Genomic DNA, 57671 nt, shown 5'->3' on the forward strand with positions numbered 1-57671 from the left:
GGGTCGGAGGCCCAGCTCACGGTCAGCCACAGGCTGAGGGAGATCAGCGCGCCGCCGAGTGCGGCGATGCGGGTGAGAAGGCCGAGCAGGGCGCCGATGCCGACGGCGAGTTCACCGAAGGCCATGGCGTAGCCGAAGCCGACGGGGTTCTTCAAAGCCATGTCGACGAGGGCCGGGATGGCCGAGGAGTCCCGGACGGCGCGCATCGTGTCGCCGATGGAGCCGGCGCCGGAGTCCTTGAGGAAGGCGGCGTCGGTGAGCTTGTCGAGGCCGGCGTAGATGAAGGTGACACCGAGGAAGACGCGGAGCGGGAGCAGGGCGTAGCGGGTGGCGCTGTCCCGCCAGCTGTGCCCGCCGTCGAGATGGGGGATGTGGGTGTCCGAACGCATGCCGTGAGTCATGGCTCCTAGCCGCCTCTCGCCGCCGTGACATGGCCCCTCAACAGACCATACGTACGAAACGGAGGCTCCGCTCACCCTTCGTCCGGACACGCAAGGATTTCCCGGCTCCGGCGTCTTCCGGAGCCCGGCCTACCGCCACGTAGCCCCTCGACCGGCAATCACTCCGTCACATCGATCGCATACCGGTTCGTCTCCACCCCCGCCGCGGTCACCACCTGGACCTCCACCTGCCCGGGTTCCACATCCGCGGGGACGGGCACCGTCAGGACGGCGTCGGTGGGGTTGCTGAAGCCGCCGGCGACCGGGACGAGGGGGACGTGGACGTTGACGGGGCCGATGCGGACCACCATCCGTGACAGCCGGTCGGCGGCGTGCGCACCCGACGGTACAAAACCGGCGCCCCGGATCTCGATGTCGTCGCCGGTGCGGATCGGGGCGTCGAGGTCACCGGCCTCCCGGGCCCGGACCACGGAGAGGATCACGGGCCGGCCGCCCTCGGCGTACTTGCCCGCCAGATACGTGGCCGCCGACACCAGCACGACGACAGCGAGCCCCCACGGCAGGTCGGGCAGCTGGTCGGGGCGGCGGGCGAGGCGTACCGCCGCGAACGCCAGGGCGACGGCGCTGATCACGACGTACTGAATGTCGGCGAAGGTGCCCCGGCCCGAGTCGTCGGTGAGCAGGTCGGCGGCGCGCGGCCGGTCCGCCCGGACCTTCTGCAGCCGCTGCCCGAGCACCCGCAGCCCGACCACCCGCCGCACCAGGACCGCGATCCCGCAGACCACCGCGAGGACGGTCACGACACCGGCGCCGCGGGCGAGTTCGAGCCCGGCGATCAGCGCGTCCCGCTGGGCGTTGCCGGAGGCGGCGGCCAGCTCTCCGACGAGCACGAGCACCGCGTAGGCCACGAACAGCACCCATGCCGTGGCCACCGCGCGCGAGGTGGACAGGCGGTTGTCCTCGCCGATGACGGGGGCCAGCACCCCGCCCCGGGCACGGTGGAACCAGGACGCGGCCGTCAGCGCGCCACCCACGAGCACCGCGGCGAGCAGTCCCGCCGTGCGCGCCGCGGTCCAGCCCGCGCCGATCGCCGTGAGCGCCTGGACCAGGAGCAGCACGACGACCGACGCCCACACCGTGACCGCGGTACGGCCCCACAGGCGGGCCAGCCATGCGGCGCCCTCGGCCCGGCCGCGCTCGGCGACGAGTTCCGCGGACTGCGCCAGTTCCTCCGAGACCCACTGGCGGGAGGCCGAGGCCGAGTGGGCCACGGCGGCGGGCAGTCCCTGCCCGGCTGCGAACTCGTCCCGTCTCAGCAGGAATTCGGCCACCGCCCGCCGGTGTCCCGCGCGTGCCCCGTGCGGGCAGTCCCCGCAGGTGCAGCCGCCTCCGTGCGCGCCCATGTCCGCGCCCTGTCTCGCCTCTTGGACCGCCACGTCCGCCGCCCGCCTTCCCCACGAACCAAGACGGCCGGTGGCCCTGCGCAGCCTCCGACCACCGCCTACTTCTCCCGTGCCACACCCCGCGATGAAGCGAATTGTGCCCTACGTTCCCCGGGTCGCGTCCGGCAGGTGTGGTCAGTGCGGGTGAGGGTTGGGCCTCTGTATTGACCGGGCTGCGAGATTTTCGATATGGCCGATCATCCAGCGTGACGGGATCTGGGACTTCGACGGCACGACGATCAGGATCTCGCCGGGCCTGCACCGCTCCGTGCCGCTGTTCCGGCAGACGCACGGGGAGGTCGCCGTGCCCCTGGAGGCCGTCGCCGGCGTCGTCCGACCACCACGACGTACTGCTGCGCCGGCTGCGGGGGTTGGGCGAGCTGTACCGGGACGGGGTGCTCACGGACGAGGGGTTCACGATGACGTAGGCGGCGGTACTCAGAGGCTTCTGAGACACCTGGAGCGAGGTCGTCAGCTGAGCAGGTCGGGCTCGCTGCGGCTGATGTCCTGCCACAGCGGCTGGTAGTTGATCCAGGCCACCAGGTCGCCGCCGAGCTGCTCGCGGGTCGCCACCGCCAGTTTGTGGTCGATGAGGAGGGGCCGCCCGGCCGCCCGCGCCGTCAGCTGCACCTGACTGGACCGCTCCATCGACAGGAACCACCAGGCCGCCGCGTCCACCGAGTCCCCCACGGTCAGCAGCCCGTGGTTGCGCAGCACGAGCGCCTTGCGGGAGCCGAGCGCGCCCGCGACGCGCCGGCCCTCCTCGGCGTCGACGGCGACGCCGGTGTAGGAGTTGTAGAGGGCGTGATCCTCGTAAAACGCGCAGCTCTCCTGGGTGATCGGGTCCAGCAGGTCGCCGAGGGCGGCGAGGGCGCGGCCGTGCACGGAGTGGCAGTGGGCGACCGCGACGACATCGGGGCGGGCGGCGTGCACCCGGCTGTGCACGGTGAACGCCGCCTGGTTGACGTGGTAGCGGCCGTCGATCACCTGCCCGTCGGAGTTGGCCAGCACCAGATCACTCACGGTGACGTGCTTGAAGGGCATCCCGAAGGGATTCACCCAGAAGCAGTCGCTGAACTCCGGGTCGCGTGCGGTGATGTGCCCCGAGACTCCGTCCTCGAAGCCGAGCCGCCCGAAGATCCGCAGCGCACCCGCAAGCCGCTCCTTGCGGTGCCGGCGTTCGTCGTCCACCGAGTCGTGCATCGGCGGCATCGCGAACTGCAGCTGGTCGGTGGGCAGTGGCAGGGGCGGTGTGGGCCCGTGCACAGGTCCTCCTTCACTGGGTTGCTTCACGGGGCGGAAGTTACCGTCGGTCAGCCCAAAAGGGCAGGGGTGTTTTGTAAAGATGACGCACGCAAGGGGCATGCAACCCTTGCCGAGGCTCACTGGTCTGGTGTGCGGAATCAGAAATTCAGCATCACCTTTCAGCCATCGGAGGCTTCCGTGAGCATGGCCGACCGGCACATCACCGCGCTCATGCGGCAGGTCGCGACCCAGGACACCGTCGAGCTCGTCCACCCCTTCGCCGAGTGGCCGACCTTCGGCGCGCTCGCGTACATCGCCGAGTGCTACGGCTACCGGTACGCGGACGTCCGCCTCGTCGGCAAACACAAGATCGCCCACGTGTACCTCGTCCGCGACACGAACCCGTGGGCGCAGCAGCGCGCGGCGGCCAACTGGGCGGCCTTCCCCGACCCGGGCCCCGGCCGCCCGGTCCCCGGCATGTACCTGGGTTCGCTCACCCCGATCCCGGAGACGCAGGGAGACGTCGACGTGATCACCACGCTCATCCGGTACGACGGTCTCGGCGCCGCCGCCAACCGCAAGCAGCTGCTGACCATGGCCTGGGCGTTCCCGCTGCTCTTCCTGTTCCTGGCGGTGCTGACCGGCGTGTACGCCGTGCTGCTCCCGCTCGCCGTGCTGATGCCGGCGTTCCTGCTGGGCGCCCTGCGTGTCAACGCGGCCCGGCGCGCCAAGCTGGCCGAGCGGCTCACGGCGGCGGGCTGCACGCAGGTACGGGACGAGTCGGGGCGCGAGCGGTTCGTGCGACCGGTTCCTCACGGGGTGTAAGCCTGCGCATACCGGACAGCACCTGTCGGGTATCAGCGCGAGACTCACCGTATGACAGAGAACTGGGCGGCCTTCACCACCGCCGAACCCGACCTCGCCGCGCTCGTCGAGGAGCGTTTCGGCGCCTTCACCCACCACGTCCTGGCGACCCTGCGCAGGGACGGCTCACCACGCACCACCGGCTTGGAGGTGCGGTTCCTGCACGGTGAGCTGTGGCTCGGCATGATGCCGGACTCGCTCAAGGCACTCGACCTGCGCCGCGACCCGCGCTTCGCCCTCCAGGCCAACCCGGGCGAGGGAACCGGGATGGGCGGTGGGGACGTGCGGATCAGCGGGCGGGCGATCGAGGTGGAGGACCCGGCGGTGAAGGCCGGATACGTGAAAGAGGTGGAACCGCCGCAGCCCTTCCACCTCTTCCGCACCGAGCTGACGGAGGTCGTACGGACCTACGTCGAGGACGACACGTATCTGGTCGCCCAGGTCTGGAAGCCCGGAGAGCCGGTGCGGACTCTCAAGCGGGCCTGACCCTCACCAAGCCTGTGGGACTACTCCCACTCGATGGTGCCCGGCGGCTTCGACGTCACGTCGAGGACGACGCGGTTGACGTCCCGCACCTCGTTCGTGATCCGCGTGGAGATCTTCGCGAGCACGTCGTACGGCAGCCGCGACCAGTCGGCGGTCATGGCGTCCTCGGAGGAGACCGGGCGCAGGACGATCGGGTGGCCGTAGGTCCGGCCGTCGCCCTGGACGCCGACGGAGCGGACGTCCGCGAGCAGGACCACCGGGCACTGCCAGATGTCGCGGTCGAGGCCGGCCGCCGTCAGCTCCTCGCGGGCGATGGCGTCGGCCTCGCGGAGCAGGTCGAGCCGCTCCTTGGTGACCTCGCCGACGATCCGGATGCCGAGGCCCGGGCCGGGGAACGGCTGGCGCTGGACGATCTCCTCGGGCAGGCCCAGCTCCTGGCCGACCATCCGGACCTCGTCCTTGAACAGCTTGCGCAGCGGCTCGATCAGCTGGAACTCGAGGTCCTCGGGGAGGCCGCCGACGTTGTGGTGGGACTTGATGTTGGCGGTGCCGGTACCGCCACCGGACTCGACCACGTCGGGGTACAGGGTCCCCTGGACGAGGAACTCCACCGCCGGACCCTCGTCCGCGATGATCTCCGCCTGGGCCTGCTCGAAGACGCGGATGAACTCGCGCCCGATGATCTTCCGCTTCTCCTCGGGGTCGCTGACCCCCTTGAGCGCGGTGAGGAAGCGCTCCTCGGCGTCGACGACCTTCAGCTGGACGCCGGTCGCGGCCACGAAGTCCTTCTCGACCTGCTCGGTCTCGCCCTTGCGCATCAGACCGTGGTCGACGTACACACAGGTCAGCTGGGAGCCGATGGCCTTCTGGACGAGGGCGGCGGCGACCGCGGAGTCCACGCCACCGGACAGCCCGCAGATGGCGCGCCTGTCGCCGACCTGCTCACGGATGGCGGCGGCCTGCTCCTCGATGACGTTCCCGGTGGTCCAGTTCGGCTGCAGACCCGCGCCCCGGTACAGGAAGTGCTCCAGCACCTGCTGTCCGTGCGTGGAGTGCATCACCTCGGGGTGGTACTGGACGCCGTAGAGCTTCTTCTCGTCGTTCTCGAAGGCGGCGACCGGGACGACGTCCGTGGACGCCGTCACGCTGAAGCCCTCGGGGGCGGCGGAGCAGGCGTCGCCGTGCGACATCCACACGGCCTGCTCGGCCGGGGTGCCCTCGAAGAGGGTGGAGCCGGTCTTGCTGACGTGCAGGTCCGTACGGCCGTACTCACGTGCGCCGGTGTTGTCGACGGTGCCGCCGAGGGTGGTGGCCATCAGCTGGAAGCCGTAGCACATGCCGAAGACGGGGACGCCGGCCTCGAAGAGCGCGCGGTCCAGACGGGGGGCGCCCTCCTCGTACACGGACGAGGGGCCGCCGGAGAGGATGATCGCCGCCGGGTTCTTGGCGAGCATCTCCGCGACCGGCATGGTGCTCGGCACGATCTCGCTGTAGACCCGGGCCTCGCGGACTCGACGGGCGATGAGCTGGGCGTACTGCGCACCGAAGTCGACGACCAGGACGGTGTCGGGGGCGGCGGCAGCGGGAGTCGCTGATGACACGGGGGCCTTCCGGCGGTGGGGCGGGGTCTCTGTGCTGGCCAATTCTACCGAGGTGGGCGTGGGGCGGGTCCCGAGCCGGCAACCCACGATCGTGTCTCACCATGCGAGCCGGGTTGGACACCGCCCGTCACCCCGGCATACTGGCCCCATGCTCACGCACACGACCTTCCTCTTTACCTATGGCACCGGGCCCACCGGCTGCCATGGTCGTGCTGCTTGAGCAACTGACAAGCGACTTCCCAGGCGCCCCGGGCCGACAAGGTCCGGGGCGCCTGGTGTTTTCCGGATCCTGCCGCTCCGGGGCACCCCGTACCGAACCGACGAGGAGCCCCCATGACCGCCATCGACCTGACCGGCGCCCGTACCCCCGAGGCCGCCGACGTGATCACCGGCGCACGTGATCGCATCGACGCCCTGGACGACCGCATCATCGGGCTGATCCAGGAACGGATGGCCGTGTCCGCGGTCGTCCAGGAAGCGCGGATCACCTCCGGCGGGCGGCGCGTGAACCTCTCCCGCGAGATGGAGATCCTCAACCACTACAGCGAGGCGCTGGGCAAGCCGGGTACGTCCCTCGCCATGACGCTCCTCGAGCTGTGCCGGGGTCGTATCTGAGTTCGGGCCCCCTCTCACCCGTACGGAGCGTGACCGCATCGCAGGTCGGTTCGTTGATGCGGGTGTCCGTGCCAGCCAGGGGCGGGCGCGAAAGAACCACGCGTGGCTCGCTGGAGCGATGAGGCGTACGGGACGTGCCGTGCGCCGTGGGACCTCGCTCCGGAAAAGTGACCGGACGGCAGGGGACAGCAGCCCGGTCACCCAAGAGAACGGCCGGCTCCGGGGACGCCCGGGGCCGACCGGCGGAAAAATGCAAAAATGCATCAAGGCCGGGTCAAACGGTTGCGGAGGCCGCGTCCATCCAGCACGATGCGTAGAAAGCTCCCAAGTCCCGTCGCAGACAACCGCATTGCGATGCCGACCGGTGTGGCGATGCACGGCCCGACCGCCAGAGGTCGAGACCGCCCATGCGCCCCGACCGCGCCGGGGCGCCGACCAAGGCATTCGAGGCACGCGGCGCAATCCCCCGGCGCCGCTCCCAAGGCACCGGCGCTGCCCTGACGCTGGTGCTGACGAAAGAAGGGCCCCGCGGCTCCGTCCCGCGGGGCCCTTCGCTCTGCCTGTACGCAGGGCGGGCTCAGACGCGGGACACCGTGCCACACGCGTCGGAACCGTCCGCGCCGAGTTCCTTGCTGCGGTCGTACGGGTCGGTCGTCGGCCCGGACGGCGAGGGGCCCGTGGGCTGCTTGCTGGGAAACTCCGGATGCAGGTAGCCGTCGTGGACGCCGCAGGAGGAGTTGCCGGCCTCCTCGTCGTGCTTCAGGACGACCAGTCGGCCGGGCGTGACGTTGTAGTGGGCGGGGTCGGAGAGTTCGACGTCGAGGACGCGGCGCACGATGGTGCGGGTCACCTCGGTCGAGCCGTCGGTGCGGACGACGGGGTAGACGAAGGTGTAGTCGGCGTGCACGGCGACGCCGGTGTACTCGCCCTTCTTGAAGGTGACGCGCCCGCGCGTCTTGACCACGTCACCCACGAGGCGAACCTCGTCGGGATCGAACCGACTGAACATCCGCAGCGGATCATGCTTCTCGCTGGGGGAGCGCAGGGCCGTGTTCAGACCGTCGACCAACTCGGGCTGCTTGGGGTCAAGGACGCCGAGTGCGGCTTCGGGGCGTTCGCCGCGCAGCACCTTGGGGTCGAGGTTGGCACCGACGAGCAGCTTCCGGGTGAGCTTCAGCGCCTCCTCCACCCGCCCCTTCGAAGCCCCTCCGACGGCCGTCGCCTTGGGCAGCACGATCCCGGCCTCGCCGTCGGCCCAGCGCAAGGCGGGGGAACCGGCGAACGGCTCGTCGAGGGTGGGGGTCTGAGGCCGCGCCTCGCCGGGCGCGGCGGTCGGGGCGGCGGTCTCGGCGGGCAGCGGAGACACGGCGACATCCGGCTCCCCGCTGCCGAACGGGTCGCCGGGCAACAGCGACGGCTTGAGCGCCACGACACCGACGGCGATCGCGGCGACCACCCCGACCACCCCCCACGCCTTCTTGCGCCGAGCCTTCCGCCCGTTCATCTCCTGCGACGCCGGCCCGGTCCGCCACCCCGCGGGACTCTCACCCCGCGCGTCCTGCTCCCGCAACCGCTGAGCAACGAGCCGCGCCCGCGCGGAGGGCTCCTTGGGAGCATCACCCCCCGCCCCGCTCTCGCTGTCTCGGAGGAACTTCTCCCACGCCTCGTCGGGTATGGAGTTCTCGTCAGGCGATCTGTCGGCCACAGCGCCCTGTGCCCTTCTGCGAGTTGGGTGTTGGGGAGCTGAGCGTACGTCACACGTGTGAAACACCAAAGGCGACTGCCGGGCCCGATTCCCGCAACCTCGGAACGGTAGCCATCAAAGGCGTCACAACTCCACGAATCCGACCGGATCAAACATCGGCTCGCCCTCGATCACCGGCACGTCGAGCTCCTCATGGAGCGCCGCCCAGAGGAATTCCGTGAACGACATTTGCAAGGGAATCCACTGCCCCATGTCAAGGACCACAAACCAATCAGCTCCACCTGTTCTCCCGGGACTCAGGAATACATGATTCCCGGATGTGGAACGAGCGATCGGAACACATCCGTTGGGCTCCGGATGTATTGGATAGGGATACATTTCCTCAGCCTCGCGTGAAAGCTCTGAGTAAGCGGATGAAGCCTGCTCCCACAAAATTTCGAGACGCAGTCCCTCACTTCCACCCGCGGCCCTTGGATGGAACACGTAAAGCTGATCATTCACACATCCGGGGCCATAAGCCGAAACGAACTCCTTGTAGTCGTCAGGGAGGATCAGCCCGGACTGCGCCTCTAGTGCCTGCCAGTCACGCACGATGCCACCATTGACGGGAGGGCGCCCAAGAACTTCACGGAACCGAGAGACTTCCACCAGATGACCTTTCAGTACATGAGTAACCGCCGGACGTCCGATTGTAGACGGTACAGTTCAGACGGTAACCGCTGTCCCCTACCGCGTGCATTCGTATCTCGGTCGGTATTGCCGGATCGGTTCCGTTGTATACCGGAAGAACTCCGAGCGCTATGCGCTGCCCAGATTTAACAGCCCGCGTGATGTCGTCTTCCAGTGACCGCATGTGCGGCGAGTTGGCGGGATTTTGATATCCGGCCACGAAGTTGCGCAATGTGCTGTTGGAGCCACCCATTTGATTACCGACCAGATGGAGGGCCGCACGGTTACTAACAGGCAGCTTGTCGTACCCGGCCGGCTTCCACTTAGGGTCCAGACGCCAGGGGCGCAGGTCATACGAATCGATGTAAGCGACTGCTCCAGTAGCCCGACAGTCGTCGGGACTTGGGCCGAATCGGGTCATCGGTGCGTAGTAGAACGAGGGATCAGTGGAAGGAAAATCTCGCGAGCAAGCGTCGCGCGTACGCCGGGCGCTGGGGTTCGCTCCCGAGCGGCCGTAGCCGAGGTCCGGGTCGATGTCCTCATCCGGGAACATGTCTTGGAGCGCGCCGAGGCTTGTGCTGTCTTCCGGCGTGTACCCGCCGGTGTCGACCAGCCCAAGCATGTCAGCCGTGTCAACGAGGGCGTGGCCAGCGACTTCGACCATGACCGCCTGGTCCACCGCCTGCCGCTGAATACGAACCGTGTCCACCTTCGGCTTGGGGACCGGTCTCGCGGGTGCAGGAGTGGGGCGAGGGCCCTTGTTGGGGTTTTGGGGGATGGGACGCTGGTTCGGAGGTCTCGTGTTGCCCGTGGTGCGAGGCGTGCTGTTCGAGCGGTACGTACCCCTGCCGCTATTGGTCCAGTTACTCGGACGACCGCTGGAACGGCCGTAGGTCGGGCGGTTGTAGGTCGGGCGGCCTGGGGGGCTGGTCCTGCGTGCGGTCCTGGTCCCGAGTTCGAGTTCGCGTTGGAACCTCCTGGCTTGCGCCCGGGCAGCGTTTCCGTTGCCCCGACCGCTTGCGGCACGAGCGCGTGTGGACCGGGTTCTAGTCCGGAAGCGGGGCATTTTGGCAGAACCCATGCGGCCCACCGACACAGCTCCGCCACCGCTGTCACGCTGGTTGTAGTGGCCCGTAGGGTCGATGCCGTTCAGCGACCCCCCGTAGCCATAGCTGTACCGGTTGGCCTCCCCGGACGGCACCGGATCCAGCAGCCAGGTATCCCGTGAGGCGAAGGAGCCCGTGCCCGGCTGGTACCAGCGGGCGGCCATGTTGACGTCGCCGGTGGTGGGGTCGGTCCAGCCGGACTGGTAGCCCACGGCCGGGGTGGTGCCGTTGGATGCCGTCTCCTCGCCGAAGGGGTCGTACGACGTCGAGCCCGTCACCTGGGTGGCGTCGGCGTTGAGGGCTGCGACCAAGTCTGTGTGCTGGTCGGTGACGGCCAGTTGCTTGGTGGTGCCGGTGGAGAGGGAGAGGAGGGCACCTTCGGGCGTGCGGTTGTAGGTCGTGGTGCCGTCGCCTGCGAGGTTGTTCGAGCCTCCGTCGTAAGTGAAGGTCGTCGTACCGCTGGTCTGGACGCGGTCGAGGGAGTCGTAGGTGTACGTCGCGGCGCCGTCGGTGAGCTTGCGTTCGAAGGCGTCGAAGGTCAGCGTGCGCGGACTCCCGCTGCCAGAGGTGACCGACGCCAGGGTGCCACGGGGGGTGTACGTGAACGTCTCCGCACCATCGCTGAGTTGGCGGTTGCGGGCGTCGAACGTCGCCGTCGTCGAACCCGCCTTGGTGCGGTTGCCCGACGCGTCCCACTCGTACGACGTCGTCGAGCCGTCCTTCGTCCAGGACTTCAGGCGGCTTGCGTTGTCGTAGGCGTACGTGTTGGTACCGGCGCCCGCCGTACCCGTCGTCTTCTTCGATGTCAGGTTGTCGTCGAGGTCGTGGCCGTACGTCGTCGAGGCGATCGTCGTCGTGCCGTCGGGGTTGGTGATCGTGTCACCGTTCAGGCGGCCGAGGTCGTCGTAGCCGTACGTGCGCTTGGCCGTGACCGTGGTCGCCCCACTGCTGGCTCTGGTGACGTACTGCTCCAGGCTCGGCCGGCCCGCCGCGTCGAAGTCGTACCAGATGTACTTGCCTGTGGCGGAATCCCGGGCCCAGTAGATGCGTCCGGTGTTGTCGTAGCCGTAGGTCGTGGATCCGGAGTCGGCCTTGCGTTCCGTCATGTCGCCGTCGGCGTTGTACGTGTAGCTCGACTTGCCGCCCGGACCGGCCGCGGTCAGGAGTTGGCCGCGGTCGTTGTAGGTGTAGGTGTTGTTGGTGACGGCGTCGGCCGTGGCGACGGCAATGAGGCGGCCCGCCAGGTCGTACTTCAGGGCTCGGTCGGCGGTGGTCGCCTCCGCGCCGGAGCCGGTCTCGTGCGTGAGGCGGCCCAGTCCGTCGTAAGTGCGTTGACGACTCACCCCGCCCGGGAGCAGTTCCGTCACGGGCTGTCCGGCCTTGTCGTAGACGGTCGTCCAGGTGCGGTCAGCGGCGTTCGGGTGTGCGCTCGTGGTGGGTTCGACGGTGGACTCGGGCAGGCCCCAGCTGGTGAAGGTGTAGACGGCCTTGTTGCTGCGGCCGTCGGTCAGACGCGTGCGGTTTCCGGCCGCGTCGTAGCCGATGGTCGTGGTGATCGACTCGGTACCCGACACCGGCTGAACCTGGCGGGTCATCCGACCCAGTGCGTCGTACACGTACGTCGTGCGGGCCTTCGCCTGGGCCGAGATCACCGCTGTGCGGTTGCCATCGGCGTCGAACTCGGCGGACGCCGTCCGCAGGGCGGTCGTGCCCGTGCCGTAGTCGGTGGTCGCGGTGGCGTTGCCCAGTGCGTCGTACGTGGTCGTCGTACGGCGGTTCGTGGCGTCGACCGTTTCCGTGCGGCGGCCCAGGCCGTCGTAGTCGAACTTCGTCGTCCCGGCCGGGTCGGTCAGGGACTTGACCTCGCCCGCGGGGTTGTACGTGCCCGTCGAGGTGACGCCGGCCGGAGTGGTCGACGAGGTCTGGTTGTTCGCGTCGTCCCAGGCGTAGCGGCTGATCAGATTCGCAGCGGCCGGGTAGCGCTCGACCGTGGTCGCCGTCAGTTGGCGCCCCAGCTCGTCGTACGTCGCCTCGGTGCGGGCACCTGTGGGGCCAGTGGCCGAGAGCTGGAGACCGGTGGGGGTCCAGGTGTGGCGGGTGACACCGCCGCCGTCCGTGCCCGCGGTGACGACCAGGTTCGGGCCGCTCTCCGTCGCCTCGAGGGCAGCAGCCGCGTCGGCGACCGGGTCCGTCATGGTCGTCAACTGGCCCAGCTGGTCGTAGGTGTAGCGGGTGACGCGGCCGAGCGGGTCGGTCACGGTCTGCGGCAGGCCGAGCGTGTTGTAGGTGGTGCGGGTTGTCGCCGTGAGCGTGGTCGTGGCGCCCGGCGGGGTGTAGTCGGGAAGGGTGAGCGCGGTCGTACGGCCCAGGCGGTCGACCTCGGTGCGGGTGACCTTGCCGAGGGCGTCCTTGGTCTCGGTGGTTTCGCCGAAGGTGTTGTAGCCGGTCAGCATGGTCGGCTTGACCGTTGCGGCCGCAGCGCCGTTCTCCTCCGCCTGCACCGCCGGGGCTGTCTCCTGCACCAAGCGGCCGAGGGCGTCATACCGGTAGGTGGTGGTGTACGCGGCAGGGTCGGTGCCCGTGACGTTGCCACGCGGGCTGACGGCGGTCAGCGGCAGGCCGCGGTCGTCGTAGGTGCCGGTGGAGATGTGGGTACTGGCGCCGTCGGTGACGGTCTGTTTGGTGAGGTTCCCCGAGGTGTCGTACTCCGCGGCTGTGGTGAGCTTCTTGCTCCCGGAGATGGTCTGCGTCTGCTCCTTGACTCGGTCGTCGCCGTCGTAGGCGTAGGTGGTGGCACGGTTAAGGCCGGTGGGGTCGAAGACGCTGGTGGTGGTGCGGCCCAGGGCGTCCACGGTGAACGTCTCGGTGCTCGTGCCCCCGCTGGTCACCTGCTTGGTGAGGTGGCCGGCCGGGTCGTAGGTGTTCGTCTCAAGGACGATGTCGTGCCGGGTGCCGTCGGCCTGGGTGACCTGCTTGGCCGTAGTAGTGACGGCGAGGCCGTCGTCGTAATAGGTGTACGCGGTCGTCGCGCCCATGGCATCGGTTGTGGACGCCAGGCGGCCGGCCGGGTCGTAGGCGTTGGACACGACCGTCAAGTCCCGTGTGTTGCTGGACGGGTTGCCCGTCCAGTCGTCGAGGACGGTCGCGGCGTGCTGGCCCCGGGCTGTGTAGATGTACGTGAAGTGCGTGCCCGCCTCGTCGGTCATGCCGCTTGCGCGGCCCAGCTCGTCGTGGTCGAGCAGGGTGGTGCGCTGCTCGGCATCGGTGACGGTGTCGTTCAGCCCGTGCTCGTCGTAGTGGTATGTCGTGTCGCGCTGCGTATCGCCGCCGCTGGTGTCCTTTGTCGACTCCGACAGCAGGTTGCCGTCCTCGTCATAGGCCCGAGTGATCACGGCGCTGTGCGTGGATCCCGTGACCTCGTTCTTCACCGCTGCACCGATCTCAGTGACGACGTGGGAAGCCTTGTCGTAGGAGTACGTGGTGGGGACGCCGGTGGGGAAAGTGTCGGAGACCTGTTTCTCGGAAGTCTTCCGGCCAAGGCCGTCGTACGTGTACGAGGTGACGAGGCCGGACGGCGCCGTGGCCTCTGAGAGGTCGCCGGTGGTGTAGTAGCGGTACGACGTCTTCGCGCCGCCCGGGGTCGTCTCGGTCAGCACCAGGCCTGCCGGGGTGGTGCCGCCACCGACCGCGGCTTCGGTGCCGGCGGTGTAGGTGGTGGAGGCGGTGCTGTTGTCCGGGCGGGTGATGGTCAGGGGCAGGCCCTGGGCGTTGTAGGTGTACGCGGTGCGGTAGCGGTCGTCCTTGTAGTCGGTCGAGCGCTGGTCACGGTACGTGAGGGGTTGGTCGTTGCGCGGGTCGAGGGGGTCGCTCGCGTTCAGGTAGTAGGAGCCGAAGCTCGTCCAGCAGGAGTCGGCGTCCCGGCAGGTGGTGGTCGACACGGTGTTGCCGCGGGCGTCGTGGCCGGTGACGGTGGCGTGGCCGTTGGGGTCGGTGACGGTGTGGAGGTTGCCGGCCGTGTCGTAGGCGTAGGACGTCACAGCGCCCGTCTCGTCCGTGTGCGAGACGATGCGCTGGCCGTGGAGAGCGTCGTAACTGCTGGTGCTGGTCTTCTGCTTGGGGTCGGTCACCGTGACCATGGCGGTCAGGCCCGAGCCGGCGGGCTCGACCTGTGCGCGGTAGTGGGCCGCGACCTGGTCGGAGGTGAGCGCCTTGCGGTACAGGGCCACCTCGTCCAGTCGGCCCTGGAAGTGGTAGTCGCCACTGGCCTCGCCCATCCAGCCGGGGCTGCTGTAGCCGGCGCCCAGGTAGGCGTACGGGCGCGACTGGTCGACGAGGGTGCCGCTGAGCGAGCCGAGCTTGACGCCGTCCAGGTACAGGGACTGCGTCGCACCGCCGCCGGAGAGCACGACGTGGTGCCACTCGCTGTCCGTCACTGCCTGTGGCGAGATGATGGGCGTGGCCGTGGTGCCGGCCCTGGGGAACTCGCCGCGCAGCTTGCCGTCGCCGTCGATGTTCAGTACGGGTCGCCAGGAGGTGGGGGTTTGGCCGAGGGGGGTGTTCTGGAACGCCAGGAGGACTGACGACGTCGCGGAAGTGCGAAACCACATTTCGGCCGACAGCTCCGTGCTGCCTGCGGGAATGGAGCCGGGCAACGAGATGTGGCCGCCAAGGCCCAGTCGGACGGCTTGGTTGTCACCGGTTCCGAATACACCGGCCTCGCCCAGCTTGGACTGGCGCACGGTGCCGTCGTCCGGCTGGAAAACCGCATCCATGCCCGAACCGCCCACCTCGCTGGCAAGGGCGGTGCCTTCCGTCTCGCCAAGGCGCCAGTACGCCGCAGGCGCATCCGCAGCGGCGACGCCCTGATATTGGTCGCCCGTGCCCTTGACCAAGGCGGTGCGAGCCTGGATATGGCGGTTGGGGGTGTCCGTCGTGTAGCCCGCCATGCTGACCCACGGTACGTAGATCCAGATGGGGTCGCCCTGGGAGTCAACAACCTTCCTGAAGGTCACCAACGCCTTGTCGTAGAAGGCGACTTCATCTATCTGCCCGGCGAAGTTGCGATAGCCGGCTGCCTGGCCGTCCCAGCCCGACGAGGAGTAGCCACCGCCGACAACCACATGGGGATAGCGCACTGCATCTACTCCAGTGCGTGAGCTGCCCTGGTAATCGCCGTCCACGAACAGCGCCTGGATGCCCTCGTTGCCCGTCAGAAGCACGTGATGCCACTCGTTATCGGTGACTGCTTCGTCGGTCGTCAGGGTGGCCGCGTCGAAGGTGAACTTTCCGCGCAGTTTCCCATCCTCGTCAATCAGAAGAATGGGGCGCCAGCCGGTGGGGGTGGCACCGAACTCCGCGTTCTGGTGAGTTACCAGGACTCCCGGCTCCGTCGTCTTGAACCACAGTTCCACGGACATCGCGGCAGACGTCCCCAGGGATTCAGCGGGTACTTCCACCGCGCCATCTCCGTGGAAACTGGCAGCAGTGTCGTCACCGTCTGCGAAGATGCCCGCGCTGCCAGCTTGGGCATCGCCCACGTAGCTCCCCGCCAGTCCGTCGCCCAACGGGCTTGCTGCCTGGCTGCCGCTCCCCTCACCCAGACGCCAGTACCCCGTGGGGCTGCTGCGCTGAATCGCGTTGGCGTACGAGAAGGATGCGTTCGAGTAAGAAGGATCCGAGACCTTCCAAGTCCCCCCGTTGTCATCGGTGTGCTCAGTCAGGCGGCCGTCCACCGGGTCGTACGACGCCGCGGCGTGGACCCGGCCCGAGGGAAGCGTGACCTTCTTGATCTGGCCGATCGCGGCGCGGGCGGCGTAGTGTTCGGCGACCGTCGCGGGGTCGAGCGGGTGGTCGTAGACGGCCACCTCGTCCAGTTGGCCCTTGAAGTGGTAGTCCCCAGCGGTCAGGCCCATCCAGCCGGGGCTCCCGTAGCCGCCACCGAGGTAGGCATACGTGTCGGTCTGTTCGATGAGCGTGCCGTTCAGCGAGCCGACCTTGGCGCCGTCCAGGTAGAGGGTCTGCTCGGTCGCACCACCGGAGAGCACGGCGTGGTGCCACTTGCCGTCGGTCACCGCCTGCGCCGAGACCATGGGGGTGGCGGTGGTGCCGGTCCGGAAGAACTCCCCGCGGAGCTTGCCCGAGCCGTCGATGTTGAGTGCCGGTCGATAGGAGGTCGGCTTCTCGCCCAGCTCGGCGTCCTGGAATGCCAGGAGGACGGCGGACGGTGTGGTGGTCTTGAACCACAGCTCGACGGACGGGAAGGCCGTGGCCTTCAGCGTGCCGCCGGGCAGCTCGATCACCGAGTCCGTGCCGTCGAAGCTCACGGAAGTGTCCGTCGTCCCGGCGACAGCGGAGTCGGTGCCGAACTGGACGTCCCGGTATTCGGCCTCGTTCAGGCCGGTGCGCGAAGCCGCCTCGCTCGTGGCAGTTGCTCCCTCGCGCTCGCCCAGGCGCCAGTAGGAGGTGGGGGAAGCGTTGAGAACGCCGCTGCGGTAGACCGAGCCGTCGCCATATTCGTAAACGGTGCACTTCGTGGTCGACGACGGCGGGCACACCTTCGTCAGCCGGTCGCCGAGGTAGGAGTAGGACCAGGTGAGTCCGGGGGTACTCGCGTCGATGGCGCTCGTGGTGACCGAGGAGACGCGGCTGCCGGTCCAGGTGAAGTCGAGGGAACGTCCCGAAAGGACGTCGGTCACCTTCTTGACCGGGCCGCTGTCCGCTGGCTCATGGGTGATGGTCTGTTTGCGGCCGGCCACGTCCGCGATCTGGACGAGGGACCCACTGCTCAGGAAGCGGTAGGTGTCGCCTGAACGCTCACGCAGGACCCAGCCGTCGGTCTGGCGGGTGAGGGTGAGCGAGCCGCCCGCCGGACCGGCGTAGCTGCCGTCCGCGTTCTTGCCGAACCGAGCCTGCGAGCCGTCCGCGAGCGTCACGAGCACGGTGGAAGTAGCAGTCTCCTCCTTCAGCCGCATGTCCCAAGGGGTGGACCAGCCGCTACCGAAGGCGCCGTCGCGGCGCGGATCCAGGGAGTTGTAGGTGCGCGTGACCGCCAGTTCGGGGCCTACGGTGGCGATTGCCGCGTCCGTGGCAGCGGTGACGTAGTTTCCGGCCTGGGTGCCGATCTCCTTGCCTTCGTCGGCACCACCGAGGTGGCTCGTCACGGTCGGCTGCGGAACCTGCGTGGTGAGCAGTGCGGCGCCGGGTTGGGTGGAGGTTGCGGCACCGTCGTAGGCATAGGCGTACCAGGCGTACGGCTTACCCCAGGACAGCCAGCCGGACGGCACGGCCCACTGCTGCTCGCTGCTGCGGGTGCCCTTCTTGCAGTTCTTGCGCAGATTGCTGCCCTCGACCTCGCACACCTCGAACGTGTACTGAAGCGTCGACTTGGGGTAGCCGTCGGCGTCCGTTCCCTTCGCCCACAGGGTCGGCGTCAGCGAGTCGACGACGACGCCGCTGCCCGGCCACTCGGCGGTCAGCTGGGGCGGGATGTTCACCGAGGCGATCTTGACGGCGGGTCCGGGCACGCCGGCGGTGGTGAAGCGGCTGACGCCGACATCGTCCATCGTCCACTGGAGGGTGTACGTGGCGGGTGTCAGCGCCGCGACCTTCGCGTCCAGTGTCACGCTCTCACCGGGCGAGATGTCCTGCGGCATCTCCGTCCAGGCGATCTTCGAGCTGTCGGTGATCTCCTTGCCGGAGGCGTCGAAAAGGTTGTAGCGCAGCCTGTAGTTGCCGCCCTTGGGCCAGGTCGCCTGCCCCCGGTTGGTGACGGTGACCTTCTCTACGCCCTGCGAGGTGGCGGTGACGGGGGCAGTGAAGTCGCCGAGCTTTGTACGTGGCACCGTACTTGGTCCAGGTGACGTCGAGGCTGGGCTTGCCGTTCGGGTAGTCGTCGGAGCCGAACTGCTTCCAGCCCTTGGAATCGCTGGTGGACGCCTTCACCGCGAGGCCGTAGTTCTTCTTGCGCCCGTGCGTCCAGTCGTCGACCAGCGTGCGGCCGGCCAAGCCGAGGTTGATGCTCTCCCATGCCGTGCCGCACGCCCAGGTCTCCGTGCCCTCGGGACGCCAACCGTGCGCGAAGCTCTTGGAGGCCAGGGACGCGCCGGTCGCGGGGCCCGGGTACTTGGTGGTCGTGGACTCCGCCCAGGTCGACGTGATCGGGTGCACGGTGACGGGGCGCGCAGTGCAGGACTGCGACCAGGTGTTGTAGAGGGCGAGATGGGCGCCGAGCACCCAGGCGTTCTTCAGGGAGGTCTCGACGCCGTTGAAGCGCAGGAAGGCGGCGGCCTTGTGGCTGCCCCCGTCGTACGTCCCGACCTTCAGCGCGGTGTCCGAGGCGAAGTTCTGGTCGTACGGGGACTCGACGTACGTACCGGAGGTGGAGTTGAACGACTGGACCGACGGGTCGACACGGACCGGGAAGACCCGCTCGGGAGCGGTGAGCCACTCCTTGTCGAGCTTGACCACCAGGATCTGGCGACCGCTGTCCTCATCCAGCTCGTAGGTGACACCGGACGAGATGATGCCCTCGTTGGAGTCGGGGGCGTGGTTCCCGTCCTCCATCCATCCGGCGGGTGTCCACGCGCGCTGCGTGCCGTCCGCGTCGGTGAAGACCACGTTGCCGTGCTCGTCGAGGGCGGCGGTCAGACCCTGCAACTCAAGGGGGAAACGCCATTCCGTGGGCGCGTTGGCGCCCTTGAGAACCAGGGTCTCCTTGACCGACTCGTTGCCGGCGAGAAGTTCCAGGTCGGAAGCGGTGCGCACATCGGAGTAGGTGAGGGTGCTGCCGTGGGCTTGACCGGCGGACGGGCGGGCTCCCTCGACGGCGTAGCCGAGCGAGAGGCCGTTGCCAAGCCGCATGCGGACCACCGGGTCGGCGTCGGCATCGGCCGCGAGTTCGAGGGGTGACTCGGTGGCGCGGGTCTCCCAGCCCTCCTCCTCGCCCGCGCCCATCGTGCTCGGACCGGAAGAATCCTGGCGCACGAGCGAGGCATCGACGGGCTTCCAGTTTCCGTCTGCGGCCGGGAAGTTCACCGGCTCGTTGTAGAAGCGGGTGGTGTAGGTGCCGTCAGGGTTGAGGTAGGTGCGCTGGCGTTCGCCGCGCTTGCTCCCGATCTCCTTGCTGCGCTTGGCGTCGAAGCCCTGCGGTGGGACGACGTCAGGCGTGTCTGTCTTCCGGACGGGACCGGGCTTGGGGGGCTTCGCAGTACTGGGCAGCCTGGTGATGCCGTCCGTCTGCTCGGCCGGAAGTTCACCGCGACCGGTGAGCGGTTCGCTGTGACCGCCCTTGGCGGAGGCGTCCGTGGCATCCGCGGACGCGCGGTGGCTGCGTCCCGCGGCAGAGCCCCACAGCTGGTCGGGGGCCTCCTCCGAACTGCCGCCTGTCGACTGGCTCAAGGCCAGGGCAGCCTGCTCGGTTCCAGCCAGTACGGCCAGCACGAACGCAACAGCAACAACAAGTGGACGCGCCGGGCGCACAGTTTTCCCCACTGTGGTGATTCAAGAGGGGGAAAGTCTTAAGACGTCGTCTCATTTGGCGAGTCGGCGGTAGCAGATGAGGCTGCAGGCGATGGCTGTGAAGGCCAGGAAGTGCTCGGCCTTGCGTTCGTAGCGGCGGTGCAAACGGCGGCAGCCACCCAGCCAGGACATCGTGCGCTCGATCGTCCAGCGATGCCGGCCCAGCCGGGTGGAGGACTCGATGCCCTTGCGGGCGATGCGGTGCCGGATGCCTCGCTTGCGGAGCCAGCGGCGCAGGTGGTCGTAGTCGTAGCCCTTGTCCGCGTGCAGCTTCGCGGGCCGTCGTCTGCGCGGGCCGCGGCGGGAGCGGATCGGCGGGATCCCGCGCACGAGCGGCTCGAGTGCCTGGCTGTCGTGCAGGTTCGCGCCGGAGATGCCGATCGAGAGGGGTAAACCGGTCCGCTCGGTGATCAAGTGGACCTTCGAGCCCTTCTTGCCCCGGTCTACAGGATTCGGACCTGTCAGGTCCCCCCTTTCAGGGCCCGCATGTTCACCGAGTCGATCGCGCAGCGCGACCAGTCCAGGTCTCCGCGCGAACCCAGTTCGTCGAGGATGACGCGGTGGAGCTTCGCCCAGACCCGAGCGGCGGTCCACTCGGTGAAGCGCCGGTGCGCGGTCGGCCCCGAGGGGCCGAAGACCGGCGGCAGCTGCCGCCAGGTGCAGCCCGTCGTGGCCACGAAGATGATCGCGGCCAGAACCTCGCGATCCCCGTACCGGCGCCGGCCGCCGCCCTGCGGCCGCGATGGAGCGGGTGGGACCACCCGCTGGAACAGCTCCCACAACTCGTCCGGCACCATGCGCTCGACCATCACCACACGGTGCAGATTACCCAGCATTCCAAATGAGACGACCTCTAAGTCAAGAAGGTAAAGACGCACAAGATGTTCACAGAGTTACAGATTTGAAAGTGATGACAGCCACATGACAATCCGGGCGATCACCTATGTAACGGCAGCCAGTCATGTGTGACCCAGAGCACATAAAAATTGTGTGAGTGGGAGGACAACCATTCGCAGGCCTCACTGATCAAACCATCGGAACCACGGGCCACACCCGCGCCCCACACGCGGAGGCCTCCCCAAAGCACGTGCTGCGAGGATCGCAGCACGTCAGACTTTCGAGGTCTTCATGAAGCTTCGCCGCGCCATGGCCACTGCGGCCGCGACGGCTGCAATAGCCCCGCTCACTCTGCTCTCGGCTCCCGCTGCCTTCGCGGAGGAGCCGACTCCCTCCACGTCGGCCAGCGCGTCCGCGTCCGCCAGCGAGAGCTCCTCGGCGTCCGCCAGCTCGTCGAGCTCGGAGTCCGCCTCGTCGTCCGCGAGCGCCTCCACGTCCGCCTCGGCGAGCACCTCGGTCTCGGCCTCGGCCTCCTCGTCCGCTTCCGCCTCGGCCTCCACCACTCCGTCGGGTTCGACTTCGGCATCTCCGAGCCCGTCCGCCAGCGAGAAGCCGTGGGACCCGTACGAGGACTGCGAGAACTTCGACCTGGACGAGGACCTCAAGGCAACGATCTCGGGCCTCCCGAACAAGATCGTCGCTGGTTCCGGCTGGCACAACTTCGAGTTCAAGGTCGAGAACGACTCCGACCGCGACCTCAAGAACGTCTGGATCAGCGCGCTCGCGGAGTACGCGGACGACACGAATTCGGACGACTCCCTGAGCTTCGACCTCGCCGAGATCCAGGTCAAGGAAAACGGCAAGTGGACCGACGCCTACCAGGAGGGCGATGACGACTTCACCCTCTCCGGTACCTTCGTGGCCACCCTCGGTTCGCTGGAGAAGAACACCACCGCCAGCCTCGATCTCCGCGTGAAGATCAACGCGAAGGCCCCGGCAGGCTCGTCGTTCGCACTGAGCCAGGCCGTGTACGCGGGTGAGGACTCCACCTGCTACGGAAACGGTGAGTTCTACGACTTCACCGTGCTCGCTGCGGGCAGTAAGCCCGGCGATGTGGGTGACGCCAAGCCGAACGGCCAGAAGCCCGAGGGCGTCGACAAGGACGTCAAGCCGCAGGGTGACATCAAGGAGATCAACGGCAACCTCGCCGAGACCGGCTCCAGCTCCGCGCTGCCGATCATCGGGCTCGTCGGTGGTGTCGCCGTCGTCGCCGGTGCGGGTGCGGTGTTCGTGGTGCGTCGGCGTAAGGCCGAGGCCGGCGCGTAAGGCTTGACCGTAAGACAGAGAGAGGGACTCGCGCTCGGAGGGGAGCGCGAGTCCCTCTCTCCTTTCCGACCTCTCTTTTCCGAGTCCCTTTTCCCGTACGGGTTACTTCTTCGGCGGTACGGCCGGCATCCCCAAGAACGGCAGCCGCAGCGCGCCGAACGCGTCCGCCGGGACCGTCGGGGACTTCGGTTCGACCGGCTTCAGGCGTTCGTAGGCCGCTCCCGGTGCGGGACGGGGATCGGTCTCGCCCTTGTTGGGCCAGTAGGACATCGCGCGTTCCGCCTGGGCGGTGATCGTGAGGGACGGGTTCACGCCCAGGTTCGCCGAGACCGCGGAGCCGTCGACGACGGAGATGCCGGGGTGGCCGTAGAGGCGGTGGTACGGGTCGATGACGCCCGTGTCGCGGGAGGAGCCGATCGGGCAGCCGCCCAGGAAGTGGGCCGTCAGGGGCGTGCCCATGAGTTCGCCCACGTTGGAGCCGGCGAAGCCGTTGATGTCGGCGGCGAGGGCGGAGGCGGCCTCCGAGGCGGCCCTGATCTGCTTGGGGTTGGGGGCGCCGTGGCCCTGGCGGGCGGTCAGCAGGCCCTTGCCCACGCCCGTCGGCTTCAGGTACGTCGTCAGGGAGTTGTCCAGCGACTGCATCACCAGGCCGATGATGGTCCGCTCCGACCAGCGGCGGTTGGACAGGGACCGCAGGACGAGGAGCGGGTGCCGGGCGGCGCTCCGCAGCCAGGCCGCGACCCTCGACGAGCCCTCCACGTACGGGACCTGGAGGATCGACAGGCCGCCCATCGCGTTGGAGCCCTTGCCGTAGCGGACCGGCTCGATGTGGGTGTTCTCGTCCGGGTGGATCGAGGACGTGATGGCGACTCCCCTGGTGAAGTCGGCCGTCGGCTCGCCTGTCACCTTGCGGTAGCGCCGGTTGTCCGTCTGGGCGCCCACCAGCGCCTCGGAGTTGGTACGGGTCAGCGTGCCCAGGCGGTCCGAGAGGTACGGCAGTTGCCGGTTCGCCTTCATACGGTGGAGCAGGGTCTGGGTGCCGTAGGTGCCGGCCGCCAGGACCACTCTGCGGGCGGTGAAGGTCCGGCCCTTGGACCCCCGGCGGTCCTCCGTCGGCAGCGTGGCCACCGCGTAGCCGCCCCGTGAGTCGTCGGTCACCGACATGACCGTCGTCATGGGGTGCACGACCGCGCCCGCCTTCTGGGCGAGGTGGAGGTAGTTCTCGTTCAGGGTGTTCTTCGCGCCGTGGCGGCACCCCGTCATGCACTCCCCGCACTCGGAGCAGGCCCTGCGGGACGGTCCCGCGCCGCCGAAGTAGGGGTCGGACACCTCCTCCCCCGCCTTGACCTTCACCTCCCCGCCGGCGTCCTTGCCGTCGCCGAAGAACACGCCCACCGGTGCCAGGTGGAAGGTGTCCCCCACGCCCATTCGCTCGGCGGCCGCCTTCAGATGGACGTCGGACGGGGTCATCGTCGGGTTGATCCGTACGCCGAGCATGCGCTGCGCCTGGTCGTAGTACGGCTTCAGCTCGTCCTGCCAGTCGGTGATGTCACGCCACTGGGGGTCGTCGAAGAAGGCCTTCGGCGGTACGTAGAGGGTGTTGGCGTAGTTGAGGGAGCCGCCGCCCACGCCCGCGCCGGCCAGGACCATGACGTTGCCCAGCAGGTGGATGCGCTGGATTCCGTAGAGGCCGAGCTTGGGGGCCCAGAGGTAGTTCTTCAGGTCCCAGGAGTTCTTGGGGAGGGTTTCGCGGGTGTAGCGGCGGCCGGCTTCCAGGACGCCTACGCGGTAGCCCTTCTCCGTGAGGCGAAGCGCCGTGACTGAGCCGCCGAAGCCGGAGCCGACGACGAGGACGTCGTAGTCGTAGGAGTCCTGGGGCACGTGTTCTCCTCGTTGAGTGTCCGTGCGGGCCGGATGTGGTTACTTGAACCGGAACGCCTTCATCAGGCGGAGGCTCCTGCTCATGAACTGCGCGTACTTCTCGTCGTCCATGCCCAGCGACGGGGCCATCGGGAGCAGGCGCTGCTGGGCCACCGTCTGGGCCTCCGTGTACTTGAGGATGCCCTCGGAGCCATGACGGCGGCCGAGGCCGGACTCCTTCATGCCGCCCATGGGGGACTGGACGCTGCCGTAGGCGGGGGCGTAGCCCTCGTTGACGTTCACGGTGCCGGTGCGCAGGCGGGCGGCGACGTCGCGGCCGCGGCGGCCGTCCTTCGTCCAGACCGACGCGTTCAGGCCGTACGGCGTGGAGTTGGCGAGTTCGATCGCCTCGTCGTCCGACGTGAAGCGGTAGATCGACACGACCGGGCCGAAGGTCTCCTCCGTGCACACGGACATGGGGGCCTCGACGCCGTCGAGGATCGTGGGCTCGTAGAAGTACGGGCCGATGTCCGGGCGGGCCACACCGCCCGCGACGACCTTCGCGCCCTTGGCGACGGCCTCCTCCACGTGCCGCTGCACCGTCTCCAGCTGACGGTCGCCGACCAGGGAGCCCATGTCGGCGCCGTAGGCGAGGGAGGTGCCGAGCCGCATGGCCTTGGTGCGGGCCGCGAAGCGTTCGACGAAGGCGTCCGCGATCGACTCGTGGACGTACAACCGCTCGATGGAGATGCAGAGTTGCCCGGCGGAGGAGAAGCAGGCGCGGACCGCGCCCGCGGCCGCCTTCTCCACGTCGGCGTCCTCGAGGACCAGCATCGCGTTCTTGCCGCCGAGTTCGAGGGAGACACCGACCAGACGGGCGGCGGCGCCCTGGGCGACCTCGCGGCCGGTGCGGGTGGAGCCGGTGAAGGAGACGTAGTCGGCGTGCTTGACGACCTCGGGGCCCACGACGGGCCCCTCGCCGAGGACGACCTGGAAGACGTCGGCGGGCAGGCCCGCCTCGATGAGCAGGTCACGGGCCCACAGGGCGGTCAGGCAGGTCTCCGTGTCCGGCTTCATCACGACCGCGTTGCCCGCGACGAACGCCGGCAGCGCGTCGCCGACCGACAGCTCCAGAGGGTAGTTCCAGGGGGCGATCTGGCCGACGACCCCGCGCGGGTGGCGAAGTTCGGTGACCTTCGTGAGGGTGGGCACGGCGCCGGCGTGCCGCTTGGGCCGGAGGTAGGCGGGCGCCTTGCGGCCGTAGTGGCGGGCCGCGACCGCGACGGCCTGGACCTCCTCGTGGGCGTGCAGGCGGGCCTTGCCGGTCTCCAGCTGGATCAGGTCGAGGACCTCGGCCTGGCGCTCGAGGATCAGGTCGTGGAAGCGGAGCAGCACGGCGGCCCGCTGTCGTACGGGGGTCTGCTCCCAGACGGCCTGGGCGGCGCGGGCCCGGTCGTAGGCGAGGGCCACGTCCTCGGGTGTGGACTCGGGCAGGTCGGCGAGCTTCTCGCCGGTGAACGGCGTGTGGTTGGCGGTCCGACCGGATCCGGTCACACCCTTGGTGAGCTGGGCGACCAGCTCGGGGGTGACCACGTCCTCGGCGGTGCGTACGCCGATGGGGGCGGGGGCGATCGGGTTGGTGCCGGTGGAGGAGGTGCCGGTCTTCTCTGTGCCGGTCTTCTCGGGGGCCTGCGAGTCCGTCATGAGGCGCAGGGTATGACGCGGGGAAGACTTTGGGTACCCGCCGGTAATCGGGATTCACCGAGTGCTCACACGGCGCCAGTGGTCACTGGCAACGAACGCGCTGATCAGGGCGTTGGACGGTGGTGTTCCGACGAGAGCGGGCGCGATTCAGTCCTTCTCGATCTCCAGGCGGTCGCGGGCGCCCTTGAACACCGCCGTCCCCTGCTTCTCGTCCGGCGTTCCCTTGGGCATGGACACGCGCAGCTCGTACATGTGGTTCGCGTCGGTGCGCAGGACCAGCTCCATCACGCGGGTGGGCCTGCTGTCTAGGTCGTAGGTCGTGTCGGCGAGGACGGCCTCCCGGCCGTCGAAGCTGGTACGCGTGTACTGGGTCGAGGACCGTTCCGACTCGCCCCACGTGCCGTTGGGCTCCCCGGCCTGCGCCATCGGCGAGCGGGGCGCCTTGGTCCACCGGGTGAGGGACACCGCGATCGTGCCGTCGGCGCTGCCGTAGACGACCTCGCGGGAGGGGTCCTTCGCCTCTCCCACCTGGTACAGCCACGTGTACGCACTCGGGAGGGAGAGGACGGCGTCCAAGTCCCTTTCCCTGTGGGCCTTCCAGGTGCCGGGGGCCGCGCCGTGGCCCGTGGTCTCCTCCACGGCTGACGCGGATCCGCCGTCGGTCTCGACGAGGGCGGAGGAGACGCCGAGCCATGTCCCGCCCAGGAGGAGCGCGCCGAGCAGGACGGCCGCCATGGGGGCGGTGGGGGCGGTACGGCGCCTGGGGTTCGCCTGCGACGCAGGCTCCGGCGCCGCGCCGTGGCCCACGGTCTCCGGTTCGCTTTCCCGCAGATGTACGGCCACGGCCTCCGGTTCACTTTCCCGCGGCCGTACGGCCGCGGCCTCCGGTTCGCCTTCCCGCAGCCGTACCGCCACGGCCTCCGGTTCGCCTTCCCGCAGCCGTACGGTCCCGGCGTCCTCCGGTTCACGTTCCCGCAGCCGTACGGTCCCGGCGTCCTCCGGTGGTTTCTCCCCGGCGGCCGTCTGCCGGTTCTCCGGTGGGGGCGAGTTATCCGATACGGCCCGCCCCTCGGCCACCGCCTCCAGCACCGCGGCGACCTCCTGCGCAGCAGGCCGCCGCTCGGGGTCCCTTTCCAGGAGCCGTACGACAAGTGGCCCCAGCGGGCCTGCCCGCTTCGGCTCGGGCGGGCCGGCGGCCAGGATCGCGGCGAGCGTGGACTCCACGGTCGTACGGCGGAAAGGGGACTCTCCCGTCACGGCGGCGTAGAGCAGGACGCCCAGGGACCACAGGTCGGAGGCGGGGCCGGCGGCGCTGCCGCCCGACAGGCGCTCGGGGGCGACGAACTCCAGCGAGCCGACGAACTCCCCCGTGGCGGTGAGGGATTCCTCGCCCTGGACATGGGCGATGCCGAAGTCGGTGAGGACGACGCGGCCGTGCGGGCCGAGCAGGACGTTGGCCGGTTTCACGTCCCGGTGCACGATGCCGACGGCGTGGGCCGCGCGCAGGGCTCCGAGGACGGCGAGGCCGATGCGGGCGGACTCGGCGGGTTCCAGGGTGCCGCGTCGGAGCACCTCGTGCAGGGACTCGCCGCGGACCAGCTCCATGACGATCCAGGGCAGTCCGTCCACCACGCCCTCCGCGGCCCCGTCCTCCTCCTCGACGACGACGTCGTGGATCGTGACGGCGCAGGGGTGGTCGACGCGGGCGGCGGCGCGGGCCTCGCGGTAGAGACGGTGGGCGGCCCGTTGGCGGTGCTCGTCCTGGGGGTCGCCGGGCAACCGTGGCTGTTTGACGGCGACTTCGCGGTCAACCAGCTCGTCGTGCGCCCGCCATACGGTGCCCATTCCGCCGGAGCCGATGCGTTCGACGAGCCGGTATCGCCCGCCGATCATCCGCCCCGCATCGCCTCCGGAGCCCCCGTCGCTGCTCATGCCTCATGCCTACCCTGCGGGGCGCCTGCTTGTCGACGCGGACCACGACTGAAGGCCGAACCCTTTGTCCTGCCTGCGCAGCTCCACGATCCCCGATCCTCCGAAGTGTGCGGGAATCACCAACTCGCCGACGTCCGCGGCACGTTCCAGAACCCTGCGCCTGCTGGCCGCCGCCCGGCGCGGGTCCAGGTCGAAGCAGCTGCTGCAGTCGGGGTGGAGGATCTGTACGGGGCTGTGGAGCAGGTCACCGACGAAGACCGCGCGTTCGCCGCGCGAGGAGAGGCGGAGCACGGCCGAGCCGGGGGTGTGCCCGGGGGCGGACTCCAGGGTGAGGTGGTCGTCGATGCGGTACTCGCCGTCCCACAACACGGCCTGCCCGGCCCGGTGCACGGGAGCGACGCTGTCCTCGTAGGTCAGCCGGTCGTCGGGCCGTACGCCGCCGCCGTATCCGCCCGCCGGCCCGAAGTGGGTGTCGTCGGCGGCGGGCAGCAGGTACCGCGCGTTGGGGAAGGTGGGCAGCCACTCCCCGTCGCTCCCGTCGGCCTGGGTGTTCCAGCCGACATGGTCTGCGTGGATGTGGGTGTTGACGACGAGGTCCACGTCCTGCGGCCGCACGCCGGCCCGCGCCAGGCGTCCCGGGAAGTCGCCCTGCCGCCGGTGGAACTGCGGATTGCCGGGCCGCTCACGCCCGTTGCCGACGCCGGTGTCGACGAGGACGGTGCGGCCGGCGCTGCGGATGACCCATGTCTGCAGGGCGAGCACGGCGTGGTCGCTGTCGGGATCCCAGTGGTCGGGGACAAGCAGGTCGCGGCTCGTCTCCCACACCTCGGGGCCCACGCCGGGGACCAGGTGGCGGGCAGGGGCGAAGGGGGCCTGCCATTCGACGACGCGGAGGATTTCCACGTCCCCCAGAATGATGGGCTGCGCTGTGTCGGTGTCGGTCATGCTTTGGAGCCTAGGAAGCAGGAGTGAGCGTGACGATGCCTGATTGCCTCGCCTGGATACGCATGCGTCTCAAGCGAGCTACTCTCCCATCATGGACGTGGTGAGCGACGCGATCTCGGCCGTACGTGTGGGGCGCCCTTCCTCCAACCGGCTGCGGGTGAGCGGCTCCTGGTGCACGCGGCTCGATCCGTACGAGGGCGCCGGCTTTCACGTCGTACTGTCGGGCGGCTGCTGGCTCCTGCCGGACGGACCGGGCGGGCAGGACGGGCGGGGCGCGCGTGGTGAGCCGGTGACGCTGGGCGTCGGTGATGTGGTGCTGCTGCCGCACGGGGCGGGGCACGTGCTGGCCGACGCGCCGGTGGACGCGGCGGGGCTGGCGCGGGCGGTGCCCTTCGAGGAGGCGCGGGCGGCGGTCGGCGTCCGGGGCGGCGACCGTGAGGTGGAGCTGCTGTGCGGGAAGTACCGCCTGGACCGCAGCCGGGTGCACCCGCTGATGGCCGAGCTGCCGGAGGTGGTGCACCTGCCGAACCGGGTCGGCAGACATCCCGAACTGCGGGCGGCCGTGGACTTGTTGGCGACGGAGCTGGACGGGCGCCGCCCGGGCTCTTCCCTGGCGCTGCCGAGCCTGCTGGACCTCCTGCTCGTCTACATGGTCCGCGCGTGGATGGCCGAGGCGGCGACGGGCGGCTGGCCCGCGGTGCTCGGCGACCCGGTGACGACGGCCGCGCTGCGCGCCCTGCACGCCGACCCGGCCGCGCCCTGGACCAACGACCGGCTGGCCGGTGAGGCGGGTGTCTCCCGGGCGACGCTGTCCCGCCGCTTCACGTCTCTGGTCGGCCGGCCGCCGATGGCGTACCTGACGTGGTGGCGGCTGACGCTCGCGGCCACCCGTCTGCGGGACACGGACGCCCCGCTGGCGACCGTGGCCCGGGAAGCGGGATACGGCAGCCCTTATGCGCTGTCGCATGCCTTCAGCCGGGAGTTCGGAATCACACCGGGGCGCTTTCGCGGAATAAGGCATTCCGGCGATCCCGGTACCGATCTCGGTACGGAATTGAGTCCTTACCGTTATCCGGGTTCGTAACCTGGGGTTCACGGCCGCCGGATGATCAATAATGTCACGCTTCGGCACGAACAGGGGCGAACCGACCGGCAAAATCGTGATCGACATCACGCAATTGGCTGGTTTCAGCTGTCAGTTCACCGTCAGGTCATAGCCAGCTCATGGTACCTTCACATTCTCATTGGCGTCTTCCCCAAGCAAATGGAAGCCGAACCGTCGTACCAGAGCCAATACCGTCGGTGTTCAGGCAGTCCATCCAGGTGGGGGTGTGCCCCCTATTCCTGGAGAGCGTGACGATGGCCAGCCCCACCGTTTCGGTAATTATCGCTGCCTACAACGCGATGCCTTATCTGACACGGTGCCTCGAATCCGTCGTCGAACAGACCATTGGTCAGTCCGCGCTGGAAGTGATCGTCGTCAACGACGGTTCGACGGACGGCACACCCGACGAGCTCGAGCGCTTCGCGGGTCTCTACCCGAAGCTCATACGCGTCTTCCACCAGGAGAATTCCGGTGGCCCCTCGGCGCCCCGCAACGTCGGTCTCGGCCACGCCCGGGGCAAGTTCATCTTCTTCCTCGACGCCGACGACTGGCTGGGCACGGAAACCCTGGAACGCATGGTCGCCATGTCCGAGGAGAACGGCACCGACATCGTCCTCGGCAAGATGGTCGGCGTGAACGGCCGCGGCCTGCCCGCGTCGATGTTCAAGAGCACCCAGCCCAAGACCGACGTCTTCCACTCCCGCGTCTACTGGGCCCTCAACCCGCTCAAGCTGTTCCGTCGCGAGCTGATCGAGAAGAACAACCTGCGCTTCCCGACCGGCCTGCCCATCGGCGAGGACCAGCCGTTCACGGCCCTGGCGTACCTGGCCGCCAAGGGCGGCATCTCCGTCATCGCCGACTACGACTGCCTGTTCTGCACCCTGCGCGACGACGGCGGCAACACCACCTCGCGCACCAAGGGCTCGGAGCCCCGCCTGCGGTTCCTGCCGACCATGATCGACCTGCTCATCGAGAACGTGCCGCCCGGCCGCGACCGCGACCACCTGGCCCACCGTCACCTCACCATCGAGGTGCAGAACCTCCTCGCCCACATCTCGCGCGAACTGGGCGACGAGGCGGACAAGACCCTCGCCCGGCTCGCCGACACCATCGAGCCGCTGTGGCACGAGGGCATGAACGAGCACCTCTCCGCGATGGCCCGGCTGCGGCTCCACCTCGTCCGGCACAAGATGCTGGAAGAGTCGATGGAGCTCCTGCGCTTCGAACGCTCCCTGTCCAAGCGCAAGGTGTCCACCCCCGTCCACGTCGAGAACGGCCGGATCTACGCGCGCTACCCGTTCTTCCGCGACCCCGAGCACGTCGTCCCCGACGAGTGCTACGACGTCACGAACGCGATCGGCGTACGCCACCACGTCAGCCGCGCCGAGCTCGTCGGCTCCACGCTGCACCTGGCCGGACACGGCTACCTGCACCGCGTGGAGACCCGTGACGTGACGACCGAACTGGTGCTGCGCGAGCGGGACACCAAGGTCGAGTACCGCCTGCCCGTGCGGCACACCGAGACGCCCGGCCTCGGCTCCGACGAGGACGAGGGCGTCTACGTCTACGACAACGCCGGCTTCGAGGCCGCCATCGACATCGACACCGCAGCCGACGGCAAGCCCCTCGCCGACGGCCTGTGGGACATCTCCCTCGCCATCGGCGCCCAGAGCGCGGTCCGCGAGGTGCGCATCGGCAGCAAGCGCGCCAAGGGGCTCAGCGGCGACCCGGAGACCCAGGTCGTCCAGACCGTCAAGGGCCCGCGCGCCGCCACCGTCTACACCACCAAGCCCTTCGGCAACTACACCCTCGACCTCGGCGAACAGAAGCACAAGGTCGCCCGGCACCTCCTCATCGACTCGGCCCGCTGGTCCGCCAACGACCCCTCGGAACTGGTCATCTCCGGCCACAGCACGCTGGCCGCCTTCCCCGAGGGCGAGCTGACGGTCGTACTGACCAGCGACAGCGGCGAGAGCGCGGCCTTCACGGCCGAACGCACGCCGCACACCGACCTGTTCACCATCGGCCTCCAGGTCGGCCGGCTCACCCCCGGCCTGTGGCACGGCGAACTCCGCCTCGGCACCGCCTGGGCGGTCCCGCTCGCGCCGCTGCCGCTCACCCTGGAGCCGGCCAAGTGGCGCCAGCACGGCAAGCCCTGGTACGCCAAGTCGGTCCCGACCAAGGGCAAGACCAAGCGCTTCGCCCTCCGCGTCGACAAGGTCGACCTGCTGCGGGCGATCGCCCGACGCATCAAGTAGCCGACACCGACGAGCTCTGAGGGCCGGTCCTCAGAGCTTGTCCACGTCCAGGTTCGCGATGGCCGTCTGGGCCACCGCCTGGCCCCGCTCCGTGAAGTCACCCTTGCCCGGGTATCCGACGGTGAGTTTGTACAGGTCGCCCGCGGTGGTCTTGTAGTAGAAGATCCTCAGTTCGCGGGGGCGGGGGTCCTGGCTGTCGTCTGTGGTGTAGACGATCGTGTTCTCGGCGGACGGCTTGCCCTGGTACGTCGTCTGCTCGGGGGCCGTCTTCGCGCCCTCGGGCATGTCGAGGTTGTAGTCGCCGTTCTCCTTGAAGTCGCCGTTGTCGGCGTACATCTCGGCGGCGGCGGAGTCGGCGATGGTCCTGCTGGTGTCCTCGGACTTCTTCGTGAGGGTGAGGACGACCGAGATGGCGCCGCTGTAGTCGGTGTAGCCGACCCAGTGGGTCTGGTCCGTCTTGCGGTCGGGGACGCTGCGCTGGTAGTCGGCGGGGACCGCGAGGGTCGCGGCGACGTCCTTCTCGTGAGTGGTCTTCCAGCCGTCGGGCAGCGGCCCGGCGAAGGGGTCGGCGAAAACGAGGTACGCCGCCACCGCCGCCGCCACGACCGCCGCACCGAGCCCGATCCACGCCTTGCGGCCCAGCCGCACGCCCTTCGCGGGTGCCTCCGCGTACCGCACGGCCTGGGTGGGCTGCGGCGCCGGCGGGTTCGCGGCCGCCTCCAGCAGCATGCGGACCTGGGCTGCCGCGGGACGGCGTGCCGGGTCCTTCTGGAGCAGTCCGTTGATGGCCTCGGCGAGCGGTCCCTGCGCGGCGGCGGGCGGCGCCGGCACGGCGTTGAGGACGGACTGGAGCGTCGCGGGGGTGTTGCTGCGGCGGAACGGGGAGACGCCCTCCGTCGCCGCGTACAGCACCACGCCGAGCGACCACAGGTCGGACGCCGGGCCGGGGCGCTGGCCCAGCACCCGCTCCGGCGCGATGTACTCGGGCGAACCGACGACGCCGCCCGTGTCGGTCAGGTTCGTCTCGCCCTCGATCTGGGCGATGCCGAAGTCGGTGAGGACAACACGGTCGTAGCGGCCCAGCAGCACGTTGTCCGGCTTGACGTCACGGTGCAGGATGCCCGCCGCGTGCGCGGCCTCCAGCGCGCCGAGCACCTCCAGGCCGATTCTGGCCGCCTCGCGTGCGCTCAGCGTGCCCTCCTGGAGAGCGTCACCGAGGGAACGTCCCTGCACCAGCTCCATCACGATCCACGGCCGGTCTTCGACGACCGCCACGTCGTGCACGTTCACGACCGACGGGTGGTCGAGCCGGGCCGCGGCACGCGCCTCACGACGCATCCGCTCGAACGCGTTGGCGCGTTCGCGCTCGGGAAGGTGGTCGGGGACGCGCGGTTCCTTGACGGCGACCTCCCGGTCCACCGTCTCGTCCTTGGCCCGCCACACCGTGCCCATGCCTCCGTGCCCGAGCTTCGCGAGCAGGCGGTAGCGGCCGGCGACGAGGCGACCGGTGCCGGGGTCCTGGGCGGGGTGCGGCGCGGCGGCCGGTGCGGAGTGCGGCGCCGGTGCGGGGGTCGCGTACGGGTTGTTCGGGTGCGGGCTGTTCGGGTGCGGGACGTTGGGGTGCGATGTCGCCGCCTGCGGGTTCGGCGCTTGCGGGTTCGGCGGTTGCAGAGCGAAACTCGTTGGCTCGTCAGTCCCGTGGCGGGCTCCCCCGTTGTTGCTCATGCGTCCATCCATATCGCGGCAAGCGCTCCTGCATCCACCTCAGGCGCTTTTCGGTCACAGAGCCGTGACCCTTCACGTACGTACGAACGTGTCGACCGCCACGTCGAAGTACTCCCGCGCCTCCCGTACCTTCCCGACCGGCGCCGACACCCATACGTCGTACATCCGGCCGTCCTCCTCCCAGCACAGGTCGTAGGTGTGCCGGGCACCCTCCGCCGTGCTGAAGCCGTTCCAGGTGAACTCCCAGAGCGCGGCGGGGCGCCCGCCCTGCGTGGTCTCCGTGACCCGGCCGTCCCGGTAACCGGGGTTGGTGTCCGGGCCCTTGGCGGCCGCACGCCGCATCACCGCGAGGGGGCCGCCCGGTTCGGGGTCGGTGACCTTGACGCCGATGCGGAAGGTGTCGCCCGCGGAGACGTAGAAGACGCGTTCGCCCTGCGGGGCACGGGTGAAGCCCTCCGGGACCGCGAGGGAGAAACCGGCGGGGTCGTGGGCGATCCGGTAGCCGGAGGGGGCGGTGGTGAGGGCGGGCGCAGGGGCGGTTGACGTGTTCGGCGCGGTGGAGGACGTACTCGTGGCGGGGGACGACGTATGCGTGGCCGTCGATGACGCGTTCGTGGCCGTGGACGACGTGCTTGTCGGGGTGCGGGGCGCCGAGCTCGTCGGTCTGCCGTCTCCGTCGCCGTCACCGTCCCCGTTCATCAGCAGGGCCGCCGCGGACACGCCCGCGCCCGCCATCGCCGCGACCAGCAGCGCGGCCACCAGCATGCCCCGCGTGGACTGCCCGGCGCGGGGCGGAGTGGCCGGCGGCTGTTGTCGGGGCAGGTCCCGCTGGGTCGGCGTGTAGCCGTGCTGCGGGGGCTGTGAGGACTGCGAGGCCGGCGGGGTGTGGCCGGTGTCCAGGAAGGCCCGCAGCATCCGCTCGGCCTGCGCCGCGTCCAGCCGCCGTTCCGGATCCCGCTCCAGCAGGCCCTGTACGACGGGCAGCAGCGGCGCGGCCTGCTCGGGCGGGCGGAACTCCGCGAAGACCACGGCGTGCAGGATGCCGCCCAACGAGTCCCGGCGGAACGGCGATTCCCCGCTCAGGGCCGTGCACAGCAGCGCGCCCAGCGACCACAGGTCGGACTCCGGGCCGGTCCTGGCCCCTGACATCCGCTCGGGCGCGGTGTACTCGGGCGACCCGACGAAGGCCCCTGTCTCGGTGAGCGTGGTGGCGCCCGCGACCTGCGCGATGCCGAAGTCGGTGAGGACGACGCGGTCGGTGCCGGACTCCATGAGCACGTTGGCCGGCTTGATGTCCCGGTGCAGGACGCCCGCCGTGTGCGCCGCGCTCAGGGCGCTCAGCAGGGCGACGCCGATGCGGGCGGCGTCGTGCGCGCCGACGGGACCGTGGGCGGAGATGCGGTCGGCGAGGGAGCCGCCGTCGATCAGCTCCATGACGATGTAGGGGCGTTCGTCGTCATCGACCACGTCGTGCACGACGATGATGTGCGGATGGCTCAGCTGCGCCACCGCACGGGCCTCGCGCAGCGTGCGGTCGCGCTGCTGCCGGGCCTCCTCGGTCGACAGGGAGCTGTCCTGGGCGATCTCCTTGACCGCCACCTGCCGCCCGAGCAGTTGGTCGGTGGCGCGCCAGACGACGCCCATGCCGCCGCGCCCGAGCCTCGCCTCCAGCCGGTAACGGCCCGCGATGACCCGGAAGTCGGCCCCCTCGGTCCCCATGAGCCCCATCATGCCCCACAAGCCGGGGCCCCTCGTCAGCCACCTTTCGGCCGCCGGCCCCGAAGGTCGGCCGCCGCCACAGAGTTCGGCCGCCTCTCGCCGCCGCCCCTGACGTCAACCAGCCACCGGCCTCACGCCCCGTTCGGCCGCCACCCCTGGAGCACCGCCTTGAACTGCCTGTTGGTCGTCGCCCAGTCCTCCGCGGGCCCCGACATGTAGATGGCGTACTCGACGCCGTCACGGCTGAAGTACGTCTCCTCGACGGCGCGGCGCGGCCCCGGGAACGGGGTGTCCTTCGCCTGCGCGGTCCACGTGTACTCCCACAGGGAGCCCTCGCGGTCGCGGTAGAGGTTCTTCTCCATCTTCACCCGCTTGTAGCCGACCAGCCGGTGGAGCTGCTGTTCGAGGTCGCGCTGGTGCTCGTAGGCGTCGTTGAAGTCGGAGGACGTGTCGATGGCGATGCGGACGAAGTGCTTGCCGCCGTCGGGCGTGTAGTCGATCTGCTTGAGGTCGCCCTGGATGCCGAAGACCTCGCGCTTCCAGGTCTTGTCGGGCAGGGAGAGCCCGAAGCCCAGGGGGTCGTTGACGGAGACCCAGGTGTCGGGGACCGTGCCCTCTCCCGGCGTCGCGCCGGCCGTCGGCGGGGGGCTCGGTGAGACGGACGCGGTGTGGTCCCGCTGCCTGCCCTCGTCCAACTTCTGCAGCACCACCGCCGTACCACCGCCGACCAGCGCGGCGACGGCCACCACGAGCGCGAGCGTGCGCAGCCGGCGGCGCCTGGGCCGCGCGGGCGCGTTCCCGGAGGGCCCGGTCGAGGTCGGAGCAGTCAAGTGGTGCAGGGGCGTGCCCGTCTCGTCCGGGAGGGGGCTGGCAGAGGTCCCCGTCACGGGATGACCGCCCGTCCCCGCGCCCGGTACGACGTGGGTCGCCGACTCGAAGCGGGAGCCCGCGTGCTGCGTCGGCACGTACATCTGGGCGGCGTTGGGCCGCCGTCCCTCCGCCGCCTCGGCGAGCAGGAGCTCGGCCTCCGCGGCACCGGGCCGGTCGGCGGTGTCCTTGCGCAGCAGCGCGGTGATGACGGGCTCGAGCGGGCCGGCGTACCGCGGCTCGGCGGCCTCCTCCTCGACGACCGCCTGCATGGTGCCCAGCGGTGAGGTGCGGCGGAACGGCGACCTGCCCTCCACCGCCGTGTACAGCGTCGCGCCGAGCGCCCACAGGTCGGAGGACGGGCCCGGGTCGTGGCCGCGCACCCGTTCGGGGGCGAGGTAGTCGACGGACCCGACGACCTCTCCCGTACGGGTGATGGTGCTGTCGCCCTCGATCTGCGCGATGCCGAAGTCGGTGAGCAGGACCCGGCCGTCGTGGCCGAGGAGGACGTTGCCGGGCTTGATGTCACGGTGCAGGACCCCGGCGGCGTGCGCGGCGCGCAAGGCGCGCAGCACCCACAGGCCGATCCGCGCCGCCTCCGTGGGCTCGACGCGGCCGTCCTCCTTCACCGCGTCGGCCAGCGAACGGCCCTCGACGAGTTCCATCACGATCCACGGCCGGCCGTCGTGTTCGAGTACGTCGTGGACGGTGACGACCGCGGAGTGGTTGATCCGCGCGGCCGCCCGCGCCTCAGCCCGGGTGCGGGCGAGCAGCCTCTCCTGGTCGCTCTCGGAGACGTAGAGCGCGGCGGTGAGCTCCTTGATGGCGACGGCCCGGTGCAGCACCTCGTCGTGGGCACGCCACACACGGCCCATACCGCCGCTGCCGATGGAGTCGGCGAGCCGGTAGCGGCCCGCGACGAGCAGGCCCTGCATCTGATTCACGTTGCCCCGCAATGCTCTTGACAGTGGTCAGACTAGGGACCCGCCCGCGTGCATGGAACACGCGGGGTCCCAAGGAAACCTCACTGTGATGGTTATCGCTTGCAGGAAAATGAGGGAACCGCGGGGAAAACCGGTGGGTACGCGGGGCGATCGGGTGGAGGAGCAAGGCGCCTGTGCACAGGCGCACGGCGCTCAGCCCGTGTACCGGTAGGTGGCCGACGCCTGCTCGTACAGCCGTGTCACCTCGTCCCGTTCGGCCTCCGGGCCGCGCACCTGGAGCACGTGGTAGCGCCCGTCGATGAGGATCGCGATGTTCCGTACGAACAGGTCCTTCCCCTCGGCGGTCCAGGTGAACTGCCCCTCGGCCATGGTCCGTCCGCCCACCTCGATGGTGCGCAGCCCGGTGGAGGTGGCCCAGCTGGAGTCGCGGTACGGCTGAAGCTCCAGCTCCTTCTCCCGCTGGTAGACCATCGGGTCGCTGCCGTACTTCTTCGCGGAGTCCCGCCCGGGTACGACGAGCAGCTCGAAGCCTGCGTGTGTGTACGCGACCTGGCCGAGCCCGTTGCGCGGCGTGCGTTCCCAGCCGTTCGCCACGGCCACGCGGAAGCCCTCGGCGTCCTTGCGCACGGTGAAGCCGTCGGGGACGTCGGGGTCGGTACCGGCCTGCGTCCCGGTGGAGTCGGCGGACTTGGAGGGGTCGGCGTCCTGCTTCGGAGAGGTCTGGTCGGGCCGGGGCTCGCTGCTCGCGTCAGGCGCCTGACCGACCTGACCGGTGGCGCCCGTCCGCTCGGCGCCGTCCGTCCCGCTCGCACCGCCGCTCTCGTCGGCCTTCGGCATGAACATCACGGCGTACGCGACCGCAGCGGCCAGCACCAGCAGTATCAGCACGAGCAGCACGCGGCCGAGGCTGCGGGGCGAGCGGCCCTCTTCCTGCCGGGCCCGCTTGTGCCGCCCGTGCGTGGAGACGGGCAGCCCGGCGCGCCGCCTGCGCACCAGCTCGCCCCGGCGGCGGACGATCGGCAGCCGGCTCGGATCGGCCGGCGGGGCGGCGATGACGTGCGCTCCGGCCTCCGGTTCGGGCGCCGAGCGGACCAGCGACCGCAGCCAGCCGCGCAGTTCCTCGAAGTCGATGCGCTCGGTGGGGTCCTGGCGCAGCAGCGACTCCACGACCGGCCTGAGCGCTCCGCACTCCTCCGCGAAGGCGGGCGGCTCCGCGCACACCAGCTGCACCAGCTCGGCCGTCGACTCCTCGGGATACGGCGCGTGCCCCTGCACGGCCCTGTAGAGCAGCGCGCCCAGCCCCCACAGGTCGGTCGCGGGTCCGATCGGTGCCGCCAACTGCCAGTTCTCGTGCACCGGCCCGGCCTGCTCCGGCGCCCACCGCTCGGTCACGGGTCCCACCACAGCCATCCGCGCCTGCCGCGCCCGCTCAGCAGCCAACGCGGTCGCGGGGCCCCGCCGCGCCGGAGCACCGGCGGCCGGGTCACCCCAGGGGGCGGAGGGAGTTGCGGAGGGGGCGACGGCGGGGGGATGTGCGGCCGGGGCCGGAATGGCGGGGCCGTTTCCCTGGGCGGGGACGGGCGCACCGCGCACACCGTAGGGGTCGGCGACCCGACCGGGAGGCGTCGTGGGGTGCACCGCGTCCGCACCGGACCCGATCCCGTACGGCGACTGTGCCGAACCGTTGGCATACCTGTCGAGCTCGTCCTCGGCGGGAGGCCGGGCGCCGGGCAGGGCCGCCCGGCCGTTCTGCGCCTCCTGTATCCGGGCCGCGGCCCGCGCACCCGCGCGATACGCGGCGATCGCTCCCGCACGCGCGGCACGAATGTCGTCGCCGCCCTCCGGCTCCGCTCTCCGAGCGAGCGCGGCCGAAGGGCCCGCCCCGCTCACCGCGTTCGTCCCCTCCGCACCGGCAGCCGGCAACGCGCCCGCCGCCCGCGCCTGAATGGCGGCCCGCCGAGCGGCCTCGGGATCCACTCCACCGCTCACACCACCGAGGCCACCGGAACCGCCCACGCCGACCGAGCCGCCCGAACCGACGGAGCCGCCAGGCCCAACTACGCCACCGGGTCCAGCGACGCCACCGCGCGCACCGGGGTCACCGGACGTGCCGAGCCCCCCGGCCCCACCGCCCGCTTCACCCTCCTCGGCCGGCACGGGGTCGTACCCGCACAGCGCCTCCTCCGCCGCACCGACGGCCAGTCCGGTCAGCATGACCCGGCCGTCGTCGCAGACGAGCACCGTGCGCGCGGTGATGTTCCGGTGCACCCAGCCGTGCGCGTGCAGCACCCGCAGTGCCATGAGCACGTCGGAGGCGACCTCGGCCGCCCGATACGGCGTCAGCGGCTTCTCGGCGAGCAGCGCGGCAAGCGGCCGCGCGGCCACCAACTCACTCACTATCCACAGCGACCCGCCCTCGGCGAACACGTCGAAGACCTGGTCGAGCCGTGGATGGTCGGGGATCCGGGCCGTGGCCTGCGCGGCCTCCACCGCACGCCGCACCACCGGATCGGCGGGCCGCCGCGTGCCGGACCCCGTCCGCGCCTGCGGTCGCCGCACCCCGCGGTCACGCGCTGTGAACCCCTCGGGCAGCCCCTCCGCGTCGAGCACCTCAGCCTCGACGACCTCCGGCAACGGCACCTGTCTGACCAGGACTTCCTGCCCGCTGTAGGTGTCGAAGGCCCGGCTCTCGCTGAGTTCGTACTCGTCGGACGGCGGCAGCGGCAGGCGGTAACGGTCGGCGAGTACCCGACCCGCATAGTCGTCCACGTTGCCTCCCCCGGCCGCCCGGTCGCTCAATTCCGCTCGTCCCGCGTCCCGTTCCCGCACAGTTGTATGGCGTACGGTCCGCAGCCATTCACGATACGTGCCGGAGGCAACCTACAGAGAGGGGATGCCATATCTCAGGCGGCAAACCCCGCCCCGAACCGGGAGGCGACCCCGGTCACTTCTTCGGTTGGAAGGTCTCCGTCAGCGTCCGCCACGAGGTCTTACGCAGCTCCGAGCCCCAGTCATCGGCCTTCGCCGTGTACATCAGCGCGTACCCGAGGTGGTCGTTGACCACGAACCCCCGGTCGATCGTCCGGTACTTCGTCCCGCTCTCCACATAGGTGAACTCCCAGTCGGCGGTGTTCCAGCCGCGGTAGTTCACCTCCTCTATTCGGATCCGGTCGTACTGCGAGCGCACCATGTAGCGCTCCTGGTTCTTCCAGTCCGTGACGGGATCACCCTTCGGCGTGGACGTCCAGGCGACCAGCAGCTTCTGCCCGTCGGGCCCGGTGAAACGGTCCCCCGCCGAGCCCCTGGACTGGTACTTCCACCCCTCGGGCAAACCGATCGAGTACCCCTGGCTCCCCCGGTGAGTCTTCGCCGCGGCGCTGTCACCGGAGCCACCGGACCCGCCCGTGGTCGCCCCGCTGCCGCCGGACGCGGTCACCCCCGTACTGGGCGTGTCCCCGGACGCCGAGCCGCTCGACGCGGACTTGGACGCCTCACCGTCCGTACGCGTCCCGCCGCTCTTGTCCTCCTTGGTACCCGTACGGGCACTCTCGCTGGCGACGGTCCTGGAACCACCGCTGCCCTTCGACCCGTTCGACTTGTCGTCGTCCCCACTGAACGCGATGGCCAGCACGGTGCCGATCACGGCGAGCGCCACGGCCACCGCGAGGATCACCAGCGTCCGCCGCGGCACCACATCGGTGAGCGGCGCCCTCGGCACGGGTCGCGGCGGCAGGTCCAGATCCGGCGGCGTCATCACAGGCCACCCGGAACTCCGCCCACTCCCGCTCCCGTTCGCACCCGGAGTGCCCGGAGTGCCCGGAGTGCGAGAAGCACCGGAAGTCCCCGGCGCACCCGACGCGCCCTCAGCACCGGAAGCAGACCGCGCACCCCGCGCGCCCTGAGCGCTCCGCGCACCCGTGGCCCCCTCGGCGCCCCGAGCCCCCGGAACCCCCAGCGCGCTTTGCGCCCCCCGCTCCCGAACACCGGCCGCCGAACCACCCGAACCAGCCGAGCTGCCCGAGCTGCCCGAGCTGCCCGAACCAACCGAGCCGCTCACCCCACCCGAGCCGCCCGACATCCCGGACTCGGCAGCCCCCGCCGAAGCCCCACCGCCGGAGCCCGAAGACGCCGTCCCGCTTCCGGACTTGGCGCGGGCGGCAGCTGCCGACGTGGCCGCTCCGGCGGCGACGGCGGCCTTCCGCACGGAACGCAGCGCGCCCCGCAGCTTCTCTCCGGCCTCCTCGCCCCGCTTGCCCCCGGCACCCGCCGAACCACCCTCGTCCCCGGGCCCGTCCGGCTGCGCGGGCAGCGGTACGACCCTCGTGGCGTCGAGCGGCGGCTCCGGCTCGGCCGGCTTCGGCTCGGGCGCGTGGATCACCGCGTTGAGCATGGCGCGGGCACCCGCGTCGTCGAGCCGCTTGGCGGTGTCCTTGGTGAGGAGCCCGTAGATGACGTCCCTCAGCGGTCCCGCGTTCTTCGGTTCGTCCAGCGGCTCGGTCATCACCGCCGTGAGCGTCGCGATCGCGGAGCCCTTGTCGTAGGGCGGCGCACCCTCGACCGACGCGTACAGCAGCCCGCCGAGCGACCACAGGTCGGCCGCCGGTCCCGGCTTGTGCCCGCGGGCCCGCTCCGGGGAGATGTAGGAGGGCGCGCCGACGAGCATGCCGGTCGAGGTGATCGACGGGTCGCCCTCGACCTGGGCAATGCCGAAGTCGGTGAGCACGACCCGGCCGTCCTCCGAGATCAGCACGTTCGACGGCTTCACGTCGCGGTGCAGGATGCCCTCGCGGTGGGCGGAGCGCAGCACGTCGAGGATCGCGAGTCCGACCTCCGCCGCGCGCCTGGGCTCCAGCACGCCGTCCTCGCGGATGACCTCGGCGAGCGACTTGCCCTCGACGAGCTCCATCACGATCCACGGCCGGTCGTCCTCCTCGACCACGTCGAAGACCGTCACCGCACTGTTGTTACGGATCCTCGCGATGGCCTTGGCCTCACGCAGCGTCCGTGTGATCAGCCGGCGCTTCTCGTCCTCGTCGATGTTCGTCGGGAACCGCAGCTCCTTCACGGCGACCGTCCGACCGAGGGTCTCGTCCTCGGCGCGCCACACCGTACCCATGCCGCCGCGGCCGAGCACTTCTCCCAACCGGTACCGCCCGGCGAGGAGACGTCCGCTCTTGTCCTGACGGGATGCCCCCGCCCGCTCCGCGTCCGACATGCGTCCCCTCATGCAACCCGCCCTGACAGAGCCTCCATTGTCCCTCACCCGACAAGTGCCCAACGCCCAGGGTGGCTCTTGGGACACCAGGGGCCTCCACACGCCCCGTCCGAGGTCCCCGCACCGGCGTCCAGCCGCCGCCGCGACCCCGTCGCCCTGCATGATGGGCCGTGACAAGGAAGGACCCTGGATGCCGCCGCTTCCCACGCGACTGGCCATGCCCGTGTCCCTGGCGCTCCTCGCGCTCGCCGCGGCCGGCTCGCAGGCGACCTCGAAGCCGCCGACGGACGCGTTGCTCCCGCTGCTGGTCACACGCGGCAAGGGACGCGCGGCCGCGCTGCTGACCCACGAGGAGACCGGCGGCCGCTACGCCCGGTCCGGCAAGGCCATCGCCCGCGCCGACCACTTCCGCGCCGGCAGCATCACGAAGACCTTCGTCGCGACGGTCGTACTGCAACTGGCCGCCGAACACCGGCTCTCCCTGTCGGACACGGTGGAGCGGCACCTGCCGGGCCTGGTGCACGGAGCGGGCAACGACGGGCGCGCGCTGACCCTTCGTTCGCTGCTCACCCACACCAGCGGCCTGTACGACTTCACCCGGGACACCGCGGGTGCCGACCCCGTGCCCCCTCTTCAGGCCGTACGCATCGCACTCACCCACCCCCCGGCCGACCGCGGCCGCTTCTCCTACTCCAACACCAACTACGTGCTGCTCGGCCTGGTCGTCGAGCAGGTCACCGGCCACTCGTACGCCACCGAGGCCGAGCGGCGCGTCATCGCTCCGCTGCGTCTGAAGGGCACCTCCTTCCCGGGTTCCCGCACCTCACTTCCCTCTCCGCACGGGCGGGCCTACGCCGCCGACGGATCCGACGTCACCGAAATCGACCCGCGGGTGGCCGGGGCCGCGGGCGAGCTGGTGACCACACTCGCCGACCTGGACCGCTTCTACGCGGCGCTGCTCGGCGGCGAGCTGCTGCCCCCGCGCCAACTGCGCGAGATGCTCGACACCCGTGCCGCACACGGCTCGTACGGCATGGGGCTGTTTCCGGCGAGGCTGCCGTGCGGCACCACGGTGTGGGGGCACAACGGCCGGATCTCCGGCAGCTACGTGCGCACCGCTGCCACCGTCGACGGCCGACGCGTCCTCACCTTCCGGGTGAACACGACGGCGATCGCAGACCCCGGCCTCGAACCGGCCCTGCTCGCCGCCGAGTTCTGCCCTCGCACTCCTTGAACGAGCCGGTTCCGAACGGAGATCCCGATCCACGACACTCGTTCGAGTGAAGTGGCGGCCACGGCCCGGGGTGGCCGGCCGTCCCGGGGTGGTCGGCGGTCCCGGGGTGGCCGGGCGTCCCGGGGAGGCCGCCCGTCCCGCTCCTCACAACGGCACGATGTCCGGCGCCCCCAACCGTGCCGCGTCCGCCGTCAGGTCGTCCGGTTGCCGCTGGGACTCCCGCTCCGCCTCCACCCGCTTCTCGTAGTGCTCGACCTCGCGCTCGATCTGGCCCTTGTCCCAGCCCAGTACCGGCGCCATCAGCTCGGCAGCCTCGCGGGCGGTGCGGGTGCCGCGGTCGAAGGTCTCGATGGAGATGCGGGTGCGCCGGGTCAGGGCGTCGTCCAGGTGCCGTGCGCCCTCGTGCGAGGCGGCGTAGACGATCTCGGCGCGCAGATAGTCGTCGGCCGCGCTCAGGGGCTCGCCCAGTGAGGGGTCGGCGGTGACGAGGTCGAGGAGCTCCTCCGCCAGCGCGCCGTACCGGTTCAGCAGGTGCTCCACGCGCACCACGTGCAGCCCGGTCCGGGCGGCGATGCGTGCCCGCGCGTTCCACAGGGCGCGGTATCCCTCCGCGCCCAGCAGCGGGACGTCCTCCGTGACGCACTCGGCGACCCGCATGTCGAGCGCGTGCACGGCCTCGTCGACCGCGTCCTTGGCCATCACCCGGTACGTCGTGTACTTGCCGCCCGCGACGACCACGAGCCCCGGCACGGGATGCGCCACGGTGTGCTCGCGCGACAGCTTGCTGGTGGCGTCCGACTCCCCGGCGAGCAGCGGGCGCAGCCCCGCGTACACGCCCTCGACGTCGTCCCTGGTGAGCGGTACCGCGAGCACCGAGTTCACGTGTTCCAGGAGGTAGTCGATGTCCGCGCTGGAGGCGGCCGGGTGCGCCTTGTCGAGGTCCCAGTCGGTGTCAGTGGTCCCGATGATCCAGTGCCGGCCCCAGGGGATGACGAACAGCACGGACTTCTCGGTGCGCAGGATAAGCCCGGTCGTCGAGTGGATGCGGTCCTTGGGCACGACCAGGTGGATGCCCTTGGAGGCGCGGACGTGGAACTGTCCCCGCTCGCCGACCATGCCCTGGGTGTCGTCGGTCCACACGCCCGTGGCGTTGACGACCTGCTTGGCGTGGACCTCGTACTCGCCGCCGTTCTCCACGTCCCGCACCCGGGCGCCGACGACGCGTTCGCCCTCGCGCAGGAAACCGGTGACCCGCGCGCGGTTGGCGACCTTCGCGCCGTACGCCGCGGCCGTGCGGACCAGGTTGGCCACATAGCGGGCGTCGTCCATCTGGGCGTCGTAGTACTGCAGGGCGCCGACCAGGGCGTCCTTCTTCAGGGCGGGGGCCACGCGCAGGGCGTGACGGCGGCTCAGGTGGCGGTGCAGGGGCAGGCCCCGGCCGTGGCCGCGGGCCATCGACATGGCGTCGTAGAGCGCGACGCCGGAACCGGCGTACAGGCGCTCCCAGCCCTTGTGCTGGAGCGGGTACAGGAACGGGACGGGTTTCACCAGGTGGGGTGCCAGCCGCTCCAGCAGCAGGCCGCGTTCCTTGAGTGCCTCCCGGACGAGTGCGAAGTCGAGCATCTCCAGATAGCGCAGTCCGCCGTGGATCAGCTTGCTGGACCTGCTGGACGTGCCCGATGCCCAGTCACGCGCCTCGACCAGTCCCGTGGACAGGCCGCGGGTCACGGCGTCGAGGGCGGTGCCCGCGCCGACCACGCCGGCGCCGACGACCAGGACGTCCAGTTCGCGCTCGGCCATGGCTGCCAGTGACTCGGCGCGCTGCGCCGGCCCCAGTGTCGCTGTCCTCACCGCTGCCTCCCGCTGTCGGCCGGGCCGGCCGCATCCTGAGAGCGAGGCCCGGTTAGGTTCCCCCTGCCCAAAATTCTGACCGGGTTGCCCGAGATCAGCCACCACTCACCCCCAGCCTGTGGACAACCGCCACGTGACCGGCGAAGAAACACAGCCGACCAATCCCGCATAACGGTCATATTTACTCCTAGTCTGACATTGCGCTCGCCCATCCTGTCCACAGGGCTTGCGCACCTGTCCCGCTTCGGCTACTGGGAAGGACGGGCCCACGCCATGCCCGCAGATCTCGCCGTCATCGGACTCGGCCCGTTCGGTCTGCCGCTGGCGCAGGCCGCGGTCGCCGCCGGCATCCCCACGCTCGGTTACCGGACCGGGCCGGAGGCCGGTTCCCTCAGCCCCGCCGAACTGCGCCGGATGCTCTCGGGCGGCTTCCGGCCCGCCACCAACCCCGCCGAACTCGGCCGGGTACGCACCGCGGTCATCTGCGCGCCGACCCCGCGCCGCGCGGACGGCGGGCCGGACCTCAGCCAGGTGGAGGCGGCCGCCCGCACCCTGGCCGCACACCTGCGCCCGCACACCACGGTGATCCTCGAGTCGCCCGTGTACCCCGGGACGACGGAGGAAATCCTGCGTCCGCTTCTCGAAGAGGGCTCGGGGCTGCGCGCGGGCCGCGACTTCCACCTCGCCCACTCGCCCAGCCGCGTCGACCCCGGCAACCGCGACGTCACCCCGGCCGGCACCCCCAAGGTCATCGGCGGTCTCACCCCCGCCTGCACGGAGTCGGCCGCCGCCTTCTACGGGCGGCTCACCGACAAGGTGGTACGCGCGCGTGGACTGCGGGAAGCGGAGACCGTGCAGCTGCTGGAGACCAACTACCGGCACGTCAACATCGCCCTGGTCAACGAAATGGCCGTCCTGTGCCACGGCTTGGGCGTCGACCTGTGGGACGTCATCCGCTGCGCGGAGACCAAGCCGTTCGGTTTCCAGGCCTTCCGCCCCGGACCCGGCGTGGGCGGCCACTCCGTCCCCCAGGACCTGGCGGGCCTCGGCGGCCGTCCCCTGCGGATGGCGGAGCTGGCCCAGCAGGTCAACAGCCAGATGCCCCGGTACGTCGTCCAGCGTGCCGCCGCGCTGCTCAACGAGCACGGCAAGTCGGCCCGGGGCGCGCGCGTGCTGCTGCTCGGCGTCACGTACAAGCCCGACCTGGCCGACCAGCAGGCCACGCCCGCGCGCGAGATCGCGATGCGCCTGATGGACCTCGGCGCGGCCGTCAGCTACCACGACCCCCACGTGCCGTCCTGGAACGTCCTCGACCGCCCGGTCCCCCGCGCGGACTCCCTCTACGAGGCCGCCGCCGACGCCGACCTGACGATCCTCCTCCAGAACCACCGCACGTACGACCTCCAGGGCCTGTCGGTGAAGGCGCAGTTGCTGCTGGACACGCGGGGGGCCACTCCGACGGGGGCGGCGCATCGGTTGTGAAGGGGGCGCATGGGGTCGCTGACTCCCCGGGCTGGTGGCGTACGCCATCGCGCGCCGATACCGTGGGACCAGGTGGAGCCCACCGCAGCGGGCAACTGCGGCAGGCTCCTGATGGTTCACGGAGTGTCCGCCCCTAGTTGCTTTGGGGGCGGCCGCTCACCATCCCTGCAACAAGGTGGAGCCCACCGCAGCGGTCACTGCGGCAGGCTCCTGATGGTTCACGGAGTGTCCGCCCCTAGCTGCTGTGGGGGCGGCCGCTCACCATCCGAAAAGCCGCAAGATCCACCTCCTCCGGCACTTCACCATCCGAAGACGGATCCGGTCCCAGCGGGTGGGCTTGCGGTGGCGTCCCATGGGCGCCCCCTTCCACGACACCGCCCAGTGACCCGGTGGACGGTCCGTTGGAAATCGGGCCGGGCCCCGAGGGCCGGGGTCCGGAACCATGTCCTTGGAAGGGGGCGCGCCAGCAAACCTGGGGCGCCACGCGCACGCTATCGCTCTCGACCCCGCTGACCAGCCCATATGGGACCCGAAGGCAACCGTGCGCCCCCACCCCGCGCAACGCGCCCCCGCCCCCACCCGGACACACAACAGGGGCCGGTCACCTCACCCAAGGTGAGCTGACCGGCCCCTGCCGATGTCCTGCGGGGCGGCTACCGCTTGTGCTGGGAGTCCGCCACCGTGACCTCCACGCGCTGGAACTCCTTCAGCTCGCTGTAGCCGGTGGTGGCCATGGCGCGGCGGAGGGCGCCGAAGAGGTTCATGGAGCCGTCCGGGGTGTGGGACGGGCCCGTCAGGACCTCCTCGATGGTGCCGACCGTGCCGAGGTCGACCTTCTTGCCGCGGGGCAGCTCCTCGTTGACGGCCTCCATGCCCCAGTGGTTGCCCTTGCCGGGCGCGTCCGTGGCGCGGGCCAGCGGGGAGCCCATCATGACCGCGTCGGCACCGCAGGCGATCGCCTTGGGCAGGTCGCCGGACCAGCCGACACCGCCGTCCGCGATCACGTGCACGTACCGGCCGCCGGACTCGTCCATGTAGTCGCGGCGGGCGGCCGCCACGTCCGCGACGGCCGTGGCCATCGGAACCTGGATGCCCAGCACGTTGCGCGTGGTGTGCGCCGCGCCGCCGCCGAAGCCGACCAGGACGCCGGCCGCGCCGGTGCGCATCAGGTGCAGGGCGGCGGTGTAGGTGGCGCAGCCACCGACGATCACCGGGACGTCCAGCTCGTAGATGAACTGCTTCAGGTTCAGTGGCTCGTGCGAGCCGGAGACGTGCTCCGCCGAGACCGTCGTACCGCGGATGACGAAGATGTCCACGCCCGCGTCGACGACCGCCTTGGAGAACTGGGCGGTGCGCTGCGGGGAGAGCGCGGCAGCCGTGACCACGCCGGAGTCGCGCACCTCCTTGATGCGCGCGCCGATCAGCTCCTCCTTGATGGGAGCGGAGTAGATCTCCTGGAGGCGGCGGGTCGCGGTCTCCGCGTCCAGGCCGATGACCTCGTCGAGCAGCGGCTGCGGGTCCTCGTAACGCGTCCAGAGGCCCTCGAGGTTCAGCACGCCGAGGCCGCCGAGCTCGCCGATGCGGATCGCGGTGGCCGGGGAGACGACCGAGTCCATGGGGGCGGCCAGGAAGGGCAGCTCAAAGCGGTAGGCGTCGATCTGCCAGGCGATCGAGACCTCCTTCGGGTCCCGCGTACGACGGCTGGGGACGACGGCGATGTCGTCGAAGGCGTACGCCCGGCGGCCGCGCTTGCCGCGCCCGATCTCGATCTCAGTCACGTCTGTGGCCTTTCCTGATGCGTTTCAGCGTCTTCCAGTATCGCCGACGGGTACGACAAGGGCGGCCCCGGAGTCTCCGTGGCCGCCCTCGGGATGCCTCACGCGCGCGCGGGGGTCACTTGTTGCTGTAGTTCGGCGCCTCGACGGTCATCTGGATGTCGTGCGGGTGGCTCTCCTTGAGGCCCGCGGAGGTGATCCGGACGAAGCGGCCCTTGGTCTCCATCTCGTCGATGGAGACCGCGCCCACATAGCCCATCGTCTGGCGCAGACCGCCGACGAGCTGGTGCAGGACGTTGGCCAGCGGACCGCGGTAGGGCACCTGGCCCTCGATGCCCTCGGGCACGAGCTTGTCGTCGGCCGCGACCTCCGCCTGGAAGTAGCGGTCCTTCGAGTACGACCTGCCCTGGCCCCGGGACTGCATCGCGCCGAGCGAGCCCATGCCGCGGTACGACTTGAACTGCTTGCCGTTGATGAACTGCAGCTCGCCCGGGGACTCCTCGCAGCCCGCGAGGAGGCTGCCCAGCATCACCGTGTCGGCACCGGCGGCCAGGGCCTTGCCGATGTCGCCGGAGTACTGCAGGCCGCCGTCGCCGATCAGCGGGATACCGGCCGGGCGGGCGGCGAGGGACGCCTCGTAGATGGCGGTGACCTGCGGGACGCCGATACCGGCGACCACGCGGGTGGTGCAGATCGAGCCGGGGCCCACGCCCACCTTGATGCCGTCGACACCGGCGTCGATCAGCGCCTGGGCGCCGTCACGCGTGGCGACGTTGCCGCCGATCACGTCGACCCGCACACTCGACTTGATCTTCGCCATCCAGCTGAGGGCGTTGCTGTTGTGGCCGTGCGAGGTGTCGACGACCAGGAAGTCCACACCGGCCTCGGCCAGCGCCTGGGCGCGCTCCAGGGCCTCGGGGCTGGCGCCCACGGCCGCACCGACCAGGAGCCGGCCCTCGCCGTCCTTCGCCGCGTTGGGGTACTGCTCCGCCTTGACGAAGTCCTTGACGGTGATGAGGCCCTTGAGGACGCCCGCGTCGTCGACCAGGGGAAGCTTCTCGATCTTGTGGCGGCGCAGCAGCTCCATGGCGTCGCCGCCGGAGATGCCGACCTTGCCGGTGACCAGCGGCATCGGGGTCATGACCTCGCGCACCTGACGCGTGCGGTCGGTCTCGAAGGCCATGTCGCGGTTGGTGACGATGCCGAGCAGCTTCTTGTTGCCGTCGGTGACCGGGACGCCGCTGATGCGGAACTTGGCGCACAGGGCGTCGGCCTCGGCCAGCGTCGCGTCGGGGTGCACCGTGATCGGGTCGGTGACCATGCCGGACTCGGAGCGCTTCACGAGGTCGACCTGGTTGACCTGGTCCTCGATGGAGAGGTTGCGGTGCAGCACACCGACACCGCCCTGGCGGGCCATCGAGATCGCCATGCGGGACTCGGTCACCTTGTCCATCGCCGCCGAGAGCAGCGGGATGTTCACCCGGACGTTGCGGGAGATGCGGGACGAGGTGTCGACCGCGTTGGGGAGCACTTCGGATGCGCCCGGCAGCAGCAGCACGTCGTCGTAGGTCAGCCCGAGTGTCGCGAATTTACCGGGCACTCCGTCGACGTTGGCAGTCATGACACCTTCCCCAAATGGCCTTGATCGGTGCGGATGTCCATGCTAACGGGAAGCGCGGCTCTCGAATTCCACAGTTCAGAGTGACTCCGGGCTTCGTATGTTCGTACGGAATGTTCGTACGGAATTCGGTGGTCGCCTGTTCAGTCGCCTGTTCATCCCGGGCTCCTGCAGGAGAGTCCTACTGCTCGGCGAGCGCGCGCAGGCGGCTGAGTGCCCTGTGCTGCGCCACTCGCACCGCCCCGGGTGACATTCCCAACATCTGACCGGTCTCCTCGGCCGTGAGGCCCACCGCGATCCTCAGCAGGAGCAGTTCGCGCTGGTTCTCGGGGAGGTTGGCCAGCAGCTTCTTCGCCCACTCGGCGTCGCTGCTGAGCAGGGCGCGCTCCTCCGGACCCAGGGAGTCGTCCGGCCGCTCCGGCATCTCGTCGGAGGGGACCGCCGTCGAGCCCGGGTGGCGCATGGCGGCGCGCTGCAGGTCGGCGACCTTGTGGGCGGCGATGGCGAAGACGAAGGCCTCGAAGGGACGGCCGGTGTCCCGGTAGCGCGGCAGGGCGAGGAGGACCGCCACGCAGACCTCCTGGGCCAGATCCTCCACGAAGTGGCGGGCGTCGCCGGGCAGGCGGGACAGACGGGTGCGGCAGTAGCGCAGGGCCAGGGGGTGGACGTGGGCGAGCAGGTCGTGCGTGGCCTGCTCGTCGCCGTCGACGGCGCGGTGGACGAGCGCACCGATCCCTGGGGCAGTGACTGCCTCGTCGTCGCGCATCGGACCATGGTGCCTTGCGGCCGTTCGGTCCGTGGCACCGCCTTCGTGGTTGTGCACCGAAGCGTTATGAGCAGGTGCGCCGGAACTCATCCCTTGCGCCCTCCCCTTCCGCTCGACCGACTTGTCCCCGAGGAACTCCACACCTCAAGGATGCGGCATCCGCGGCGAAACCAGCAGCGGGCGCCCGGCGAACCCGGTCGTCACCCCCGCCCACCTGCGGCGAGCGGGGATTTCCCGAGCCTCCGTACCCCGCCACGACACACCCTGCACGCCCTGGAACCTCTGCGGCGGCCCCGCCGCAGAAGCGGGGCCACGTGCCGTTGCCTTCCTCCGGCGGTTTCGCCGGAGAGGTCCTAGCGGACCAGGCCCCACCGGAAGCCGAGCGCCACCGCGTGTGCGCGGTCCGAGGCGCCGAGCTTCTTGAACAGCCGTCGGGCGTGGGTCTTGACGGTGTCCTCGGAGAGGAACAGCTCGCGGCCGATCTCGGCGTTGGAGCGACCGTGGCTCATGCCCTCCAGCACCTGGATCTCACGCGCGGTGAGGGTGGGGGCGGCGCCCATCTCGGCCGAGCGCAGCCGGCGCGGGGCGAGCCGCCAGGTCGGGTCGGCGAGGGCCTGGGTCACCGTGGCGCGCAGCTCCGCGCGGGAGGCGTCCTTGTGCAGGTAGCCGCGGGCTCCGGCGGCGACGGCGAGCGCGACGCCGTCCAGGTCCTCGGCGACGGTGAGCATGATGATGCGCGCACCGGGGTCGGCGGACAGCAGCCGCCGGACGGTCTCCACGCCGCCCAGTCCGGGCATGCGTACGTCCATCAGAATCAGGTCCGAGCGGTCGGCGCCCCAGCGGCGGAGCACTTCCTCGCCGTTGGCCGCCGTCGTCACGCGCTCGACGCCGGGCACGGTCGCGACCGCGCGGCGGAGCGCCTCTCGGGCAAGCGGGGAGTCGTCGCAGACGAGGACGGAAGTCATGGCCGCCCTCCGCAGCTGATGCGCGTCACCTTGTGCCTCCAGGCTGGTACGAAATCGTCACCTGTGCGGTCGACCGCTTCGGACGCTTGCCCGAGCGTTTGTGTTTTCAACCGCCTCCGCACTCTCAACGACGGTCACTCGAAAGAGTTACGGGGCCACATGCCGTCTTCGGCACTCTACGTGAGGGTGCCAACACGGTGCAGACATGCGCGACAGACCCACAACGTTTCATCACAACCTATGCCCCATTCAGACCCTTTTCTTCCCATTTGTTGGTGTCTGAGGCTAGATTCGCAATGAGTCATATTTTCATCTCCTTAGATCGTAGATGTACGGTCGTGAGCACCGTATCCGCTCAGAACGGCTGCAAGGGGTCACGTAATGGCAGATTTCTCCCGCCTTCCCGGACCGAACGCGGACCTGTGGGACTGGCAGCTGCTGGCTGCCTGTCGCGGAGTGGACAGCTCGCTCTTCTTCCATCCGGAGGGCGAGCGCGGAGCGGCTCGGAGCGCTCGCGAGAACTCGGCCAAAGAGGTCTGCATGAGGTGCCCGGTCCGCGCCCAGTGCGCGGCACACGCGCTGGCGGTACGCGAGCCGTACGGCGTGTGGGGCGGGCTGACCGAGGACGAGCGCGAGGAGCTCATGGGGCGGGCTCGCAACCGGCTGGTGTCGGCATCGACGACCGGCGGGGACACCGCCTCGGACAACTGAAGGAACGTTTCTGTAAACGGAGGCCACGCGTAAGAACGCAGGGCACGCGTACGCGTGCCCTTATTCCTGCCCCACGGGTCCCCTCGGCCGCTCCGCCGCCCGGGCCAACTGCTCCAGCGTCGCCGCCACCGCCGGCACCTGCGCCAGATCGGGCAGCGTCAGTGCCACGATCTCCCGCCGCACCGCCGGCTCCAGCGTCACCGTGCGTGCACCCCTGGGCCGTACGGACTCGATCGCGAGCTGGGGCAGGACGGCGACGCCCAGTCCGGCGCCCACGAGTCCGACCACGGCCGGGTAGTCGTCGGTGGCGAAGTCGATGCGGGGCGTGAAGCCCGCGCCCTCGCACACCTCCACCAGCTGCCCGCGACAGCGGGGGCAGCCCGCGATCCACGGCTCCGCGGCGAGTTCGGCGATGGCGACGGACTCCGCGCGCGCGAGCCGGTGCCGTTCGGGGACGAGAGCGACGAGCCGGTCCGTCAGCAGCGGCCGTACGACCAGGTCGGCCCACTCCTCCGCGCCCGCCGCGCCCTCGTAGCGGAAGGCGAGCGCGAGGTCGCAGTCGCCCTCGCGCAGCATCTCGACGGACGCCGGCGGTTCGGCCTCCTCCAGGGAGACGCGGGTGCCGGGGTGGGCGGCGCGCAGGGCGGCGAGGGCGGTCGGGACGAGCGTGGAGCTGCCGCTGGGGAAGGACACCAGCCGCACCCGGCCGGCGCGCAGCCCCGCGATGGCCGCGACCTCCTCCTCGGCCGCGGTGAGTCCGGCGAGGATGCCGGCCGCGTGCCGCACCAGAGCATCGCCCGCCTGCGTCAGGCGCATCTCGCGGCCGCTGCGGACCAGCAGGGGCGTGCCGACCGATGTCTCCAGGGCCTTCATCTGCTGGCTGACGGCGGGCTGGGTGCAGCCCAGCTCGCGCCCGGCCGCCGAGAAGGAGCCGGTGGCGGCGACGGCGCGCAGCACGCGGAGATGACGGGCCTCGATCACCGTTCGAGCATAAGTGAGTCTTGGACACGACGGCCAATAACGCGTCGACACTTTGGTTTGCGGTCCCCTACCGTGCGGTCATGAAGCTTCTTTCCCTGAACCTGGGCCGCCCCGAGTCCGTGCCGTACACCGACCAGGCGGAAGGCTTGACCGGCATCGACAAGCAGCCGGTGGCGGGACCGGTACGGGTGGCGGCGCCCGGTCCCAAGGGGGTCGGGGCGAGCGGGCTGGCCGGGGACGCGGTGTGCGACACCCGCCACCACGGCGGCAACGACCAGGCCGTGTACGCGATGGCCCGCGAGGACCTCGACGGCTGGGAGCGCGAACTGGGCAGGCCGCTGGCCGGCGGCTCGTTCGGCGAGAACCTCACCACGGAGGGCCTCGATGTCTCCGGCGCGCGGATCGGCGAGCGGTGGCGCATAGGGGCCGAGGTGGTGCTGGAGGTCACCTGCGGGCGGATTCCCTGCCTGACCTTCCAGGGCCATCTGGGTGAGCAGCGGTGGGTGAAGCGGTTCACGGCCAAGGGCGCGCCCGGCGCGTATCTGCGGGTGGTGCGGCCGGGTGAGGTCCGGGCGGGCGACCCGATCGAGGTCGTGCACCGCCCCGCCCACGACGTGACGGTCGCCCTCCAGTTCCGGGCGGTGACGCTGGAGCGGACGCTGCTGCCGCGGCTGCTCGCGGCGGGCGAGGCGCTGCACCCGGAAGCGCTGGCGGAGGCACGGAAGTACGTGGAGAAGTACGGGGCCTGACACCTCGTGCCCCATCGTCTTGCCACCTCGTGACCCACCGGCCTGCCACCTCCTGCCCCACTGCCTGACACCCCGTGATCCACTGGCCTGACACCATGTCATTTTCGGTCGGACGTGACGGGATGTCAGGCCACACTCGGCCGGGCGCCGCGAGCGGATTCGCGCAGTCCGGGTAACTACGCTTGGGCCATGACAACGGCTCTGATTACGGGATCGACCGCGGGCATCGGCGCCGCGTTCGCGCGGCGGCTGGCCGCGGACGGGCACGACCTGGTCCTGGTCTCACGGGACACCAAGCGGCTGCGGGAACAGGCGACCGAGCTGCACGACCGGCACGGTATCGAGGCGGAGGTGCTGACCGCCGACCTGGCGACGGACAAGGGCATCGAGACGGTGGCGGACCGGCTCGGCGACCGCAGGAGCCCCGTCGACCTGCTGATCAACAACGCCGGCTTCGGCAACAAGGGCCGCTATCTCGACGTATCGATGGCCGACGAGCTGAAGATGCTCAAGGTGCACTGCGAGGCGGTGCTGCGCCTGACGTCGGCGGCGACGGAGGCGATGCGGGAGCGGGGGCGCGGCGGGGTCGTGAACGTGGCCTCGGTCGCCGCGTTCGTGCCCCGGGGGACGTACGGGGCGTCCAAGGCGTGGGTCGTGCAGTTCACGCAGGGGGCTGCGCGGGACCTGGCGGGCAGCGGGGTGCGGCTGATGGCGCTGTGCCCGGGGTTCGTGCGCACGGAGTTCCACCAGCGGGCCGGGATGGGGACGGACAACATCCCCGGCTGGATGTGGCTGGACGCGGACAAGCTGGTCGGGGCGGCGCTGAGCGATCTGGCGCGGGGGAAGTCGGTGTCCATCCCGGATCCGCGGTACAAGGCGCTGATGGGCCTGGTGAAGGTGGCACCGCGCTCGTTGCTGGGCGGGATCAGCTCGAAGACGGGACGGAAGTACGGGCCGCAGTGAGCGATTGCTCGTAACGGGTGACGCCGACGCTCCGGTGGGAAGATGGGCGTGACGGAACCGGACCCAGGGGGGCCGGAGGCGGTGTCATGACGTTCGTACAGCTCATCGACTGCAGGACCAGCCGTTTCGACGAGATGGACCGGCTGATGGACACGTGGGTCGAACAGACCAAGGGGAAGCGGACGGCGACGCACGCGGTGGTCGGCAAGGACCGCTCGGACGCGTCGCACTTCATCGAGATCGTGGAGTTCCCGTCGTACGAGGAGGCGATGCGGAACTCGAACCTTCCGGAGACCGACAAGGTGTTCCGGGACCTGGTGGCTCTGTGCGACGAGATGCCGACCTTCACCGATCTGGACGTGGTGCGGGACGAGCAGCTGTACACGACCACCGCGCGGCGGTTCTTCGAGACGATCGCCCTGCACGGGAACCTGCCGCCGCTCGACGGCCTGATCGCGGAGCGTTACCACGACCACGACCCGGCGAACGAGCAGGACACCATCGGGATGGACGCGATGCGGCGGGAGGTCGCCATGTGGCGGAGCGGCTTCGACTTCGCCTTCTCCGTCGAGGACCAGATCGCCCAGGACGACCGCGTGTGCAACCGGTGGACCTGGCGCGGAACCCACAAGGGCGATTTCATGGGCCTTGCGGCCACCGGCAAGCAGGTCAGCATGACCGGCACGACCGTCTTCCGCTTCGGCGACGACGGGAAGATCGCCGAGTCGTGGTGGCAGTACGACCGACTGGGGCTGATGGAACAGCTGGGGGCGTTGGACGCGTTGGAGAAGTAGGGGCCAAAGACGCCCGCGAGGGGAGCAGCCCCCTGTTCCGGAGATCGGAACGGGGGGCTTCTTCTTCTGGTGCCGATGACACACGCGCCTCGGGGAGGGACGGCCCGGTTCCGGCCGCCCCCTCCTTCACGTTCACATCAACCGCGCGCGGCCATCCGCACGAACGCGGCCCACTGGCCGGCGTCGACCGTGAGGAACGCGTCTCCCGGCCGCTTGGAGTCACGGACCAGTACGGCCGTGCCGGCGTCCGCGACCTCGACGCAGTCACCACCATTGCCCGCGCTGTAGCTGCTCTTGTGAGAGACCAGGTTCCGCCGTCGCTTCGGAGACGCCCGGCACGGACGTAGACACGGTACTCGTGCGAAAGCGTCTCCAGCAGCGGCCCCAACTCGTCGGCCGGAAGGGTCACTCCTGACCTCCGGTCATCTCGCGCGGATGCATGCACGCTGCTTGCTCGCTACGTGCCGGACTGCACCCTCCCATGGCGAAGGCCCGGCATCCCCGAAGGGACGCCGGGCCTCAGTGCTGACGTGACGTCAGTGGGAGTGGCCGTGGCCGTGGCCCGCGGCGGCGGGCTCTTCCTCTTCCTTCTTCTCGACGACCAGGGTCTCGGTCGTGAGGAGGAGGGAGGCGATGGAGGCGGCGTTCTCCAGGGCGGAGCGGGTGACCTTCACCGGGTCGATGACGCCGGCCTTGACCAGGTCGCCGTACTCGCCGGTGGCGGCGTTGTAGCCGTTGCCCTTCTCGAGCTCGGCCACCTTGGAGACGATGACGTAGCCCTCGAGGCCGGCGTTCTCGGCGATCCAGCGCAGCGGCTCGACGGCGGCACGGCGGACGACGGCGACACCGGTGGCCTCGTCGCCCTCCTTGCCGAGGGAGCCCTCCAGGACCTTGACGGCGTGGACGAGCGCGGAGCCACCACCGGAGACGATGCCCTCCTCGACCGCGGCGCGGGTCGCGGAGATGGCGTCCTCCAGACGGTGCTTCTTCTCCTTCAGCTCCACCTCGGTGGCGGCGCCGACCTTGATCACGCACACGCCGCCGGCCAGCTTCGCGAGGCGCTCCTGGAGCTTCTCGCGGTCCCAGTCGGAGTCGGTGTTCTCGATCTCGGCCTTGATCTGGCCGATGCGGCCCTCGACGTCCGCCTTGTTGCCGGCGCCGTCGACGATCGTGGTGTCGTCCTTGGTGACGGTGATGCGGCGGGCGGAGCCGAGCACGTCCAGGCCGGCCTGGTCGAGCTTGAGGCCGACCTCCTCGGAGATGACCGTGGCGCCGGTGAGGACGGCCATGTCCTGGAGCATCGCCTTGCGACGGTCACCAAAGCCGGGCGCCTTGACGGCGACGGCGTTGAAGGTGCCGCGGATCTTGTTCACGACCAGGGTCGACAGGGCCTCGCCGTCGACGTCCTCGGCGATGATCAGCAGCGGCTTGGAGGCGTTGGCCTGGATGATCTTCTCCAGCAGCGGCAGCATGTCCGCGATGGAGGAGATCTTGCCCTGGTGGATGAGGATGTACGGGTCCTCCAGGACGGCCTCCATGCGCTCCTGGTCCGTCACGAAGTACGGCGACAGGTAGCCCTTGTCGAAGGCCATTCCCTCGGTGAAGTCCAGCTCCAGACCGAAGGTGTTGGACTCCTCGACGGTGATGACACCGTCCTTGCCGACCTTGTCCATCGCCTCGGCGATGAGCTCGCCG

The 57671-nt window shown here is 70.1% G+C and carries 37 protein-coding genes and 2 pseudogenes (2 of these 39 running past the window's edge); 13 read left to right on the plus strand and 26 right to left on the minus strand.

Annotated elements, in window-relative coordinates:
- On the minus strand, window positions 1-401 hold the 5' portion of the coding sequence (locus ACFYWX_RS07185) for a DoxX family protein (RefSeq protein WP_389422972.1). Its footprint begins 124 nt before the window's first position; the window shows 401 of its 525 coding nt (coding positions 1-401); its start codon is at window positions 399-401; the stop codon falls past the left edge of the window.
- 158 nt (window positions 402-559) lie between these two features.
- A complete protein-coding gene (locus ACFYWX_RS07190; protein ID WP_389422973.1) occupies window positions 560-1837 on the minus strand; it encodes a hypothetical protein in 1278 nt (425 codons plus the stop codon).
- Window positions 1838-2030: 193 nt separating this feature from the next.
- Between ACFYWX_RS07190 and ACFYWX_RS07195 the strand changes: the two are divergent.
- Window positions 2031-2192, plus strand: a pseudogene (locus ACFYWX_RS07195) (DUF4429 domain-containing protein); the annotation flags it as partial.
- Window positions 2193-2314: 122 nt separating this feature from the next.
- Here ACFYWX_RS07195 and ACFYWX_RS07200 read toward each other — a convergent pair.
- Complete coding sequence (locus ACFYWX_RS07200; protein ID WP_389422974.1) at window positions 2315-3109, minus strand: class II aldolase/adducin family protein; 795 nt, start codon at window positions 3107-3109, stop codon at window positions 2315-2317.
- A 183-nt stretch (window positions 3110-3292) separates the two neighbouring features.
- On the opposite strand from ACFYWX_RS07200, the gene ACFYWX_RS07205 reads away from it, so the two are divergent.
- Entirely contained in the window at window positions 3293-3913 is a 621-nt protein-coding gene (locus tag ACFYWX_RS07205) for a hypothetical protein (RefSeq protein ID WP_389423072.1), read from the plus strand.
- 51 nt (window positions 3914-3964) lie between these two features.
- Complete coding sequence (locus tag ACFYWX_RS07210; protein WP_389422975.1) at window positions 3965-4438, plus strand: pyridoxamine 5'-phosphate oxidase family protein; 474 nt, start codon at window positions 3965-3967, stop codon at window positions 4436-4438.
- A gap of 20 nt (window positions 4439-4458) precedes the next feature.
- Here ACFYWX_RS07210 and guaA read toward each other — a convergent pair whose 3' ends face one another.
- Window positions 4459-6039 (minus strand): glutamine-hydrolyzing GMP synthase, encoded by a 1581-nt coding sequence (guaA, locus tag ACFYWX_RS07215; RefSeq protein WP_389422976.1) that lies wholly within the window; start codon window positions 6037-6039, stop codon window positions 4459-4461.
- Window positions 6040-6372: 333 nt separating this feature from the next.
- Here guaA and ACFYWX_RS07220 point away from each other — a divergent pair, with 333 nt between their 5' ends.
- The gene (locus ACFYWX_RS07220) at window positions 6373-6654 is read left to right on the plus strand and encodes a chorismate mutase (protein WP_389422977.1); all 282 of its coding nucleotides are present in this window, start codon (window positions 6373-6375) and stop codon (window positions 6652-6654) included.
- A 577-nt stretch (window positions 6655-7231) separates the two neighbouring features.
- Here ACFYWX_RS07220 and ACFYWX_RS07225 read toward each other — a convergent pair.
- From ACFYWX_RS07225 to ACFYWX_RS07245, 5 genes and pseudogenes are all read right to left on the minus strand, one after another.
- Entirely contained in the window at window positions 7232-8359 is a 1128-nt protein-coding gene (locus ACFYWX_RS07225) for a hypothetical protein (protein WP_389422978.1), read from the minus strand.
- Between the two features lie 123 nt (window positions 8360-8482).
- Window positions 8483-8950, minus strand: coding sequence for an SMI1/KNR4 family protein (locus tag ACFYWX_RS07230; protein ID WP_389422979.1), 468 nt, complete (start codon window positions 8948-8950; stop codon window positions 8483-8485).
- A gap of 34 nt (window positions 8951-8984) precedes the next feature.
- Window positions 8985-17975 carry a LamG-like jellyroll fold domain-containing protein gene (locus tag ACFYWX_RS07235; protein WP_389422980.1) on the minus strand — a complete coding sequence of 2997 codons (8991 nt, stop codon included), beginning with the start codon at window positions 17973-17975 and terminating at the stop codon, window positions 8985-8987.
- A gap of 73 nt (window positions 17976-18048) precedes the next feature.
- A pseudogene (locus ACFYWX_RS07240) lies at window positions 18049-19086 on the minus strand (DNRLRE domain-containing protein); the annotation flags it as partial.
- 576 nt (window positions 19087-19662) lie between these two features.
- Window positions 19663-20459, minus strand: a protein-coding gene (locus ACFYWX_RS07245) for an IS5 family transposase (protein WP_389422981.1) whose coding sequence is annotated in 2 segments (ribosomal slippage) — window positions 19663-20121 and window positions 20124-20459 — 795 coding nt in all. Because the reading frame shifts where the segments join, the coding sequence is not laid out codon by codon here.
- Window positions 20460-20778: 319 nt separating this feature from the next.
- On the opposite strand from ACFYWX_RS07245, the gene ACFYWX_RS07250 reads away from it, so the two are divergent.
- A complete protein-coding gene (locus ACFYWX_RS07250; RefSeq protein ID WP_389422982.1) occupies window positions 20779-21813 on the plus strand; it encodes an LAETG motif-containing sortase-dependent surface protein in 1035 nt (344 codons plus the stop codon).
- Window positions 21814-21915: 102 nt separating this feature from the next.
- On the opposite strand, the gene ACFYWX_RS07255 is transcribed toward ACFYWX_RS07250, so the two are convergent.
- The 4 genes from ACFYWX_RS07255 to ACFYWX_RS07270 all read right to left on the minus strand — a co-directional run bounded on the left by ACFYWX_RS07255 (window position 21916) and on the right by ACFYWX_RS07270 (window position 28254).
- A complete protein-coding gene (locus tag ACFYWX_RS07255; RefSeq protein ID WP_389422983.1) occupies window positions 21916-23694 on the minus strand; it encodes a GMC family oxidoreductase N-terminal domain-containing protein in 1779 nt (592 codons plus the stop codon).
- 39 nt (window positions 23695-23733) lie between these two features.
- A complete protein-coding gene (locus ACFYWX_RS07260) occupies window positions 23734-25377 on the minus strand; it encodes a succinic semialdehyde dehydrogenase (RefSeq protein ID WP_389422984.1) in 1644 nt (547 codons plus the stop codon).
- 147 nt (window positions 25378-25524) lie between these two features.
- Complete coding sequence (locus ACFYWX_RS07265; RefSeq protein ID WP_389422985.1) at window positions 25525-27309, minus strand: protein kinase; 1785 nt, start codon at window positions 27307-27309, stop codon at window positions 25525-25527.
- 9 nt (window positions 27310-27318) lie between these two features.
- The gene (locus ACFYWX_RS07270; protein WP_389422986.1) at window positions 27319-28254 is read right to left on the minus strand and encodes an MBL fold metallo-hydrolase; all 936 of its coding nucleotides are present in this window, start codon (window positions 28252-28254) and stop codon (window positions 27319-27321) included.
- A gap of 91 nt (window positions 28255-28345) precedes the next feature.
- On the opposite strand from ACFYWX_RS07270, the gene ACFYWX_RS07275 reads away from it, so the two are divergent.
- The gene (locus ACFYWX_RS07275) at window positions 28346-29338 is read left to right on the plus strand and encodes an AraC family transcriptional regulator (protein WP_389422987.1); all 993 of its coding nucleotides are present in this window, start codon (window positions 28346-28348) and stop codon (window positions 29336-29338) included.
- A gap of 275 nt (window positions 29339-29613) precedes the next feature.
- Window positions 29614-31617, plus strand: coding sequence for a glycosyltransferase family 2 protein (locus ACFYWX_RS07280; protein WP_389422988.1), 2004 nt, complete (start codon window positions 29614-29616; stop codon window positions 31615-31617).
- A gap of 30 nt (window positions 31618-31647) precedes the next feature.
- On the opposite strand, the gene ACFYWX_RS07285 is transcribed toward ACFYWX_RS07280, so the two are convergent.
- The 5 genes from ACFYWX_RS07285 to ACFYWX_RS07305 all read right to left on the minus strand — a co-directional run bounded on the left by ACFYWX_RS07285 (window position 31648) and on the right by ACFYWX_RS07305 (window position 42087).
- Window positions 31648-33342, minus strand: a complete 1695-nt coding sequence (locus ACFYWX_RS07285; RefSeq protein WP_389422989.1) for a serine/threonine-protein kinase — start codon at window positions 33340-33342, stop codon at window positions 31648-31650.
- A gap of 72 nt (window positions 33343-33414) precedes the next feature.
- Window positions 33415-35061, minus strand: a complete 1647-nt coding sequence (locus tag ACFYWX_RS07290; RefSeq protein ID WP_389422990.1) for a serine/threonine-protein kinase — start codon at window positions 35059-35061, stop codon at window positions 33415-33417.
- A 131-nt stretch (window positions 35062-35192) separates the two neighbouring features.
- On the minus strand, window positions 35193-36863 hold the full coding sequence (locus ACFYWX_RS07295; protein WP_389422991.1) for a serine/threonine-protein kinase: 1671 nt from the start codon (window positions 36861-36863) through the stop codon (window positions 35193-35195).
- A gap of 201 nt (window positions 36864-37064) precedes the next feature.
- Window positions 37065-39641 (minus strand): protein kinase, encoded by a 2577-nt coding sequence (locus ACFYWX_RS07300; RefSeq protein ID WP_389422992.1) that lies wholly within the window; start codon window positions 39639-39641, stop codon window positions 37065-37067.
- A 175-nt stretch (window positions 39642-39816) separates the two neighbouring features.
- The gene (locus tag ACFYWX_RS07305) at window positions 39817-42087 is read right to left on the minus strand and encodes a protein kinase (protein WP_389423073.1); all 2271 of its coding nucleotides are present in this window, start codon (window positions 42085-42087) and stop codon (window positions 39817-39819) included.
- A 190-nt stretch (window positions 42088-42277) separates the two neighbouring features.
- On the opposite strand from ACFYWX_RS07305, the gene ACFYWX_RS07310 reads away from it, so the two are divergent.
- A complete protein-coding gene (locus ACFYWX_RS07310; RefSeq protein WP_389422993.1) occupies window positions 42278-43321 on the plus strand; it encodes a serine hydrolase domain-containing protein in 1044 nt (347 codons plus the stop codon).
- Window positions 43322-43465: 144 nt separating this feature from the next.
- On the opposite strand, the gene ACFYWX_RS07315 is transcribed toward ACFYWX_RS07310, so the two are convergent.
- The gene (locus tag ACFYWX_RS07315) at window positions 43466-45172 is read right to left on the minus strand and encodes a glycerol-3-phosphate dehydrogenase/oxidase (RefSeq protein WP_389422994.1); all 1707 of its coding nucleotides are present in this window, start codon (window positions 45170-45172) and stop codon (window positions 43466-43468) included.
- 273 nt (window positions 45173-45445) lie between these two features.
- Between ACFYWX_RS07315 and ACFYWX_RS07320 the strand changes: the two genes are divergently transcribed.
- Window positions 45446-46654 carry a nucleotide sugar dehydrogenase gene (locus tag ACFYWX_RS07320; RefSeq protein WP_389422995.1) on the plus strand — a complete coding sequence of 403 codons (1209 nt, stop codon included), beginning with the start codon at window positions 45446-45448 and terminating at the stop codon, window positions 46652-46654.
- Between the two features lie 653 nt (window positions 46655-47307).
- On the opposite strand, the gene ACFYWX_RS07325 is transcribed toward ACFYWX_RS07320, so the two are convergent.
- From ACFYWX_RS07325 to ACFYWX_RS07340, 4 genes are all read right to left on the minus strand, one after another.
- Window positions 47308-48432, minus strand: a complete 1125-nt coding sequence (locus ACFYWX_RS07325) for a GuaB3 family IMP dehydrogenase-related protein (protein ID WP_389422996.1) — start codon at window positions 48430-48432, stop codon at window positions 47308-47310.
- A gap of 115 nt (window positions 48433-48547) precedes the next feature.
- Window positions 48548-50050 carry an IMP dehydrogenase gene (gene guaB, locus ACFYWX_RS07330; protein ID WP_389422997.1) on the minus strand — a complete coding sequence of 501 codons (1503 nt, stop codon included), beginning with the start codon at window positions 50048-50050 and terminating at the stop codon, window positions 48548-48550.
- A 178-nt stretch (window positions 50051-50228) separates the two neighbouring features.
- Window positions 50229-50813: a sigma-70 family RNA polymerase sigma factor gene (locus ACFYWX_RS07335; protein ID WP_389422998.1), complete on the minus strand. Its 585-nt coding sequence runs from the start codon at window positions 50811-50813 to the stop codon at window positions 50229-50231.
- Window positions 50814-51166: 353 nt separating this feature from the next.
- Window positions 51167-51778: a response regulator transcription factor gene (locus ACFYWX_RS07340; protein ID WP_003948568.1), complete on the minus strand. Its 612-nt coding sequence runs from the start codon at window positions 51776-51778 to the stop codon at window positions 51167-51169.
- 381 nt (window positions 51779-52159) lie between these two features.
- On the opposite strand from ACFYWX_RS07340, the gene ACFYWX_RS07345 reads away from it, so the two are divergent.
- On the plus strand, window positions 52160-52489 hold the full coding sequence (locus tag ACFYWX_RS07345) for a WhiB family transcriptional regulator (RefSeq protein ID WP_389422999.1): 330 nt from the start codon (window positions 52160-52162) through the stop codon (window positions 52487-52489).
- Window positions 52490-52549: 60 nt separating this feature from the next.
- Here ACFYWX_RS07345 and ACFYWX_RS07350 read toward each other — a convergent pair whose 3' ends face one another.
- The gene (locus ACFYWX_RS07350; RefSeq protein ID WP_389423000.1) at window positions 52550-53470 is read right to left on the minus strand and encodes a LysR family transcriptional regulator; all 921 of its coding nucleotides are present in this window, start codon (window positions 53468-53470) and stop codon (window positions 52550-52552) included.
- Window positions 53471-53550: 80 nt separating this feature from the next.
- On the opposite strand from ACFYWX_RS07350, the gene ACFYWX_RS07355 reads away from it, so the two are divergent.
- From ACFYWX_RS07355 to ACFYWX_RS07365, 3 genes are all read left to right on the plus strand, one after another.
- On the plus strand, window positions 53551-54219 hold the full coding sequence (locus ACFYWX_RS07355) for an MOSC domain-containing protein (RefSeq protein WP_389423001.1): 669 nt from the start codon (window positions 53551-53553) through the stop codon (window positions 54217-54219).
- A 189-nt stretch (window positions 54220-54408) separates the two neighbouring features.
- A complete protein-coding gene (locus ACFYWX_RS07360) occupies window positions 54409-55182 on the plus strand; it encodes an SDR family NAD(P)-dependent oxidoreductase (RefSeq protein ID WP_389423002.1) in 774 nt (257 codons plus the stop codon).
- Between the two features lie 86 nt (window positions 55183-55268).
- Window positions 55269-55976 carry an ester cyclase gene (locus tag ACFYWX_RS07365; protein ID WP_389423003.1) on the plus strand — a complete coding sequence of 236 codons (708 nt, stop codon included), beginning with the start codon at window positions 55269-55271 and terminating at the stop codon, window positions 55974-55976.
- Between the two features lie 137 nt (window positions 55977-56113).
- Here ACFYWX_RS07365 and ACFYWX_RS07370 read toward each other — a convergent pair whose 3' ends face one another.
- Entirely contained in the window at window positions 56114-56284 is a 171-nt protein-coding gene (locus ACFYWX_RS07370; protein ID WP_389423074.1) for a DUF397 domain-containing protein, read from the minus strand.
- Window positions 56285-56512: 228 nt separating this feature from the next.
- A protein-coding gene (groL, locus tag ACFYWX_RS07375; protein WP_389423004.1) for a chaperonin GroEL crosses the window boundary here: on the minus strand, window positions 56513-57671 show its 3' portion. It continues 467 nt past the right edge of the window; only the last 1159 of its 1626 coding nucleotides appear in the window; its start codon lies off the right edge, out of view; its stop codon occupies window positions 56513-56515.

This window comes from Streptomyces sp. NPDC002888 (genome assembly GCF_042888465.1).
In the GTDB taxonomy this organism is placed as follows: Bacteria; Actinomycetota; Actinomycetes; order Streptomycetales; family Streptomycetaceae; genus Streptomyces.

Excerpts from the sequence above, each read along its gene's own strand:
- ACFYWX_RS07365 (WP_389423003.1), top strand. The coding sequence starts at position 55,269 with ATGACGTTCGTACAGCTCATCGACTGCAGGACCAGCCGTTTCGACGAG.
- ACFYWX_RS07320 (WP_389422995.1), top strand. The coding sequence starts at position 45,446 with ATGCCCGCAGATCTCGCCGTCATCGGACTCGGCCCGTTCGGTCTGCCG.
- ACFYWX_RS07260 (WP_389422984.1), bottom strand. The coding sequence starts at position 25,377 with ATGACGGACTCGCAGGCCCCCGAGAAGACCGGCACAGAGAAGACCGGC.
- ACFYWX_RS07270 (WP_389422986.1), bottom strand. The coding sequence starts at position 28,254 with ATGACCGACACCGACACAGCGCAGCCCATCATTCTGGGGGACGTGGAA.
- guaB (WP_389422997.1), bottom strand. The coding sequence starts at position 50,050 with ATGACTGCCAACGTCGACGGAGTGCCCGGTAAATTCGCGACACTCGGG.
- ACFYWX_RS07335 (WP_389422998.1), bottom strand. The coding sequence starts at position 50,813 with ATGCGCGACGACGAGGCAGTCACTGCCCCAGGGATCGGTGCGCTCGTC.
- ACFYWX_RS07205 (WP_389423072.1), top strand. The coding sequence starts at position 3,293 with ATGGCCGACCGGCACATCACCGCGCTCATGCGGCAGGTCGCGACCCAG.
- ACFYWX_RS07345 (WP_389422999.1), top strand. The coding sequence starts at position 52,160 with ATGGCAGATTTCTCCCGCCTTCCCGGACCGAACGCGGACCTGTGGGAC.
- ACFYWX_RS07310 (WP_389422993.1), top strand. The coding sequence starts at position 42,278 with ATGCCGCCGCTTCCCACGCGACTGGCCATGCCCGTGTCCCTGGCGCTC.
- ACFYWX_RS07265 (WP_389422985.1), bottom strand. The coding sequence starts at position 27,309 with ATGAGCAGCGACGGGGGCTCCGGAGGCGATGCGGGGCGGATGATCGGC.
- ACFYWX_RS07250 (WP_389422982.1), top strand. The coding sequence starts at position 20,779 with ATGAAGCTTCGCCGCGCCATGGCCACTGCGGCCGCGACGGCTGCAATA.
- ACFYWX_RS07355 (WP_389423001.1), top strand. The coding sequence starts at position 53,551 with ATGAAGCTTCTTTCCCTGAACCTGGGCCGCCCCGAGTCCGTGCCGTAC.
- ACFYWX_RS07290 (WP_389422990.1), bottom strand. The coding sequence starts at position 35,061 with ATGGGGACCGAGGGGGCCGACTTCCGGGTCATCGCGGGCCGTTACCGG.
- ACFYWX_RS07295 (WP_389422991.1), bottom strand. The coding sequence starts at position 36,863 with ATGCAGGGCCTGCTCGTCGCGGGCCGCTACCGGCTCGCCGACTCCATC.
- ACFYWX_RS07220 (WP_389422977.1), top strand. The coding sequence starts at position 6,373 with ATGACCGCCATCGACCTGACCGGCGCCCGTACCCCCGAGGCCGCCGAC.
- ACFYWX_RS07210 (WP_389422975.1), top strand. The coding sequence starts at position 3,965 with ATGACAGAGAACTGGGCGGCCTTCACCACCGCCGAACCCGACCTCGCC.
- ACFYWX_RS07360 (WP_389423002.1), top strand. The coding sequence starts at position 54,409 with ATGACAACGGCTCTGATTACGGGATCGACCGCGGGCATCGGCGCCGCG.
- ACFYWX_RS07280 (WP_389422988.1), top strand. The coding sequence starts at position 29,614 with ATGGCCAGCCCCACCGTTTCGGTAATTATCGCTGCCTACAACGCGATG.
- ACFYWX_RS07340 (WP_003948568.1), bottom strand. The coding sequence starts at position 51,778 with ATGACTTCCGTCCTCGTCTGCGACGACTCCCCGCTTGCCCGAGAGGCG.
- ACFYWX_RS07305 (WP_389423073.1), bottom strand. The coding sequence starts at position 42,087 with ATGTCGGACGCGGAGCGGGCGGGGGCATCCCGTCAGGACAAGAGCGGA.
- ACFYWX_RS07285 (WP_389422989.1), bottom strand. The coding sequence starts at position 33,342 with ATGAGCAACAACGGGGGAGCCCGCCACGGGACTGACGAGCCAACGAGT.
- ACFYWX_RS07275 (WP_389422987.1), top strand. The coding sequence starts at position 28,346 with ATGGACGTGGTGAGCGACGCGATCTCGGCCGTACGTGTGGGGCGCCCT.